This window comes from Shewanella sp. 125m-1 (assembly GCF_052977065.1).
In genome coordinates this window covers 173,015-214,173 of the sequence record NZ_JBRILT010000003.1, presented here as the reverse complement: position 1 = coordinate 214,173, position 41,159 = coordinate 173,015, and the positions used below count along the sequence as shown (strand labels likewise).

Annotated in this window: 34 protein-coding genes; 22 read left to right on the top strand and 12 right to left on the bottom strand. The window is 45.6% G+C overall.

From position 1 onward, the window contains the following. Positions 1-74: 74 nt before the first annotated feature. A complete protein-coding gene (locus ACVBIK_RS03015) occupies positions 75-1,001 on the bottom strand; it encodes an LpxL/LpxP family Kdo(2)-lipid IV(A) lauroyl/palmitoleoyl acyltransferase (protein ID WP_447169068.1) in 927 nt (308 codons plus the stop codon). Positions 1,002-1,101: 100 nt separating this feature from the next. Between ACVBIK_RS03015 and hldE the strand changes: the two genes are divergently transcribed. From hldE to ACVBIK_RS03000, 3 genes are all read left to right on the top strand, one after another. Next, positions 1,102-2,532, top strand: a complete 1,431-nt coding sequence (hldE, locus tag ACVBIK_RS03010; RefSeq protein ID WP_447162999.1) for a bifunctional D-glycero-beta-D-manno-heptose-7-phosphate kinase/D-glycero-beta-D-manno-heptose 1-phosphate adenylyltransferase HldE — start codon at positions 1,102-1,104, stop codon at positions 2,530-2,532. 12 nt (positions 2,533-2,544) lie between these two features. Further along, complete coding sequence (locus ACVBIK_RS03005) at positions 2,545-3,399, top strand: hypothetical protein (protein WP_447159420.1); 855 nt, start codon at positions 2,545-2,547, stop codon at positions 3,397-3,399. Positions 3,400-3,494: 95 nt separating this feature from the next. After that, positions 3,495-3,971: a TetR family transcriptional regulator gene (locus ACVBIK_RS03000; RefSeq protein WP_447159421.1), complete on the top strand. Its 477-nt coding sequence runs from the start codon at positions 3,495-3,497 to the stop codon at positions 3,969-3,971. Between the two features lie 60 nt (positions 3,972-4,031). Here the strand turns inward: ACVBIK_RS03000 and ACVBIK_RS02995 are convergent, their stop codons facing one another. The 4 genes from ACVBIK_RS02995 to ACVBIK_RS02980 form a co-directional block, all read right to left on the bottom strand. Then, positions 4,032-5,399 (bottom strand): MipA/OmpV family protein, encoded by a 1,368-nt coding sequence (locus ACVBIK_RS02995; protein WP_447169067.1) that lies wholly within the window; start codon positions 5,397-5,399, stop codon positions 4,032-4,034. Between the two features lie 166 nt (positions 5,400-5,565). Then, positions 5,566-6,948, bottom strand: a complete 1,383-nt coding sequence (locus tag ACVBIK_RS02990; RefSeq protein WP_447159423.1) for an NAD(P)(+) transhydrogenase (Re/Si-specific) subunit beta — start codon at positions 6,946-6,948, stop codon at positions 5,566-5,568. 6 nt (positions 6,949-6,954) lie between these two features. Then, positions 6,955-7,230 (bottom strand): NAD(P) transhydrogenase subunit alpha, encoded by a 276-nt coding sequence (locus ACVBIK_RS02985; RefSeq protein WP_447159424.1) that lies wholly within the window; start codon positions 7,228-7,230, stop codon positions 6,955-6,957. Further along, a complete protein-coding gene (locus tag ACVBIK_RS02980; protein ID WP_447169066.1) occupies positions 7,230-8,444 on the bottom strand; it encodes a Re/Si-specific NAD(P)(+) transhydrogenase subunit alpha in 1,215 nt (404 codons plus the stop codon). Before ACVBIK_RS02980 ends, ACVBIK_RS02985 begins: the two co-directional genes overlap by 1 nt. Before the next feature lie 345 nt (positions 8,445-8,789). Here ACVBIK_RS02980 and ACVBIK_RS02975 point away from each other — a divergent pair, with 345 nt between their 5' ends. From ACVBIK_RS02975 to ACVBIK_RS02950, 6 genes are all read left to right on the top strand, one after another. Then, positions 8,790-10,586, top strand: a complete 1,797-nt coding sequence (locus ACVBIK_RS02975) for an assimilatory sulfite reductase (NADPH) flavoprotein subunit (protein WP_447169065.1) — start codon at positions 8,790-8,792, stop codon at positions 10,584-10,586. A gap of 90 nt (positions 10,587-10,676) precedes the next feature. Continuing rightward, the gene (gene cysI / locus ACVBIK_RS02970; RefSeq protein ID WP_447162994.1) at positions 10,677-12,374 is read left to right on the top strand and encodes an assimilatory sulfite reductase (NADPH) hemoprotein subunit; all 1,698 of its coding nucleotides are present in this window, start codon (positions 10,677-10,679) and stop codon (positions 12,372-12,374) included. Next, positions 12,367-13,137, top strand: a complete 771-nt coding sequence (locus tag ACVBIK_RS02965; protein ID WP_447159428.1) for a phosphoadenylyl-sulfate reductase — start codon at positions 12,367-12,369, stop codon at positions 13,135-13,137. The genes cysI and ACVBIK_RS02965 overlap by 8 nt, the downstream gene beginning before the upstream one ends. Positions 13,138-13,866: 729 nt before the next feature. Further along, positions 13,867-15,591 (top strand): hypothetical protein, encoded by a 1,725-nt coding sequence (locus ACVBIK_RS02960; protein WP_447159429.1) that lies wholly within the window; start codon positions 13,867-13,869, stop codon positions 15,589-15,591. An 89-nt stretch (positions 15,592-15,680) separates the two neighbouring features. Next, positions 15,681-16,103, top strand: a complete 423-nt coding sequence (locus tag ACVBIK_RS02955; RefSeq protein WP_447159430.1) for a DUF3010 family protein — start codon at positions 15,681-15,683, stop codon at positions 16,101-16,103. A 171-nt stretch (positions 16,104-16,274) separates the two neighbouring features. After that, on the top strand, positions 16,275-16,847 hold the full coding sequence (locus ACVBIK_RS02950; RefSeq protein ID WP_447159431.1) for a peroxiredoxin family protein: 573 nt from the start codon (positions 16,275-16,277) through the stop codon (positions 16,845-16,847). Between the two features lie 101 nt (positions 16,848-16,948). On the opposite strand, the gene ACVBIK_RS02945 is transcribed toward ACVBIK_RS02950, so the two are convergent. The 3 genes from ACVBIK_RS02945 to ACVBIK_RS02935 form a co-directional block, all read right to left on the bottom strand. Then, complete coding sequence (locus tag ACVBIK_RS02945; protein ID WP_447159432.1) at positions 16,949-17,809, bottom strand: PA4780 family RIO1-like protein kinase; 861 nt, start codon at positions 17,807-17,809, stop codon at positions 16,949-16,951. Positions 17,810-17,906: 97 nt separating this feature from the next. After that, on the bottom strand, positions 17,907-19,421 hold the full coding sequence (locus ACVBIK_RS02940) for a hypothetical protein (RefSeq protein WP_447169064.1): 1,515 nt from the start codon (positions 19,419-19,421) through the stop codon (positions 17,907-17,909). A gap of 172 nt (positions 19,422-19,593) precedes the next feature. Continuing rightward, positions 19,594-20,526 carry a phospholipase A gene (locus tag ACVBIK_RS02935; RefSeq protein WP_447159434.1) on the bottom strand — a complete coding sequence of 311 codons (933 nt, stop codon included), beginning with the start codon at positions 20,524-20,526 and terminating at the stop codon, positions 19,594-19,596. Positions 20,527-20,950: 424 nt separating this feature from the next. Between ACVBIK_RS02935 and cobA the strand changes: the two genes are divergently transcribed. The 6 genes from cobA to ACVBIK_RS02905 all read left to right on the top strand — a co-directional run bounded on the left by cobA (position 20,951) and on the right by ACVBIK_RS02905 (position 27,335). Then, positions 20,951-21,769, top strand: coding sequence for a uroporphyrinogen-III C-methyltransferase (cobA, locus tag ACVBIK_RS02930; protein ID WP_447169063.1), 819 nt, complete (start codon positions 20,951-20,953; stop codon positions 21,767-21,769). Between the two features lie 90 nt (positions 21,770-21,859). Continuing rightward, positions 21,860-22,768 (top strand): sulfate adenylyltransferase subunit CysD, encoded by a 909-nt coding sequence (cysD, locus tag ACVBIK_RS02925; protein ID WP_447159435.1) that lies wholly within the window; start codon positions 21,860-21,862, stop codon positions 22,766-22,768. A gap of 49 nt (positions 22,769-22,817) precedes the next feature. Continuing rightward, the gene (gene cysN, locus ACVBIK_RS02920) at positions 22,818-24,257 is read left to right on the top strand and encodes a sulfate adenylyltransferase subunit CysN (protein WP_447169062.1); all 1,440 of its coding nucleotides are present in this window, start codon (positions 22,818-22,820) and stop codon (positions 24,255-24,257) included. Positions 24,258-24,259: 2 nt separating this feature from the next. After that, on the top strand, positions 24,260-25,984 hold the full coding sequence (locus tag ACVBIK_RS02915; RefSeq protein WP_447169061.1) for an SLC13 family permease: 1,725 nt from the start codon (positions 24,260-24,262) through the stop codon (positions 25,982-25,984). 175 nt (positions 25,985-26,159) lie between these two features. Beyond that, positions 26,160-26,777 (top strand): adenylyl-sulfate kinase, encoded by a 618-nt coding sequence (cysC, locus tag ACVBIK_RS02910; RefSeq protein ID WP_447159438.1) that lies wholly within the window; start codon positions 26,160-26,162, stop codon positions 26,775-26,777. A 114-nt stretch (positions 26,778-26,891) separates the two neighbouring features. Continuing rightward, positions 26,892-27,335, top strand: coding sequence for a GNAT family N-acetyltransferase (locus ACVBIK_RS02905; protein ID WP_447169060.1), 444 nt, complete (start codon positions 26,892-26,894; stop codon positions 27,333-27,335). 172 nt (positions 27,336-27,507) lie between these two features. Here the strand turns inward: ACVBIK_RS02905 and ACVBIK_RS02900 are convergent, their stop codons facing one another. Continuing rightward, positions 27,508-28,368, bottom strand: coding sequence for a TIGR03899 family protein (locus tag ACVBIK_RS02900; RefSeq protein WP_447169071.1), 861 nt, complete (start codon positions 28,366-28,368; stop codon positions 27,508-27,510). Positions 28,369-28,559: 191 nt separating this feature from the next. Then, a complete protein-coding gene (locus ACVBIK_RS02895) occupies positions 28,560-29,762 on the bottom strand; it encodes an MFS transporter (RefSeq protein WP_447162988.1) in 1,203 nt (400 codons plus the stop codon). Positions 29,763-30,231: 469 nt separating this feature from the next. On the opposite strand from ACVBIK_RS02895, the gene ACVBIK_RS02890 reads away from it, so the two are divergent. The 6 genes from ACVBIK_RS02890 (at position 30,232) to ACVBIK_RS02865 (ending at position 37,564) form a co-directional block, all read left to right on the top strand. After that, positions 30,232-31,635 carry a hypothetical protein gene (locus tag ACVBIK_RS02890; RefSeq protein WP_447169059.1) on the top strand — a complete coding sequence of 468 codons (1,404 nt, stop codon included), beginning with the start codon at positions 30,232-30,234 and terminating at the stop codon, positions 31,633-31,635. 37 nt (positions 31,636-31,672) lie between these two features. Next, complete coding sequence (locus ACVBIK_RS02885) at positions 31,673-32,821, top strand: imelysin family protein (RefSeq protein ID WP_447169058.1); 1,149 nt, start codon at positions 31,673-31,675, stop codon at positions 32,819-32,821. Positions 32,822-32,949: 128 nt separating this feature from the next. Then, entirely contained in the window at positions 32,950-34,647 is a 1,698-nt protein-coding gene (locus ACVBIK_RS02880) for a di-heme oxidoredictase family protein (protein ID WP_447169057.1), read from the top strand. Positions 34,648-34,863: 216 nt separating this feature from the next. After that, the gene (gene hemG / locus ACVBIK_RS02875; protein ID WP_447162984.1) at positions 34,864-35,397 is read left to right on the top strand and encodes a menaquinone-dependent protoporphyrinogen IX dehydrogenase; all 534 of its coding nucleotides are present in this window, start codon (positions 34,864-34,866) and stop codon (positions 35,395-35,397) included. 17 nt (positions 35,398-35,414) lie between these two features. Further along, positions 35,415-35,945 (top strand): cytochrome b/b6 domain-containing protein, encoded by a 531-nt coding sequence (locus ACVBIK_RS02870; protein ID WP_447159445.1) that lies wholly within the window; start codon positions 35,415-35,417, stop codon positions 35,943-35,945. 614 nt (positions 35,946-36,559) lie between these two features. Beyond that, positions 36,560-37,564 (top strand): glycosyltransferase, encoded by a 1,005-nt coding sequence (locus ACVBIK_RS02865; protein ID WP_447169056.1) that lies wholly within the window; start codon positions 36,560-36,562, stop codon positions 37,562-37,564. A gap of 62 nt (positions 37,565-37,626) precedes the next feature. Here ACVBIK_RS02865 and ACVBIK_RS02860 read toward each other — a convergent pair whose 3' ends face one another. Then, on the bottom strand, positions 37,627-38,283 hold the full coding sequence (locus ACVBIK_RS02860) for a thiol:disulfide interchange protein DsbA/DsbL (RefSeq protein WP_447159447.1): 657 nt from the start codon (positions 38,281-38,283) through the stop codon (positions 37,627-37,629). 517 nt (positions 38,284-38,800) lie between these two features. On the opposite strand from ACVBIK_RS02860, the gene ACVBIK_RS02855 reads away from it, so the two are divergent. Then, on the top strand, positions 38,801-39,631 hold the full coding sequence (locus ACVBIK_RS02855; RefSeq protein WP_447159448.1) for a hypothetical protein: 831 nt from the start codon (positions 38,801-38,803) through the stop codon (positions 39,629-39,631). Between the two features lie 138 nt (positions 39,632-39,769). On the opposite strand, the gene ACVBIK_RS02850 is transcribed toward ACVBIK_RS02855, so the two are convergent. Beyond that, a complete protein-coding gene (locus tag ACVBIK_RS02850; protein ID WP_447159449.1) occupies positions 39,770-41,149 on the bottom strand; it encodes a DUF4397 domain-containing protein in 1,380 nt (459 codons plus the stop codon). Positions 41,150-41,159 lie beyond the last annotated feature (10 nt).

Sequence of the window (41,159 nt, the reverse complement as noted above, 5' to 3'; positions counted from 1 at the left end):
GAACCTAGAACCTAGAACCTAGAACCTAGAACCTAGAACCTAGAACCTAGAACCTAGAACCTAGAACCTAGAACCTATTTATATAACGAAGCATCACCCTTATTAGGCCGTGTCTTAAACCGTCTATGTAACCACATATACTGCGATTTATTACGGCTAATAATCTCTTCGATAATCTTATTGCCACGCTTGGCATCTTCAATCTCATTCTCGCCGGGAAAGTTATCTAACGGCGGCTGGATCTCAATATTGTAGCCTGTGTCGTCACTATTACGCTCAACAAAGAAAGGCAATACTTTGGCTTTTCCCAGTCTGGCTAGAGTGGTGGCGCCGGTGATCGTTGCGGCTTCGGGTACATTAAAGAAGGGGATGAAAGTGGCGCTTGAACGGCCAAAATCTTGGTCGGCGGTATACCAGATAACGTTAGGCTCGCGCAGGCTGCGTACCATCTGGCGTAGGTCGCGTTTGGGGACTAAGGCTTTGTTCGAGCGGAGCCGACCTTTAACCTGTAAGTATTCCATGACCGGATTATTGTGCGGGCGATACACGCCAACACCGGGCTGGAACTGACCAAAAATACGGGCGCCCATCTCTAGAGGCAGACAATGGACGGCAAATAAGATGACTCCTTGGCCGCTATCTAATGTCTGCTCGACATACTCTTGGCCTTTTATAGTCATGTGTTGCTGAATTTTTTCATCAGACCACCACCAGGCGTTAGCGGTATCGAAGATGGCTTTGCCTGTTTCTTCGAAGTTCTCTTTGAGCAACTGGTCGACTTCATTCTTGGGCATATCAGGGAAACACAGTTCTAGATTACGCCTTGCGGTCTTAGCGCGTCCGCCGACGAGCTTCATTCCTAAGCGACCAAGTGCTGTGCCCATTTTCATCTGCATTCGCAGCGGTAACAGTTGCGTTAAGCGCATAAAGCCCACGCCTAACCATATAAGCCAATACTTAGGGTGATAAAGGTGAGATGTAAATTGCGCTTTTTCTACCACGTAATTCTCGAGTCCATTGAAAAATTACTCATTATTCTAACTCAAAAGCGATTAGAATTAGGTACAATCACAATTAAATTTTGCGAAAGATATAGGCACTATGAAGATTTCTCTGCCAGCATTTGAAAAAGCCAAGGTTCTCGTTGTCGGTGACGTAATGTTAGATCGCTATTGGGCGGGCCCTACCGCGCGGATCTCACCTGAAGCTCCTGTTCCTGTAGTTAAAGTTGAACAGCTTGAGGATCGACCAGGCGGCGCAGCTAATGTGGCAATCAATATTGCAACTCTAGGTGGCAGTGCAAGTCTTGCGGGTATTGTGGGTGAAGATGAAACCGCTGACGCGCTTACTCTAGGCATTCAGACCCTTGGGGTCGAGCCGAACTGGCATAAAGTGGCTGGCAAACCGACTATCACTAAGCTGCGTGTTATGTCGCGTAACCAGCAGTTATTGCGTTTAGATTTTGAAGAAAACTACTCTGAAGCTGAGAGTGAAGCGCTGTTAGCACAAACCTTGCCGGAACTGGATAAGGTCGATGTCGCGGTGTTATCTGATTACGCTAAAGGGGCATTAATTTCGCCACAAAGCTTTATTGCCGCCGCTAACGCGAAAGGCGTAAAAGTGTTGGTCGACCCTAAAGGTAGTGATTTTGCAAAATATCGCGGCGCGTACCTGTTGACGCCAAATATGAGTGAGTTTGAAGTGGTGGTGGGCAAGGTTGAGTCTGAGTCGGACTTAGTGACTAAAGCGCAAGGTCTGCTTGAGGCGTATGACTTTACCGCTATGCTAGTGACTCGCTCTGAAAAAGGCATGACCTTGATTACTCGCGACCAACCTGAGCTACATATTCCTACCGTTGCTCGTGAAGTTTTTGATGTAACGGGCGCGGGTGACACGGTGATTTCAGCTTTAGCAACCGCCATTGCCGCGGGCAGTGATTTGCCGCAGGCCTGTGCTATCGCGAACACGGCAGCAGGCATCGTAGTGGCTAAACTTGGCACCTCGACGGTGACCCGCCTTGAGCTAATTGAAGCGTTATCGCTTAATCATGGTGAGTCTGGTTTTGGGGCGGTCAGCGAAGATCAACTGGCCTATGCGCTTGAGCAGGCAAAGCTACGCGGTGAGCGTGTGGTGATGACCAATGGCTGTTTTGATATCTTGCATGCAGGCCATGTGAGTTACTTACAACAGGCTCGCGCTTTGGGCGATCGCTTAATTGTGGCGGTAAATACTGACGCATCGGTTAAACGCCTTAAAGGTGAAGGCCGCCCGGTTAACACCGAAGATAGACGCATGACGGTATTGGCAGCCCTTGCCTCGGTGGATTGGGTGGTACCGTTTAGCGAAGATACACCGCAACGTATTATCTCTCGCTTACTGCCAGACCTATTGGTTAAAGGTGGCGATTATAAAGTGGAAGATATTGCCGGTGGCAGCGAGGTCATGGCCGCCGGTGGTCAGGTGAAAGTCTTGTGCTTTGAAGACGGTATTTCAACCACGGCGATTATCCAAAATATCATGGCTAATCAGTAGTATTAACGTTATATGATGAGCTCGCTTGCCGTCACTTTTGCGCTCAGTGTCGGTACTGCAAGTGGCTTTTTATGGACAGATATTGGTCCTAAAAAAGCCCTTGTTTGCGAGCTAAATCTGCTTGAAACTTGTGTTACCCAGCTTCCGCCATCAGCTCGTCGTCAACTTCCCACTCGGCTCAACGATTTACACTATCTACTCGGTCAGCGGGGCGCGATGGTGCTGCCTCTACGCCATGATCATATTGCTGGTTTGGTGATCACTGATTATGAGCAATTACCGCGTAGCCAAACGATTAATTGGGGCATGGGCCACTTCTCCTTGCCGCTTAAACAGCAGGCGCAATTAACTTATTGGCACGAGCTTGGGCATCTGTATGCCATTGACGCGCTAAGTCGTCAGGGGCAAACGATTACAAGCCCATATCAGCACGAGTGGTTGGCGGATCTGTATTTGGTTTGGCGCATTGCGCTTGAGACTCAAAGTTTAGATCTCGCATGGCAGCAGTACCATAGACGTAATCTCGCGGTGATGGCTGACAGTGAGTTTATATCCCACTGGTCGGTGCCCGTGCTCGCGCAGGTACTTGCGCATTATTCACTTGAGCAGCTAAATCAATTTGACAGTTTTAATGACTTTTGGCGCGACATATCGCCTCGACTCGTGCTGCATGACAAAGATACCCTCAATGAGTTTTCTAGCCTTATGCAGCGCACTTTTGGTGCAGGAACCGTGCAACCTTTGCCGGGTTATATCTATTGGCGCAAAGCAAAATTGGGCGAGTATTTAACGCCAACCTTGGTTGAGGTGATGGGGCAAACTGCAGCCGCTGACTGGCTTAGCTCGCAACAGATGACGGCTGAGTAAGAGCTGAATGAGAGCTGAATGGAAGTGATTGATTTAGGCATTGATAAAGTACTTTTGCTACAGTATCGCCATATCGATTTCAGTGAAGTGGTGTTATGGCAAAGCGTACTAAAATCCAAACTAAACAGACCATACAACAGATCCTCGATGAGGCGATGAAGCAGATTTTAGATCTGGGTTACGATGCCATGTCATATTCAACTTTGTCTGAGGCAACTGGCATTAGCCGTACCGGGATCAGCCATCACTTTCCCCATAAAATCGACTTCCTAAAACAGTTAGACTCACGCATCGCAAACCTGTTTATCGAACGCTTAGACTTCTCCTGTATTCAATCGTTACAAAATTCGTGGAAAGCCTCATTAAAGCTACCTTACTTTAGATCTATTATCCGTTTGTTCTTTGCCATTTGTGGCTCTAACCAGGTGCATGTTGAGCGTTATAACGCTATCAGCTTGGCCAGTGAAACGGCCGTAAAGGAATTGGGCGAGCAGGGAAGGTTACTGGTTAACGCTTTGGTTGGTCAGAGCGCGTTAGTGCTATTTGGCGAGCCCAATGAGGTTACCCGTTAGTATAGAGTCCACGATAAAAAGGCCGCAATTGCGGCCTTTTTAATGAGCATTAATTTAGTATTAGAAGTGCCACTGCAGGTAAACACTCTGATAGTTACTGCCGCCGCTAATACGGCCGAAGGCTGAACTTGACTCAAAGATCCCCGATCTATGATGGATGCTGTAACCAAACCACATGTTAACTAACTTAGCGGAATTAAAAATATCCCCCACATTGACGTCCAATGAGAAGTCTAAGTAGTTAAGTAATTTAGAGGGTTTGTAATCTTTAATTTCTAACTCGCTTCCCTCGATATGGGTGACGTTACTGACATAAGATAAGCCTTCTGCGACACCCAGTCTAAAGCGTGGACCCAGCTCGAAGGTGTAGAATGCTTTTACGGCTATTACAGCTTCGGCAATATCACTTTGTACCTCTGAGCTATGGTGCCAAACCAGACCTGGGGTCAGGTATAAGTCGATAGGGAAATTAAACAAACTATCGGTGAGCTGAGTACCATAAAATGCCGAGGTCATCTGGTTATTGTATGGGTCGGTCTTGGTTTGCCATTTCAAGATGGCATTAAGGTTGGATGGTGTTGCCCAGCCGTGGGCGATGCGGATATATTCGCTACCCTCTTTACGCTTAGTGGGGGCTGGTTGCGCTGAGTATTTTTTGCTATTAGGTTCAGGGAAGAAACCAAAGCCTAAGAATGACTCATATTGAAAGCGGTTATTAATGGTTGGCAAGTTGTAGACATCGTCTTCGAGACGACCAACGCCAAACTGTCCGAGCAGATATAGGTTGCTGAACACATGGTAGCGTGCTTTCACACCGGCGTTAACACTCACACCACCGCCTACATCGTATTGATTTAAGCCGTAGTAGTAGTCATTAAAATCAGCGCTTTTCCATTGAAATTCTGCATAAGGCTTGACTCTCCAGTCACCAGACTCCCAGTGATATTGGGTGCGGCTATAGGCATAGCTGCGTTTATGAGAGTCGGATAAAAAGGCCAGGTCAACATCCCACTCATCTTTAACGAAGCGATATTGTAATCCAAAATCAAAGGCTTGAGATTGGGTGTCGTTTTGCAGTTCTTTGGGGATGTCGACAAAACGAAAACGGGTGTAGAGGTTGATCTGATGGTTGTCGTTTTTCCAGATATGACCCGCAGCTTCCATTCCATTAATGTAGAAATAATCATTTTTAAAATAGATTAAAGGCAGGGTGTCGTATACCTCATCGTCTTCGGTTGCATAAGGAATATCGCCGCGGCGCATGCCAATGCCTATGCCCCAGTTATCGCTCCATTGCACTTTTGTGTCTTGCGCTAATTCGACGGGGGGCGGGGGCATTTTTGTTTGCTGGCTATTTTCTGCGGCCTGCAATGCGCTCATTGGTGCTAATAGTGTAAGGGGGAGCAACGAAAGCATTTTTTTTATCATATTATTTTCTTTTTAGCGCGGGGTACTGTGAGCTAGAGTACTGCTTTTTAACCGTGAATTACATAATTTTAACAACGACAAGTTAAATAGAACTTAATACCAATGTGGAATAAAAATAAAAGGCCGCATTGGCGGCCTTTTGGTGTTTAGCGATTAAACATTACTGCTAGTCAGCTTCTTTTAAGCTCTGTGTTAGCTCCACAATGGCCTTCTTACCATCGCCAAACAACATCAATGCGTTGTCCATGGCAAATAGCGGGTTAGGCAAGCCAGCAAAGCCTGGGCTCAATGAGCGCTTAACCACAACCACTGTTTTGGCTTTATCGACGTTAAGAATAGGCATGCCGTAAATTGGGCTGCCCTTATCTTCACGCGCCATTGGGTTGGTTACGTCATTGGCGCCAATCACAATCGCGACGTCAGTCTGTTCGAACTGTGGGTTGATCTCATCCATCTCAATCAACTGCTCGTAAGGCACTTCAGCTTCAGCAAGCAAGACGTTCATGTGACCAGGCATACGCCCTGCAACTGGGTGAATCGCATACAGCACCTGTGTGCCACGTGCTTCCATCACCGAGGCCAATTCACGCACGGCGTGCTGTGCTTGCGCCATGGCTAAACCGTAACCTGGAACAATCACTACGCGCTCGGCAGTTTCTAGTAGCATGGCCACTTCTTCTGGTGAAGATGACGTCACTTTACCCGCGTAGACTTCGTCGGCATCAATGGTTTCACCGCCTTCAGCCATCACACCAAACAGGACGTTAAACAGTGAGCGGTTCATGGCTTTACACATGATTTGCGTCAGGATAATACCCGATGCACCAACCAATGAGCCCGATACAATCAGTACTGTGTTGCCAGTGATGAAACCTGTGGTCGCTGCTGCAATACCTGAATATGAGTTAAGTAAAGCAATAACCACTGGCATGTCTGCGCCGCCAATGGGTACCACAAGTAGCAAGCCTAGAACCAGTGACACTGCAACCAAGGCGTAGATCAGGTTGATGTTGCTTGGATCCATGACGATAGCGATAGCAAGACCAATGGCACTGATAAGCAATAGTGCATTAAGCACCTTGTTGCCCGGCACCTTGATCGGGTTACCTGAAATCAGTTCTTGCAGCTTTGCAAACGCAACAAATGAGCCCGAAAGCGTGACCGCACCAATAATCACAGTCGCGGCAATAGACACAAGTGCAACCGTATGAGTTGCTGAGGTTGGATCAAGGAAGTTAGCCAATGCAATAAACAGTGACGCACCGCCGCCGAAGCCGTTTAGCATCGCAACCATTTGTGGCATTGAGGTCACTTGAATTTTGGTCGCCATAACAGCACCAATCGAGCCACCCAGTAACACACCAGCAATAATCCACTCGTAGCTTAAAATGCTTTGGTCAAACAGGGTGACCACTACCGCGATAAACATACCGAGCGCTGAAAGCTGGTTACCCCTAACGGCTGTACGTGGTCTAGTTAGCCCTTTAATACCTAAGATGAATAAGCATGAAGCTACCAAGTAGGCGAGGTAAATAATCGTCGTACTCATAGTGGCTTATTTCCTTTTAAACATGGCTAGCATGCGGTTGGTTACCATGTAACCGCCCACAACATTGATAGTGGCAAGTACCACAGCGACAAAGCCGAGTACGTTCACCCAAATACCAGCGCCAGAACCTGCTGACAACAGCGCGCCCACAAGCGAGATCCCTGAGATCGCATTTGAACCCGACATTAATGGCGTGTGCAGAGTAGGTGGCACCTTAGTGATCATCTCGACGCCTAAGAACACCGCAACCACAAATAGGGTCAATAGCAGTAAAATTTCCATTATTTAGCCTCCGGAGCTGTTTCAACTGGACTTTCTGCTGGACTGTCAACTTGGCTTGCAACGTCAAGCGCGGGTAAGCCTAAAAGCTCACGTAAACGCGCGCTGGTAACCTGACCTTGGTGAGCCACGACCGTGTCTTTTACGATCTCATCTTCAAAGTCGAGGTTTAACTCACCTTCTTTGCTGACAAGTAGCTTAAGTAAGTTTTCAATATTGGTACCGTACATCTGACTGGCATGGTTTGCTGCTGTGCCAGGGACGTTTGATGGCCCAAGAATGGTCACCCCCTTGTAAACCACCTCTTTATCGAGCTCAGTTAGTTCACAGTTACCACCGGTCTCAGCTGCGAGGTCGACAATAATGGTGCCGCGCTTCATGCCATCGACCATCTCTTTGGTGATAAGTATTGGTGCTTTACGGCCGGGGATAGCAGCGGTGGTGATAACGATATCTTGCTGAGCAAGTACGTTGGCCATTGCTTGCTGTTGGCGCTTAAGGAAGTCATCAGACTGCTCTGCAGCGTAACCACCTTTGGTTTCGGTATTTTCGGTGTCTAGATCGAGCTCAACAGGTTTGGCACCTACCGAGATAATCTGTTCCCGTGCTGCGGGGCGAATATCGTAAGCCTCAACCACAGCGCCTAAGCGTTTTGCAGTCGCACAAGCTTGAAGGCCTGCTACACCCACGCCCATGATAAAGGCGCGTGCAGGTTTTAGGGTGCCCGCTGCTGTCATCATCATGGGGAATAAACGCGGCGCTTTATGCGCAGCAAGTAACACCGCCTTATAGCCTGCGATTGTAGCCATTGAAGACAGAATATCCATGCTTTGTGCGCGAGTGATCCGTGGCACAAGTTCCAGTGCAATTGCGGTTGCACCAGTATCTGCAATCGCCTGGGCATTTTCGGGATGCGCTAGCGGATCCATCATGCCTATGACAATTTGCTGTGGCTTGATAAGCGATGTAAGTTCTGCGAGCTGTTCATCTTTTGCATTCACCACCGTGATGATGTCAGCGTCACTCAGAACTTGTTCGCGAGACACAATCGATGCGCCTGCTTGGATATAGTCTTCATCAGTAAAACCAGCATTGCTACCAGCGCCACTTTCAACAAGAACTTGTAGATTATTTTTAAGTAGTCGAGCCACATTGGCAGGAATAATCGCAACGCGACTTTCACCTGCGTGACTTTCTTTGGGTAGACCTAGCTTCACAAAGGTAAACCTCTCAGTTGAGGACATTAGTAGGAACAGATGTCATTTATTTTTCAGGGTGCATATTGTGGCGACTCTGGATTTAGACACAAGCGCATATTTTTCAATATCCTATTTTCAGGACTGGTCAGACTGAAAAGTTTGCGCTGCGACACACTTTTGAATAGAAGTTTGCACTCGCAAACCCTAGCCCAAATGGTTTATTTGAACCGCTAGTTACTTTTGTAGCTTAATTTTTGAACTTTGTATATTCCAAAATCGAATTAAAAATCAGCTTTTATTCTTTTTTTCTTTTTCAGCGAGGGGATAAGCTTGCCTACATTACACTGATACAGGGCCGTTTCCATGTTGTTAAAAGAGCTTTCATCACTCGCTTCGCCGCTTTCTGCTGGCCAAGTGGACAAGTTAAAGCAGCTCACTGCAGAGCTGAGTGCCGTTCAACTTGCTTGGGTTAGTGGCTATCTTGCTGCAACGTCTGAGCAAGGATCGGCGGGAGTACCACAAGCCGCGGGAAGCTCGCAAGCGGGTACAGAGCAAACTATTACCATTCTTTACGGAAGCCAAACGGGTAACGGTAGAGGAGTGGCAACTGAACTCGCCGAAAAAGCGCAGGCACAGGGCTATGCGGTCAACCTAGTGTCTATGGGTGACTATAAGACGCGTCAACTTAAACAAGAGAACTTACTGCTGTTAGTTGTGAGTACTCATGGTGAAGGTGAGGCGCCTGATGATGCTATTGAGCTGCACAAATTCTTAAGCTCTAAGCGCGCCCCTAAACTGGATAACCTTAATTACTCGGTGCTGGCATTGGGTGATTCAAGTTATGAGTTTTTCTGTCAAACCGGTAAAGACTTTGAGTCTCGCCTTAACGCATTAGGCGCGAGCGCTATTGCGCCATTGGTTGAGTGTGATGTGGATTACGAGGAACAATCACAGCAGTGGCAAGCGGATGTGCTAGAGGCGGTTAAGCCCTTGGTACAGAGCACGAGCGCAAGCGTGGTTTCAATTGCCAGCACCCAAGCTGTGACCTCAAGTTTTAGTAAACAAAAGCCTTACACCGCAGAGCTGCTTGTGAGTCAAAAGCTGACTGGCAGAGACTCAGATAGAGATGTTCGCCATGTTGAAATTGAGCTGGGTGAGTCGGGTATTGAATATCAAGCTGGTGATGCCTTAGGGGTGTGGTTTACCAACTCTCCAAGCTTGGTCTCAGAACTCATTGAAGCTTTGAAACTTGATGCTGATGAGCAGGTTAGTGTGGGTAAAGAGACCTTAACGCTTCAGGATGCGTTAACGAACAAGAAAGAGCTGACTCAACTTTACCCGGGCTTAGTGTCGGGATGGGCTGAGCTTAGTCAAGATCAAGCATTACTCGCAATCAGTGCGGATAAATCGTTAACCCGTGAGTTTGTTAATAACAACCAGGTGGCTGACTTAGTGCGCCAATACCCTGCGTCTGTGAGCGCCGAGCAATTTGTTGGCTTGCTACGCGGTATTACCCCAAGACTTTACTCTATCGCATCGAGTCAGGCTGAAGTTGAGTCTGAAGTGCACTTAACGGTGGCATTAGTTGAAGATGACCGTGACGGCGTAGCGCGTTTTGGCGGAGCGTCTCAGTTCTTGGCGAGCGCGGAGGAAGGTCAAGAAGTGCAGGTGTACGTTGAGCCTAATAATCACTTTCGTTTACCTGAAAATCCAGACACGCCAGTGATCATGGTCGGTCCTGGCACCGGTGTGGCACCTTTTAGAGCTTTCATGCAGCAACGGGCTGAGCAGGGCGCTCAAGGCAGTGCTTGGTTGTTCTTTGGTAACCCACATTTCGAGCAAGATTTCCTTTATCAAACTGAGTGGCAGCAATACCTGCAATCAGGTCTGTTATCTCGAATCGATTTGGCCTTTTCTCGTGATCAAGACCATAAAGTGTATGTGCAGCATAAGATTGCCGAACAAGGCGAGGCACTGTGGCAGTGGTTAGAATCTGGCGCGCATTTCTATATCTGTGGTGATGCTGAGCGTATGGCGAAAGATGTACATCAAGCCCTGTTAGATCTTGTTGTTGAGCACGGTGGTAAAAGCAAAGAGCAAGCGGCTGAATATTTAGAAGCACTGCGAGCGGCTAAACGTTACCAAAAAGATGTCTATTAAGACTCAGCGTTAAACGAGCACGCAATGATGAGCGCCGCTAGGGTGTAACTGGCGCGAGAGCAGAACAGAATTTGAAGAGAGTACCTTGCTATGAGTGAGCAAAAGTTAGCAGTAAATGAATACCTAAAAACCGACAGTGATTATCTGCGCGGTACGATTCAAGAAGGGTTAGACACCGCAGTAACGGGTGCGTTTAGTGAAGGCGATCAACAGTTGATCAAATTCCATGGCTTTTATCAGCAGGACGACCGTGACTTACGTAACGAGCGAAAAGAGCAAAAACTTGAGCCTCTATATAGCTTTATGTTGCGTGCCCGTGTGGCCGGTGGCGTGTGTTCGCCAGAGCAGTGGTTGGCGGTTGATAAAATAGCCTCGAACTTGACGAGCTCAAACAGTATCCGTTTAACCACGCGTCAAACGTTCCAGTATCACGGTATTCCAAAGCGTAATCTTAAGACGATTATTCAAGATCTCGACAAAGAGGCGCTGGACTCTATCGCGGCATGTGGTGATGTAAACCGTAACGTGATGTGTAACCCAAACCCTGTAGAGTCCAAGTTGCATCAACAAGCTTACGCTTATGCAAAGCAGCTGTCAGATAACATGTTGCCGCATACTAAAGCCTACGCTGAGATCTGGCTAGACGATGAAAAATTAGTGACCACAGAAGGTGAAGAGGTGGAGCCTGTTTACGGTAAAACCTACCTACCACGCAAATTTAAGATGGCGGTTGCCGTACCGCCAGATAATGATGTGGATGTTTACACTAATGATCTGGGCTTTATTGCTGTAGCCGAAGGCGATGAGTTGGTTGGCTTTAATATGGTTGCCGGTGGTGGCATGGGCTCAACTCATGGTGAAGTCTCGACCTTCCCACGTTTGGCCGACGACTTTGGCTATATCAAGGCCGAAGACACCTTAAAGTTTGCCGAAGCGGTAATGACGATTCAGCGTGACTGGGGTAATCGTGAAAACCGTAAATTATCACGCTTAAAGTACACCATTGTTAAACATGGTTTTGACACTTTTAAAGCTGAAATTGAAGCGCGCACCGGCATTAAGTTTGAACCTAAGCGTGATGTAGTGATTGGCGATCGCGGTGATCGCTATGGCTGGAAGCAAGGTGTAGATGATAACTGGCACTTAACGCTATTTATTGAAGGCGGCCGCGTTACAGATCTACCGGGTCAGCCGCTGCAAACAGGCCTGAGAGAAATTGCGAAAATTCACCAGGGTGATTTTCGTATGACCTCAAACCAAAATATTATTATTGCGGGTGTACCGAGTGCAGATAAAGAGCAGATTGAAGGCTTAGCAAGGCAGCATGGCTTACTTGGCAAGCTTATTACCGAAACCCGCGGTCACTCAATTGCCTGTGTGGCACTGCCAACGTGTGCGCTTGCTATGGCAGAAGCCGAGCGCTATTTCCCCGATTTTCTGACTAAGGTTGAAGGCTTGCAAGAAAAGCATGGTTTCCTCGACCAAGGCATTGTTATTCGCATGACGGGTTGCCCCAATGGTTGTGCAAGACCCTTTGCTGCTGAAATTGGTTTAGTCGGTAAAGCGCCGGGTCGTTATAACCTCTATTTAGGCGCGAGCTTTGAAGGCACCCGCTTGAATAAATTATATCGTGAGAATATCCAGGAAGCGGAGATCCTTGCGGAGTTAGATACCCTGTTTGCGCAATATGTATCACAGCGCCAGGCGGGTGAAACTTTTGGTAACTACACCGTGCGAAGTGGCGTAGTTGCAGCTGTGAACGATGCGGCTAAGGACTTTCATGGTTGATACCCACAATGTTGTTGATTCTGTGATTACGGCGGACGCGCTTAGCGCGTTATTAAGCGCGCCGAAAGTAGAGCAACAAGCTGAATTAAAACGCGTCAATGAATTTTTAGCTGAGTTGACACCCGTCCAGCGCGTGCGCTGGGCATTGGCATACTTGCCGGGTAAGCATGCATTATCGTCAAGTTTTGGTATTCAAGCGGCGGTGATGTTGCATATGGTTAGCGCTGAAAAGGCAGATATTCCAGTACTGCTCACCGATACGGGTTACCTATTTAGCGAAACCTATCAATTTATCGACGAGTTGACTGCAAGGCTCTCGCTTAATCTCAAGGTGTATGCATCGCCTTATAGCGCGGCATGGCAAGAAGCGCGCTTTGGTAAGTTGTGGGAGCAAGACTTAGATGGTCTGGATAAATATAACCAGATCAACAAAGTAGAACCTATGCAACGTGCCTTGGCTGAGCAAGAGGTCGGTACCTGGTTTGCGGGGTTGAGACGTTCTCAATCGAGTACTCGTGAGGCTCTGCCAATTTTGGCGATTCATGGACAGCGCTATAAAATTCTACCGATCATTGATTGGAGCAATAAACAGGTGCATGAGTACTTAACCGAGTTTGAGCTGCCTTATCACCCATTATGGGAGCAAGGTTATGTCTCTGTGGGCGACACCCATTCGAGTAAACCCCTAGAGCTGGGAATGAGTGAAGAGGAAACGCGTTTTAATGGATTAAAGCGTGAATGTGGTCTGCACTACGACATTTAGTGATAGAAACAGGCTAAGCAGAGTAATCGCCATAACAAGTGGTACAAACGTGCCATTTGTAGGCGAGTGAAACGTATATCTGCATACAAATTAAATCTTTGTAAGTGATTGTTGTAAAATGGTTTTAGTGCTTTAGTATTAATTTTTGTTTATTTCTGTACATTTTTACTCACAAGGTTATGCACAGTTATTTTTTTAGGCTATAGTTTGAGGTTCCCGTAGATGGTTTTAGGGAACTGTTCTGTATCAAGCTCGATTGGGCTAGGCAAGGTTTAGTCTTCCACTGATTATTCGAGACGTACATCAAATGTGGTGTACATATCAAAATCAGCTAAACATTGCAGGCAGAGCCGTCAGTAACCAGATAAACCAAGCTCATTTTTTTACAGCCAAGGGGCGAAAAAAATGAGTGCTTTGATTGGCTTGCTAGCGCCTGCTTATCAAGCGATTTGTGCCCCAGGCAACCCCGCTATGTTGGGTTGCCTGGGGCTTTCAAGTATTTGGGGCTGGCGTTTGCTGTTATTATTCAGTCTCACCTCGCGCTAAATTAGTGTCATTTTTAGTTTCCCCCCACCCCTATTTAATCCAAATAGCATCATATTTCAGTCAATTTCCGCCGCTATTTCATACAGATTAGTATTAGCTACACACAATGTTGTAGTATTGATTCGGTAACACCGTTTACTGCTGTTTATACTGGATTAATTGAATTTTTAAATGGAGTTTTGAATGAATAAGATGCTTATTGCTGCAGTGGTTGTCGCTGCGGGTGCTGGTGGATATTGGTATAGCCAGCAATCAACGCAGGTGTCGGCAAGCGATAATGCTGTATTAAGCTATGTGCCAGCAGATACCCCGATTTTCTCTGCTCAGCTACAACCTTTTCCTATTAAGTCTTATATCAATTCTCTTTCTGAGGCCTATAGGCAGTATCCTGCTGATGCCTTAGATGATCTCGAGCAAGAATCCGACCCTAAAACACGATTTATATTGAGCCTTGCTAAGTCATACATGGCGTCAATGAAAGACGGTAGCACTTTTATTCAAACCTTTGGCCTTGCAGAAAATATTCGTAGCTACTTTTACACGCTCGGCCTAATGCCGGTGATAAAAGTTGAAGTTGAAAATGCCGATGCGATTTGGGCGTTACTCGATAAAGCCGAGGCTGATAGTGGCTTTACTCACACAAATGCCAATTTAAAGGGCGTGGATTATCGTAGCTATCAGCTCACAGATGAAAGCGAAAAAGAGCATATTAATCTGATTGTTACAGTGCATGATGGCCTGCTGGTATCAACCATAACCACCTCTTTTAGTGAAGCTGTTTTACTGGAAACCGCACTAGGCGTGACACCAGTGGATAATTCAATTGTTGATGCACATATTATTGAAGACATCATCAAGAACAATGGCTTTATGAACGAAGGTGTGAGCTATATCAATCATAAAGAGATTGTCACTGCGCTAACCAGCACAGATGGAAATCAACTTGCAGGTCAGCTATCTAAGTTATTTGAAATGGTTGAAGAAGACCCTCTGGTAGAACTTAGAACACCGGCATGTCAGCAGGAGCTTGCATCGATAGCCGATAATTGGCCGCGTACGGTGGCAGGTTATGATGAGCTTAAAGTGACCGACAAAGAAAGCATATTTGGTTTTAGAACGGTAGTAGAAAGTAATAACCAGGTGCTGCTAAATGCCTATCAAAAGCTGCGTGGATATATTCCAGCTTATGTACAAGACATTGACAATAGTGTGTTTACTTTCGGTCTTGGAATTGATGTTAACCAGATGGTGCCGTCATTAACGGCTATTTGGGACGACATGTTAACTCCGGAGTACCAGTGTGGCCCCCTTGCTGAAATGCAGGTGCAGATGAGCCAACAGAGCCCTGCAATGCTAGGCATGTTTACGGGGATGGCAAATGGCGTGAAAGGTATTGGTGTCTCGCTTATCGATTATAAGATCAGTGACAATCTTGATAATCCACAGCTTGAAAGCCTAGATGCGGTATTGAGTTTGTCTGCTGAAAACCCCGCAATGCTGTTTAACTTGGTGAAGCCTTTTGCACCTGAGCTGGCCAATATTCAGCTACCAGCTAATGGTGATGCAATCGATCTCAACACGATTATCCCAATACCAGCAGAGGTGAATGTCTCGCCAAAGTTGGCAGTTAAAGGGAATCACTTAGTGTTGTTTGCGGGCAATAAAGGTGAGGCTATCGCTAATAGCTTAGCGGCTGAAACGCTAGTCAATAATGGCTTGATGGTGATGTCTACTGATTACATGAAGATGTTTAAGCCTTTGCTAACCTTTATTGAGTTAACGGGCGAGCCTATACCTGAAGAGCTTGAGATGATGAAAGACTACGATATGCGCGTTAAGCTAAGTCTAGATATCGACCAGAAAGGCTTTGAGATTGACTCTTATGTTAACTCTCGCTCAACTCAGTAAAGCATTTATGCAATAATGAGCAATCGAAAACGCCAGCCAGTTACGGCTGGCGTTTTTATTTACCAATAGCATTATGGTTTGGAGTCAAGATGACTGAACAGGTTGTTTGTGGGGTATTTTTAAAAGCCAATGAAGTGAGGTTGGTTACCCTGTCGGGAAGTCGGGATACTCATCATGTTATCGCGCCTAAGGTGAATAAATTTAGCTTAGTGAAAAACCCGACTCAACAAGATACTCGTGAGTTTGTCGCGTTAATCAAGGCTTATATCAAGGAACATAAGCTTGATAAGTTAGTTGTCAATCGACGTGCGACAACGGGGCAAGGTGCTGGTGGCGCAGGCACTTTTTTAATGGAAGGCGCGATATTAGCCAGCGTAGAGATCGAGGTTGAGTTTGCTCATCCTGCTACACTAAGAGCAACCGATAAGCGTTGTAGTGACCTCAAAACACACAGACCTAAAACGGTCGACTTGGGCAAGGCTTACGATTTAGCGTTTGAGTGTCTGGGCTAGTGCGGAGTTGATCCTTAATCAGCTCTTTACGTATTAAGTAGCTAAAGCATTAAATAAATAAAGCTAAGTGTTTGATTTGGCCGTGAGGCTAAATTGAATATTGATAATAAGAACAAAATACAAACAATTCATAGAGTCAAAATGATTCATTGAATCAAAAAGGTGAACAACATGATTAAACAGCTTTCAAAATTTGGATTTGTCGCATTATTGCTGATGCCACTCGCTGCGATGGCAACCGATTTAAAGGTGGGGGATATCGCACCTGACTTTAAACTGCAGGCAACAGATGGCCATTTTTACCAATTAAGTGACTACAAAGGTAAGCAAAATTTGGTTTTGGCCTGGTACCCAATGGCAAACACGCGTGGCTGTACTTTGGAATGTAAATCGTTAGTGGAAAAGGGTCACCTAATCCGTGAATATAACGCCGTATACATGATGGCTAGCGTTGATGATTTAGAAGATAATCAAGCCTTTGCCCGTGAGCAAAAGGCAGACTTTCCAATGCTTAGCGATCCAAGCAAAGAGACTGCCAAGGCATACGATGTGCTTAACTTTGTTCGCGTTGCGAGCCGGGTGACATTTTACATCGGCACCGACGGTAAGATTTTAAAAATTGATGAAGATATCAATGCTAAAACAGCAGCGGAAGATATCGCCGCAAACTTGGCTGAACTGAATATTGAGAAGGTTAATCTAGAGTCTGCAACGCCTCAAGGCGACACCGATCAAGTTGACTAATTTCGATTAAACGGCACAGCAAAAATCCCTGCAATGGCGACATTGCAGGGATTTTTATTTGATAAATATCAGCTTAACTAGCTTAGTTATACAGATGAGGATTAAAACTCATCTTCCGTTTCACCCTGGATCCGCGCTTTTCTATCTTGCTCCTCTTCAAAAGCGGCTTGGATCTCGGCTAGCACCGCCTCAATATCGGCACTTTGCTCGCTCTCAATAAACTCACCTGTTAGCTCAGTATCGGGTAACAAGTCGCCAGACTCGAACTTAAGCCACATCTCTTGGGCATATTTACTGCCGAGCAGTGACGGCGCAAATTGACCGTAATACTGAGTCATATTATTCACATCACGTAATAACATGCGTTTAGCGTTATTGTTGGCAGCGGCATCGACCGCTTGAGGCAGATCAATGATCACAGGTCCAGTATGGTCGAGTAACACGTTAAACTCAGATAAGTCACCGTGAATAAGGCCTGCACATAGCATACGCTGCACATCTTTCATCACCATAGCATGGTGCGCGATGGCCATATCGGCGTTAAGAGTGACATCGTTAAGTCGTGGTGCCACATAACCGGCTTCATCTGTGATGAGCTCCATTAATAGCACACCATCAAAACAGCCATAAGGCGTAGGCACACGCACGCCAGCATCCGCTAGACGAAACAGTGCATCGACCTCGGCATTTTGCCATGCCTGCTCTTGTTCTTGGCGTCCGTAGTTAGATCCTTTCTCCATCGCCCTTGTTCGACGAGAGTTACGACCCTTACGTCCTTCACGGTATTCGACGGCTTTCTTAAAGCTGCGCTTATCAGCTTCTTTATAAATTTTGGCACAACGAACGTCGTCGCCACATCTAACTATGTAAACATCGGCTTCTTTGCCGCTCATTAATGGACGAATCACTTCGTCAATTAGTCCTTCATCAACCAGAGGTTGGAGTCGTTTTGGGGTTTTCATTGGGCTCTTATACCTTAGTTAGCCTGGTGATGGAATGCATTCGCTTATTATCATAGAAAAAAAATGACATTAATCAGTATTTGTTAGCCGAAAACCGCTAGCGTTTTTCTTGGGGAACGATAGCTAAAGTCCCCTTTAATGGCAGAAGCGATGCGTCTAACTTCTTGGTTGCGATAAGTTTATCAATCAGAGGATCCTCAAAGGCGAGCTGATTGAGCTGCATTGCTGGGGTAAGACCAACACCTGAGATCAGCTGACCGTTGGGAGCATACACAACTCCTTTACTAAATTGCACCTCAATACCACTGTTGGGCAAAGTCACGCGATGACGAGGGCTTAGACTGCCGCGGGTGGTTTCACCTATTAGCTCGACATTAGGCCATTGCAGCGAAGCGAGAGCTACCCATTCGCACTCTAGTTCGCAACTTGAATCAACTAATAAGGAGAGGTAATGACTCTGCTGCTGGCTGTTAGATACCAGAGTTGGATGATATTTACGTACTAGATAATCGCTAAATACGGATGCGGGAGGCTGATGAGTTTCAAACCCCTGGTTTTTTAGCTCAGCTTGTTCAAAAAAGCTTAATTGTGACATTGGTATGTAGCACGTGGGAAGTTGGTCGGCTCTGGATGTCGCAAAGCGCTTGTATTGTAATAAACCGATACTTTGCGGCTTATGTTGTTTAGCAAAATGGGTAATCAGCCAAGCCATAAGCAAGGGTTGAGGCTGCTTAATTGCCCGGATATCAATAACCAGCGGCGCAGTGGGATCAGTGCTAAGCCTTGCTAATTGGCTTGAAAGTAAATCTATTGTGGCTGCGTCTATATTTGGGCTTAGGCGCACAACATCTAAAGGCAAGGTGCTCTGAGGTGGGCTCGTTTCTGGAGCTGTCACTTCTAGAGCATTTACTTTTGGTGGCAGCTCTTTTGCAGTCAGCAGATCTTGCGTCAGCTTGATAGAGCGTTGCAGGCTTGTTTCGCCATTACTTAGGGTTATTACGGTTTCATCTCTGTCACTAAGGCCAATATCTAGCCTTAATCTGGCAATCTGTTTTATCCAGCGGCTTTGCGCCTGAGTCGACAACTTTATTGGATCGGCAAGATAGGTCAGGCTCGCCTCTACCCAACGTCTCATTGGTAGTCCATCGATATGAGTCAGGTAGGGAAAGTCTGGTTCGAGTATTTCACCATGTTGGGTAAATGCTTGCCAGTAATGACCATCAAAGAGTATGTCTATTGGCAGTTGCTGCAAACGGCTTATGTTGCCCGAAGCATTTATGGGGAGCAGCGCTCCGGCGCCGGGATCATTGAGTTGGCTTAGTAGTTGTAGTAACTGCTGCTCCAACTGTATGGCATGGTTACTGTTAGTCGCTGACAGCAGCAGTGACTGAGTTGCATGTGTGATAGCGGTTACACGCTCAGGGTCCATGGCGGCAAAGGCGGAATGCTGCTTAATGGCTTCAACAAGGGTATCAATATCTTGCTGATACTGTCTGTGGTTAAGTGTGGTTTTACCTGGGCTGGAGGGGAGTGATAGGTGAATGAGCTGAGCAGTACTCGCGCAAATTAGTATAGCGAAAATGCTAATGATGCCCTTAAAGCTCAAGCTCATGCTTCATCCTTTTTAATGCAGGCTTGGCGTGGTGTAGAACCAGGCCTGCTATAGATGTTTTTGGTATCGAGCCTACTACTGGTTATTCAATGCTGCTTACTCGTATCGCTTGCTGGCAGTCGCTCGCTGTCGATAGTGTGTTGTCAGTGACAGTAATGGCTAGTGGCGTCGATTACAAAATGTCGTTGATCGAAACCCCGATACCTATTCGTTGGTTATGTACATTGTAGTCGATTAAACTTTCGCCGTAGCCATTAAAATATTGAGTATAAAGTCTTAAGTTACCCAAAATCGGATAGCTCCAAGTAAACTCGACTGCGCCATAGTTAGGTTTTTGAATGTAGTTGCGCACCATTAAGGTAAACCTATGTTCATCGAGTCCGTAAACGCCAGTGAGCTCTACATTTCCCATATAATCAGTAATGTCGGGATTATCATCGCCTCGTGGTGAGCTGGGCGTCTCTTTTTCATCTTCAGGAATACGCCACCATGCCTTGGCTTCAATAGCAAAGGGACCATTATCAAATACCATCATGCCATAGAGCCTGTTCCAGCTACGAGAACGAGGGCCAGACTGGCCATTAGATTGATGCACAGCACCCAGCCCCCAAAAAGAGTTGGTCAGTGGTCCTAGCTGCCAGTCATTGGTAAACAGCATAAAGATCTCTGGCTCGTGGTTAGTCTCTCTAAACGGCGAGGAGATCTCTTTATTGTATACCTGCCAGTAAGACTGGTTGGTATAGGCCGCAAACAGATGACCGTTATCACCAAATACATTATGCCAAAGCGGAAACTTAAAGCTGATTTGAAACTTAGCTTCCATGTTATCTAAACCAAATGGATGCTCAGCGGCTTCCTCAGCAAAAGGAGCCATATTAGGTGATGCGCTGTAAGTCACAGGCAAAATGTAGTTCACTTTGTGCGGCGTGATGACATAGGGGAGATCGCCAGTGGCACTTTCCTCTGAGATGCGCTTATCGACTAATGACCTTTCTTTCTTTGGCTGGACTTCTATATTCGCGTTGCTGCTTTGTGTATCGGCAGCGTAAAGCGTAAATGAGCAACACACGCATAGCGGTATGAGTAGCGCACTAAGTTTGTTCATAACTTTCCCTGAGATTTGGTAGATCAATATGCAGCATTTTGTTATTTGTGCTGGATTCTACCTAGCTGCATAAAGATTTAACAGCTATTGAGCAGTCATGTAACACAAAGACACCTTTGATGGTGTGAAGTGCGAGCCTGTACGGCGCGTTGCTTATTTACTTGATTTTGTGACGCCTAACTAGATCTAAATGCAATAACTTAGTGCTAAAAATGAGCTAAGAGAAAACCTTCATCAACGCCTTCGTCACGATAAATATTTTTTCCCTTTATTATACATACACTTAATGGGTTGCTGGTTTAAGTAGTACGCTATTGAAAATCATTCAAATAACAAAAAGTTATAACGAGTAATAAATATCTATTTATTATGGAATAAGCAGCCCGCTATATTTCAACATAACGAAATAGAGTGAGGTAGCGTGATGGAGATTGTAGCTTTACCCGGTCAAGCCGAATTAGGCAAAGTATGGCTAGTGGGAGCAGGACCTGGTGATGTCGATCTACTGACGGTTAAAGCATATCGGGTGCTGCAAAGTGCCGATGCCGTACTTTATGACGCATTAGTAAGTGATGATATTCTTGCGCTTATCCCACAGCATGCCGAGAAAATTGCCGTCGGTAAACGCGCAGGCAAGCATAGCGCCGCGCAAAGTGAGATAAACCAGCTGCTGGTAACAAAGGCCTACACCCGTAAAAATGTCGTCCGTTTAAAAGGCGGCGACCCGTTTATTTTTGGACGTGGTGGCGAAGAACTCGAGACGATTGTTGCTGCCGGAGTCGATTTTGAAGTCGTGCCAGGAATAACCGCAGCGAGTGGCACTGCAGCCTATGCAGGTATCCCGCTTACTCACAGAGATCATGCTCAAGGCGTTACCTTTATTACTGGTCATTGCAAGCTTGAGAGCCGTCCCATGGACTGGCAAGGCTATGCGAACCCCAATAATACTTTAGTGGTTTACATGGGGATCTTAAACGCAAGCCGGATAAAGCAAGGTTTGATGGGAGCCGGCAGAAAAGCTGACACCCCAGTGGCTATCGTATCGAAAGCCACGACTGCCGAGCAGCAAACTTTTGTAGGGACACTCGACAATATTGATGAGCTAGCTAATCATCCCGACTTAGTGATGCCAGCGTTGATGGTAATAGGTGAAGTGGTAGCGCTCGCCGATAGTTTAAATTGGTTTACCCCTAAAAAGACTAGCCAGCTCAATAGCTCTGAATTAGCCGCACAACTTAAATAAGCTACGCCTAAACGTAACTGCCCGGCCAACTCAATGATCCTGAGTTAGCCGTAATGAAAAATAATTGATTGAAGAATACGGAGAATTAGCATGGCCGCGAAAGAGTTAAGCCATTTGCAACAACTGGAAGCTGAGAGCATTCAAATCATTCGTGAAGTGGCGGCTGAGTTTGATAATCCAGTCATGATGTATTCCATCGGTAAGGACTCTTCTGTGATGCTTCATCTGGCTCGCAAAGCTTTCTATCCGGGAAAGATCCCCTTCCCACTGTTACATGTCGACACCGATTGGAAGTTCAAAGAGATGATCGCCTTTCGTGATGCTCAGGCTAAAGAGTTTGGTTTTGAGCTACTGGTTCATAAAAACGCTGAAGGCATAGAGATGGGGATTAACCCATTTGAGCATGGCAGCGCTAAGCACACTGACATCATGAAGACCCAAGGATTAAAGCAGGCGCTGAATAAGTATGGCTTTGACGCCGCTTTTGGTGGCGCACGTCGCGATGAAGAGAAGTCTCGCGCTAAAGAGCGCGTCTATTCGTTCCGCGATAAGCACCATACATGGGACCCTAAGAATCAACGCCCAGAGCTATGGCGTACCTATAATGGTGCGGTGAATAAGGGCGAAAGCATTCGTGTGTTCCCGTTATCTAACTGGACTGAACTGGATATTTGGCAATATATCTATCAGGAAAATATCCAGCTTGTGCCGCTGTACTTTGCCCAAAAACGTCCGGTTGTCGAGCGCGATGGCATGATGATTATGGTTGATGACGACAGAATGCCACTTGCACAGGGCGAGCTGCCGAAAGAGGAGTTAGTGCGCTTTAGAACCTTAGGCTGCTACCCATTAACCGCAGCGATGCACTCAGAGGCCGACACGCTAGAGAAGATCATTGAAGAGATGTTATTGACTCGCTCAAGTGAGCGCCAAGGTAGGCTTATCGATTCAGATCAAAGTGCATCGATGGAACTGAAAAAACGTCAGGGCTATTTCTAAACGCATGTCATCTGGGATGAATGTGGACTAAGAATTCTAAGGAATCATTATGAATCAAGCAGTAAATAATAACGCGCGCCTGGCGGCAGAACTTGAAGATTTAGGTGTGAAGGAATACCTGTCATTACAACAGCATAAAGGGCTATTACGCTTCTTAACCTGCGGTAGTGTTGACGACGGCAAGAGTACCTTGATTGGTCGCTTGCTGCATGACAGCGCACAAATTTATGAAGATCAGCTTGCGAGCTTAAAGAGTGATAGCGCAAGGCTTGGCACCACGGGTGAAGAAGTGGATTTAGCCCTGTTGGTCGATGGCTTACAAGCAGAACGTGAGCAGGGCATTACTATCGATGTGGCTTATCGTTACTTTTCCAGTGACAAGCGTAAGTTTATTATTGCCGACACGCCAGGCCATGAACAGTACACGCGTAACATGGCAACGGGAGCATCTACCTGTGATTTAGCCGTGCTTTTGGTCGATGCGCGTTATGGCGTACAAACCCAAACTCGCCGTCATGCTTTTATCGCTTCACAGCTAGGTATTCGCCACTTTGTTGTTGCTATCAACAAGATGGATCTATTGGGCTTTGATGAAAAGGTCTTTAATAACATTCGCGCCGAGTTTGCCGCGTTTGCCGAGCAGTTAGGTGATATTGATATTCGCTATGTGCCGTTGTCAGCCCTTAAAGGTGATAACGTGGTTGATGCGAGCAGTCAAACGCCTTGGTATAGCGGTGGCACGCTGTTAGAGCTATTAGAAACTATCGATACTCGCCGTGAGCTTAACAGCCTGCCGGTACGCTTTCCTGTGCAATATGTGCAGCGCCCCGATCTCGATTTTCGTGGTTTTTCCGGCACGCTGGCATCGGGAGTGATTAACCTTGGTGACGAGCTGGTGGCACTGCCATCGGGTAAGCGCAGTAAAGTTGCCCGTATCGTGACGTTTGATGGCGATCTTGAGCAAGCCATCGCTGGCCAAGCGGTGACCTTAACCCTAGAAGATGAAATTGATATCTCAAGGGGCGATCTATTATCCCAAGTCGACAACGCACCAGCACTGGCTAACCATGTCAGCGCCGATATCGCTTGGATGGATGAAAAGCCACTGCAATTAAACCAGCTATATGATCTGAAAGTTGCAGGTAAAAAGTTGCAAGCCAGCGTGGTAAAAATTGAATATGTGGTTGATGTTAATACCTTAGACCGTAATGACAGCAACAGTATTGGCCTTAATGATATGGCGCGAGTCACACTTGAGCTCAATGAGTCGATTGCTATCGACCCATACACGTTAATTCGTGATACCGGTGGCATGATCTTAATCGATCGTTTGTCTAACGCGACCGTTGCAGCCGTCATGGCGGTATCGAGCTCTAAAGAGCTTAAAACGGCTCAGCAATACAGTGATTTTGAACTTGAGCTCAATGCGTTAATTCGCAAGCAATATCCTCACTGGCAAGCGATTGATATCAGTAAGGTCGAGGGTTAGCCGTGGCTGATTTGTGGGTGTTATCGTGCATACTATTTGCCTTAGTCGCCGCCTTAATGGCGGGGCTATGGACACCTGCAGCGCTATTTTTTATTGCGTCGTTAACCACTTACTTACTTGGCATGGTGGAGCTGGAAACCACGTTAGCTAGCTTTACCAATGCCAGTTTAGTCACTCTAGTGCTGCTGATCATGTCGACTGCAGCGCTTGAGAAAACTTCGCTATTAGGCAAGTTAAGCCAAGTGGTGGGGCAGGGATCGCTGGCATCAACCATGGCTAAGCTAGGTTTCTCGACGGCGCTACTATCATCGTTTACGAACAATACCGCAGTGGTGGCTTCGCTCATTGGTGTGGTGCGCCGTAACCAAGCCCATGCGCCAGCTAAGCTGTTACTGCCATTATCTTATGCGGCTATTTTAGGTGGAACGCTAACCCTTATTGGCACCTCGACCAACTTAATCGTCAATTCGTTTGTAGAAAATGCAGGCCTAGTACCGTTAGGCTTTTTTGAGTTTTCTATCATTGGCATTGTTATTGTTATCTTAGGCGTGGGGTTATTGGTGCTGTTAGCCAATTGGTTACCCGACAGGCGCGAAGAGTCTATCGATGAGGCTTTGCCTTACTTACTCGAAGCTCGGGTAGCAAAAGAGTCCTTATTGATAGGCCACAGCGTGCAAGATAACCGTTTGCGCGCGCTTAAAAAGCTGTATTTAGTTGAGCTTGAGCGCAGTGGTATTCGCATCTGTCCGGTGCCACCGCACTTAGTATTACAAAGCGAAGATGTGCTGCGCTTTAGTGGCGCGGTGGAGTCGGTTGAGTTATTACATCAGTTTGATGGCCTTGAATGGTTTGGTAAGCAACAAGCCAAGGGACAAAATTTAATTGAAGCCGTATTGGCACCGAGTTCGACTCTCGTTGGTCGCTCACTGAAAGAGTCGACTTTTAGAGAGAAGTTTGATGGTGCGGTATTAGCTATTCGCCGTGGTCATCACCCGCTTAAAGGCGGTTTAGGTGACATAGAGTTGCAAGCGGGCGATGTGTTGTTAATCACCCCTGGTGACAGTTTTAGCAGCAACACTAAATTGGCGTCTGAATTTGCTGCCGTGAGTGGTTTAGATTTAAGTGTTAGGCTCGATCCTCGCCGTAGCCGATGGGTGTTAGCGGGATTTTTACTGACCATTTTAGCGAGTTTGACCGGTATTTTGCCGTTAGTAAAAGGGTTGGTTTTACTCTTGATGAGCTATCTCGCCATCGGGGCGGTGAGTCTTTCAGAGCTAAAGCGTCGTTTTCCGTTTGAGCTGGTAGTCATTGTTGGTAGCGCCTTAAGTTTGGCGAACTTGATGCTATCAACCGGACTTGCCGATGATATCGCCTCATTTATTTTAGCGGCGATTAATGGTTATGGGGTATTTGCGGCGTTTGTGGCGGTGTACTTCATGACCTTGTTGCTGACAGAACTGATTACCAATAATGCCGCTGCAGCGCTGTCGTTTCCGGTAGCGTATGCTATTTCGTTAAGTTATGGCGTAGATACTCGGCCGTTTATTTTAGCCGTCGTATTTGGTGCTAGTGCCAGCTTTATTTCGCCTTATGGATATCAAACTAACTTAATGGTTTATAACGCAGGTAATTATCGTTTTAGTGATTTTGTTCGACTGGGCTTACCTTTGTCACTGCTTTATTCGGCAATCGTATTGGTGTTGGTTCCGTTGTTGTTTCCCTTTTAAGCCTCTTGAATCGGTCTTGCTTGAATAGACTGATACTTGATTAGCGCTAGTGTTTGAATGAGCAAGTGCTTGTGTGAAGCAGGTATTTGAGAGAATTAAGTGTGCAGTTTACGCTTTTATAATGTTGAAGCACATTTGGCTATGTATTGTATAGATTAGATTTTTTGGAGTTTTTATGTCTGATATCGTTTGGCACCAGCACAGTATTGATAAGCAGTCTCGCGCGGATCAGAAAGGGCAGAATCCTATCTTATTGTGGTTCACTGGCCTGTCAGGTTCGGGTAAATCTACCTTAGCGGGCGCGCTTGAGCGGGCTTTATTTGATGCCGGTTTTCACACTTACCTGCTTGATGGCGACAATGTGCGTCATGGTTTATGTAAAGATCTTGGCTTTAGCGCAGATGATCGTGATGAGAACCTTCGCCGAGTAGGAGAGGTGGCAAAGCTCATGGTTGATGCCGGCCTTGTAGTGCTTTCAGCCTTTATCTCGCCAACGCGAGAAGAGCGCGAGCGTGTGCGTGCATTATTCGATAATGGTCAGTTTATTGAAGTGCATGTGTCGACGCCAATAGAAGTGTGTGAAGCGCGCGACCCTAAAGGCTTGTACAGCAAGGCGCGTGCAGGAGAGATTAAAAACTTTACTGGGATCTCAGCGCCTTATGAAGTGCCAACCGCAGCCGAGCTCACCATAGATACCAGTAAAGGTGACTTGGCGACACAGGTGAGTGCGTTACTGGATTACTTAGCGGCGATTCAGGTGATTGACTCAAAGAAGTTAAAAAAAGCGGTGTAAAGGCCCATGTGAAGCCCTTCGCTAACAGTGAGGTGCGTTGTTAGTCCCTGCACTAAAAGGGATGATACCGATAGTGTGTCTATGCGAGACGAATAACTAGCCCCAAGGAACGTGATGAATATAAAAAGGATTTCGATTAAAGAACTCGATGATTTGGTCATGCTATTTGATCAATATATGGTTTTTTATAAGCAAGCATCGGCACCCGCTACCTATCGACAATACTTAAATGAGCGTTTACAAAACGCTGATGCAACGGTGTTTATTGCCTATAGCTCAGAAGATAAGCCTATTGGATTTGTATTAAATTATCATACCTTTTCGTCGGTATCGCTGGGTAAAATCATCGTCTTAAACGACTTGTTTGTGGCAGCATCACATCGAAAGCAAGGCGTCGCCAATAGCTTAATTGATTGCGCTATCGATTTAGCCAAACAAACTGGCGCCGTTCTAGTGGACTTAGGTACAGCTAAAGATAATCTATCGGCTCAGGCGCTCTATGAAAAAATAGGCTTTGTGAAAGACACTGAGTATTTTGCCTATAGCTACTCTCTTTAAGGCTGATAACGGGCAAAGCTAGCAGCTAGCCTTACTTTGAATGATGAATGAGTAATGATAACAAGCAATGCGATGCCCTTATGAACCCCATAGGCATCGCATTTTTGTTTGTGCTTTTTCTAAGTCGCTAAGGTGACATTAGCTAAGCTGTTGCTCGGAAAATAAGTCCTGATTATTCAATCTTAAAATCTTGGGCAAACAGTGCTCTCATCGCCTTGATATAGCTTTTATCGGTACTGAAAGGAATGAGTTGTGCTAGCTCATCGCCTATTGAAGTAAAGCGATAATAGCTGAAAAATAGTTGGCCGCTCTTAGGGGTGAGTTTGAGCTTTTGCTCGCTAAGAGAAAAGCTAATGGGCGTCTTACTGCTAAGCAATCCGGTCTCTAGTTCGCTGCGATGTAAAACTCCCGCCTCAACTAAGGTCAAAATATTAGAGTAGGGCAGGCCAAATTGAGACAGGCCGATATTGGTCGAGGTGGCTTTTTTAAAAAATTGCCCCAAGCCACTGGCATGTTTAAAACCGATAATAAGCTTGAGCCGAGTCTCATTGTTCACTAGGACCGACATACCGAGTGCCTTTTCTAAGATCTGCGCCTCTTTATGGGTTAACTGTTTCAGTGTGCTTAAGGTGCGCAGGCTAAAATTGCCGGGAGAGGTGATCTCATTCGCTAAAATTCTGCCCCAAAGCTCCTGCATTTTACGGTTATGAATTTGCTCGGCCAATTGAAAAAACTGATGCGCCCAATCGGGGTCTAAATCCACGCCAGTCACATCGGATGGTGTGTGGCTGATGGCGATTTTGTAAATGGTTTCAAGGTTCTCTTGATACTGACACGCTTGCTTCTGCGCCCTAAAAGCAGCACGTTCGCTAATCGAGGCAGTGCTAGCACGGTAGTCTTCCTCGCTGGCTAAACCAAGCATACGTCCCAGCAGAAGCGCTTTTTTACGGGCTGAAACATCAGCGGCTTTGCTGCTGTCTTTCGTTCTAGTTTTCACGGTATTGTTAGCCGTGCTTGTTACCGTTTCAACCATGGTTGTTTGTTCACCGTTTACAGGGTTCATAAGTATTAATAGGCTAGCGGTTTGTATCCCAGCTCAGTTAGCTGCGTAGGATCTTATATCGAGCTGAACTATCGAGCTTCAGTATTGAACTTGAGTACGAGCTTGCCGAAAAAAACAGATACTCAACACACGTTTATGCCAAGTATCTGCTTGATTGTCTATTAGTTTGTTACAGCTGTATTTGCTTTTTTAATGACTTTCGTCACTTTGCCAAAATGAGCAACCTCTTCACCTTGCTCTGGGTGACGAGGCACATTTATGGCCAAAATGAGTGAGCACACGGCAAAGCCCGCCCCAATATAAAATACCATGTCAGGTGAGCTTAACCACAAGAAGCCTAACAGGGCCGGAATGATGACCGCCGCAATATGGTTAATAGTGAAACTGACCGACATTGTTGCGGCAATATCTTTAGGGTCAGCAATTTTTTGAAAATACGTTTTCACTGCAATTGCCATGGCAAATAATAAGTGATCGATAACGTAGAGCGCTGCTGCAAATTCAGCGTGTTCAACCAGCGCATAACTCACAAACACTGCGATTAAACCAATATACTCAATGGTCAATGCATTGCGCTCGCCGATGCGGCCAATAAAGCGGCCTATGGCTGGTGCAAATAACAGGTTAACCACATAGTTAATTAAAAATAGCGAGGTGATTTGAGTGATGCTGTAGCCAAATTTTTCAACCATCATAAATCCAGCAAAAACCATGAAAATTTGCCGTCTAGCACCAGAGAAAAAGGTCAGCATATAGTAAAGCCAGTACCGCTTTCTTAGCAGTAGCTTTTTATGTTGGACTTCACCTTGAGGAAACGTGGGGAAATAAAGGCTAATGGTGATCACCATGATAAGGCCTAAGGCACCAATAATGGCGTACATCCATTGGTAATCGAGTTTTAACCAGCTCATGACAAGCCAGATACTGGCATAGCCCCCAAGGGCAGCAGCGCTTCGCCATGCAAGGGCTTTACCCATAAAAGCAGCAGCCTTTTCTTTTTCTACCCATTGCAGTGTTAGTGATTGATTAATGGTTTCAAAATAATGAAACCCAACTGACATTAATACCGTGGTGATGTACAGCCCCAGTACTTGTGGAAAGAATCCAGTAATCGCCACACCAATACAAAGCACGGCAAGAGACACCAGAGCAAACGCCTGTTCGCGGATCAGTAATAATACGAAGATGGCTGTAAAAGCGAGAAAGCCAGGGACTTCTCGTAAGCTTTGTAATATGCCAATTTCAGCTCCGGTAAATTGTGCTCGCTCGATAACAAAATTGTTTAATAGTGCCTGCCAAACCGCAAACACTAACGACATAATAAAAGTCATCCAGAGCAGGAGTTTCTGTGGGTCGTTTCTCATCTTACTTTCCCTGTATCAACCGCTGCCTCAGTACCCTAAATAGCGATTTTAAAAATGGTCATTTTAATGTTCACGAGTATACAAGGTTCAGTTTTGATAATGATATAAGGCGCACAAGATTTGCAGCGCAATAATGCATTTCACTCACTAGCCACCATTTTTGACATGTAAGAGGCCTTAATATTGTTAATAAAGGCACTTAAGTCGTTAATCTTTATACCATTACTGTTGTAACGCTCTCACGCTAATGTGAGCGGCTACTTCTGCTTTAGATATTGTTTTCATTGGTTTTATTCTTGCTTTAGCATCTGCATTGCTTGTTGCTCAATAGCTTTTAATGTAAGTCGTTTGTAAAGATGATTGTAAATATTAATGTAAATCATTCTCATTTGGGTTAGTTTGTCCGCGAATTAGGGGAGCTGGTTAATACCGATAGGTATACAGCGTAGGATCAAAATGAGAGCCGTTTATGAAATCTATTTCGAAGCATACCAAGTTGAATATGTTAGCGATTGCTATCGCTAGTGTGTTCAGTACGAATGCTATGTCAGCAACCGAGCCAGAAGCATTAGCTGCTGCAATAGCCAAGCAAGAAGCTGAACTTGCCGGGCTTAAGACTCAGTTGCTGCAATTAGCTGAGCTGCAAAAAGTGAGCACAGAGCAAGCTGCAGCTACTCAGCAACAAGTTTTGCAGACTGCTAAAGCGACAGACACAGTGAGTAACTGGGACAAGTTTTCGTTTAAGTCATATGGCAGCGTGATTTACACCAGCGACGAGTACTACGACAACGTACAGGATACATCTCCTGAGCGCCGCAGCCGTTTTGATCTAGAGCGGATCGTGACTGAGTTTGGCTACCAGTTCAATGACGAATGGGACATGGAAGTTGAAATCGAATATGAGCATGGCGGCACCGGCACCGCGCTAGAATATGACGGTTTCGATGAGTTTGGCGAGTTCGAAGCTGAAGTGGAAGCCGGTGGCGAGGTGATGATTGAAAAAGCCGAGATCCGTTATCGCCCAAGTGATGCCTTTGGCGTTAAATTCGGTAATATCCATCTACCTGTAGGTGTCGGTAGTATGCTGCATAAGCCTAGTCAGTACTTGACCGTGCAACGCCATAAGAGTGAAGCGGCGATGTTACCTACAGTCTGGAATGAAAACGGCATCGGTATCTTTGGTGAAATGGCTAACTTTCACTATCAAGCCCAAGTGGTTAGTGGTTTGAACTCAGAATATTTCCGTACCTATGACTGGGTGGCTTCAGGGCATCAAAAGCGTTTTGAGCATGTGAATGGCGATGATCTCGCTTATGTGGTTCGCCTCGATTATGGCAATTTTAAAACAGGCTCAGCCATTGGTGCCTCTTATTATTATGGCAACACCAGTGGTAATCGACATAAAACCAATAAACTAAGTGCTGACGGTACGGTTGAAATTCTATCAATTGCGGGTGCATTTGTTGAAGGCCCATGGATCTTACGCGGTCAATACCTTTATGGCACGTTAAGTGATAGTGACGCTATCACTCAAGCTAATAAAACCACCCCGGGCCTCAAGCCGGGTAACTTCGCTCAATTAGGCTCAAAGTCTGAAGCTTTCTTCATTGAGGCGGGTGTTGACCTTGGTGAATTTACCTCTGTACCAGTCACCATTTTTGCCAACATAGACTACTCAAATCCACTAAAAGAAGTTGAAACCGGCATTGCTACAAAACGCTATGAAAACACTTGGATTAGCGCTGGTATTAACTACTTCCCCATCCCTGAAATAGTGATCAAAGCCGAAGCTGGCGTACAGCAGGTGGCTGTGTCATCTATTCCCGATACCCACTTTTTTGCTTTAGGCGTTGGTTACCAGTTCTCACTTTAAATCACAAATAGTAACTAACAAAATACATGGAGTTTTTATGAAACATTTTACTCACTCAGCGCTAGCCATTGCGCTTATTTCAACGCTTAGTGCATGTGGCGGCTCTGGTTCTGACGATACCGCTGTTGTTGTACCAAAAAAGGGTTTTAGCTTTGCCGCGACAGAGATGGTCACTAACCTCACTGATGATGTGATTGTTGCGGGGTACTCAAACCTTGCCCTGCGCGGTGAGGCAATGCTGCAAGCGACGCAAACATTGGTTGCCACACCGACACAAGCCAACTTGCTTGCCGCTCAAGAAGCGTGGAAAGCTGCTCGTCAGCCGTGGGAGCAAGGTGAATCACATATCTTTGGCCCAGTAGACTCACTGGGTATCGATCCACATCTTGATAGCTGGCCGCTAAACACCACTGATTTAACGACTGTGCTGGCCAATAGCACGGGCTTTGACGCTGACACCATTAAAGGTTGGAATGATGACGTGCAGGGCTTTCACACCATGGAATACCTATTATTTGGTGACGGTGTTGCAGATAACACCAAAACCATTAGCGAACTGACACCAAACGAGCGTGATTATTTAATGGGACTTGCAGAAGTGTTTCGTGATTACACCAAGACACTCGATGACGCATGGCTTATCAGCCACGACGGTCAAAGCGGTAAGGCTTATGGTGAGTTACTGAAAAATTCTGGTATCGATGGCAATACTTTCTATAGCTCAGAAGTGGGCGTGGTAGAAGAGCTCGTTAACGGCATGATTGCGATTGTTGACGAGGTGGGTAACGGTAAAATTGCCGACCCATTTGGTGAGTCAATCGATAAAGCTGACACCTCAAAAGTTGAGTCTCAATACTCTTGGAACTCGCTTACCGACTTTAGCGACAACATTATTGGCGTACGCAATGTTTACCTTGGTGAGCTAGCGGGCAATGCCGATAAGCAAGGTATTATCGATTTCGTCAATGCTGCTAATCCTGAACTAGCAACGCGAGTTAAGACTGAAATTGATGATGCAATCACTAAAATCAACGCTATAGCCGGTACTCACAATATGCCATTTCGTCAGGCTATTTCTGATAGCGACGCACGTGTGCGTATTCAAACAGCCGTCGATGCACTGACTAAGCTACAAGCGAGTTTAGAGTCTGATGTGTTGCCACTACTTAAAGAGTGGAACATCTAGAAGGTGAATATTTGAGGAGGCCGTAAGGCCTCCTTTTTAATAGGATAGTTCCCTTGTTTTTTAAATGGTTAAAAAACGATAAAAGATAATGGGGAATAATTTTTGGCATGCCGTGTGTGGAACAGCAGATGACAGATAAACACTCTCAAAAAAACAGATCGCAGCAAAACGAAATACCGCAAAAAAGAGCGCAATTAAATAGCGGCATTAGTTTTCGAAAAAGCCTTATTAGCAGCCTAGTCTTGTTAGGGGCCGCAAGCTTAAGTGCATGTGGCGGCTCTGGCGATGATGCAGCGCCCACACCTGAAGGAAAAATCTATCCAGCTTATACCGATATCAAAGCCCTTGGTGGTGATACCACTACCTTTGATGCCTCTGAGTCGGGTCATGGTTTTTCAACTCCTGCGCCAAACCTGACGGCTAATGAGCTGGAGTTGCACCTTGAGGGAGATGTAGGCTTTGAAACTACTTTTACTACCGCGCCCAATAGTGCCCATCCTGAGCTAGATGGTTTGGGGCCAGTATTTAATAACGCAGATTGTAACTCTTGCCATCAGCGTGATGGCCGTAACTCAAGCCCTATCGTTCCTGCTGGCAAATCTCGGGTTAAACTCGGCTCACAAGCGGGAATATTCTTAAGGATCAGTAAGGCGCCCAGCGAGCCTTGCACCTTAGGTACGGCGGCAAATAATTACTGCGCGCCAATACCTGTGCCCGACTTTGGTGGGCAACTATTTCATCGCGGCGTACTGCAAGCTCGAGATGACTGGCAGCAAAATCAATTTATTGGTCAGGCTGATGTTTACCTCTCCTATGAAACTAAGCGGGTTACTTACAGTGATGGCACGAGTGTCACGCTGAAAAAACCACGGTTCGATGTGGAAAACCCCTATGATGCGCCGGGTGAAACTAGGGCTAGTAGTAACGTCACCTCTAACTTGCTGCAAGATGATGTACTGATGGGCTGGCGAAATGGTATGCCGGTATTTGGTTTAGGTTTGTTAGAGGCCATCGCTGAGGCTGATATTATCGCCAACGTTGATGCTGCTGATAGCAATAATGATGGCATTTCTGGTCGTGCTAACTATGTTTTTGATGCGGTTAAAGCACAAGCGGGAGACAGTAATCCGGTGTCGCTGGGCCGCTTTGGCTGGAAGGCTAATACGCCCAGCGTTAGGGTGCAGTCATTAGGCGCGCTGCGCGGTGATATTGGCATTACTAATCCGCTGTTCCCAGATGAAAGTATTGCTGGCACTGCGCTGCATGATGCTTATTTAACTCGTACTGGCTTTGTCGATACCGGAGTTGGTGTCGATGGAGAGCCTGAAGCGAGCGCTGAGTTCAGTGATGCCGTAGTGTTTTATGCTGAAACGCTAGCGGTACCGGCAAGGCGTAATGTGGATAATGTTGATGTTCGTGAAGGAGCAAGATTGTTTGAGCAGTTAAACTGCAGTGGTTGTCATACCCCACGCTTTGTGACTCAAGCTTCAGGTGACATTGGTGGCTTAGAGATGATTGCTGGCCATAAGAGTCAAACTATCTATCCATTTAGCGACATGTTACTGCACGATATGGGTGATGAACTTGCTGATGGTCGTCCCGATTTCTTAGCCGATGGCAATGAGTGGCGTACGCGTCCGTTATGGGGAATAGGCCTAACGCAAACCGTGAATCCGCAAGCAGGATTTTTACATGATGGCCGCGCAGCCACATTAGAGGAAGCGATTTTGTGGCATGGCGGTGAAGCAGAGCAAAGTCAGCAAGGTTTTATGACATTAAGCCGCGAAGAACGCTCGCAAGTTATTGATTTCTTAATGTCACTATAAGCAAAGTCTGCATAACTGAAATTCACTCAGTCAACGTAAAAACAGCGGGGCTACCTCTTTAGGGGAGGCCCGCTGTTAATTTTGTGAACTAGGTAAAGCTAATTCGATTTATTGCACTACGCCTCGTGATCTGTTTCATGTAATCTTTTAGTCAAATCACCTATGATTTATTTATTAAATTCATTCACTTTAAAATTAACACTTCAGGGGTGCTTAGTGAGCAAAATTCTTATCGTTTACTCTAGTGTGCATGGCCAGACTCGTAAAATTTGTGCCTATTTAGAAGATAAGCTCAAGGCAGTCGGCAATTGTGTCACCGCTGTTAGCATTGCCGATAAAGTGGATTTAGGTGAATTTGATAAGATTATTATCGGTGCCAGTATTCGTCATGGTAAGCACAATGCGGCAGTTTATGATTTTATTGAAGCCCACCAAGCAGCATTAGAGCAAAAGCCGAGTAGCTTCTTTTCGGTTAACTTAGTGGCGCGTAAACCTCTAAAGAATACCGCTGAGACTAACCCATATATGCAAGCATTCTTTGAAAAGTCACCTTGGATGCCTGATGTGGCGCAAGTGTTTGCTGGCAACCTTAACTACCCAAGTTACGGCGTAATGGATAGGAACATTATTCGCTTTATTATGTGGATGACTAAAGGCCCTACTGCAGCTGATACTAATATTGAATATACTGATTGGAATAAGGTTGATACCTATGCCGACAGTATTAATAATTTGGCGGTTACGGTTTAGCAAGCACAGGATGAGATATGGCGCAATCGACGTTTAAACGCTTAGCGAGAAAGTATATTGATTTGCAGCATGTGCTCATCATTATCACCAGTGCATATCTAATTTTTACAAGCGGCTCTATTGTGATGGGCCGCAGATTACGCCCCAATGCATCGTTTTGGGATCAAAGCCATGTGTATCTTGGGCTTATCGCCGCCTTCTTGTCGATTACCTTTTTGATTACTACCTGTCTTAAAGGAAAGTGGCGCCAGTATTTCCCCTGGTTGCTCGGTGATTTTTCGCAGCTTAAGTCTGATATTCTAGGCTTGTTTAAAGGCAAGATCCCGATTGCCGGCGGGCGTGGATTATTCAGTGTTACTGAAGGCATAGGCATGCTGCTGTTTTTAGCTGTTGGAGTCACGGGTCTACTGTGGTTTGCCACTCAAGGCAGCAGTGATGCGCTGTTCTGGCGTGGTTATCATATTCATTTTGCACAAGGTTTTATCGGTTTTATCGTATTACATGCCGTATTTGCTTGTTTGCACCTGCTAGATTTTTTCAGAAGCTAATAAAACTTACACAAATGCGATAAAATTTGCTCTCTTGAGTAAGATTATTGCTTTTTTCGTGTCCTCAATGTCCTCCGTTTCCATAAGTGTCTTCCGTGGTGAATTGCTTTTGCCTTAAAGTGGTTTAGTTAACGTATACAATATTGCGTCGGCATAACTCTATTTCAAAGCGGAAATTTAACCAGAAGCGCTTCGCTTTCACGGAGGTCACGGAGAAGATCGTAGAGCAAAAGATTAAAATGTTTGATGACGAGCCTTTTACTGTTGCTTTTGTTCTAGCTGTTGCTTTTCTTCGTGTAGCGTAGCGCTCCGTGTTCCAATAACATCCGTGTTTAACGGCCAGTTCGCTATCCCTAGCTCTCGCTTATTAGCACATGGCTTCGGCATATTCGCCGTGGTGAATAGCTTATGTCCCAAAATGAGTTAGAAGCTTCTTTAATCTTGTGTGACCACCAAGCGATTATGTCATATCTTAACTACCAACCGATTATGTTGACTTGCCAAATCAGCTTGAGTGGGCTGAGCAAAACAATGCTTTCAAATTAGTTGGTTTTTCTTTAACTTAACGAGTATGAAGTAAAAGGAACTTATCCAGCATTCTATAAGGACTCGCTTTGCTGCCAACCGTAATCCATCTCGTCGATGATATTAAGCTTGGTGGCGTGAACCTCGCGCTAACGAGTCTTGCCGCCTCAAGGTTACGGCAGTCTTTTTCTTTTCAACGCGTGGTTAGTCAATTCAATAAGCCGCAATTTAAACGTTATCAAGCTGATGTTATCGTCGTTCATGGCGCCGTTAATTGGCGCAAACTCCCTGCATTTTTAGCACTTAAACTTGCCAATATTGGCACGCCAATCCTTTATCAAGAGCACCATTATAGTCGAGAGTTTGCCCGTCACTGTGTTAAATCCCCATGGCGATTTCGACTTATGCTTAGGCTGGGTTATGGGCTTATGGATAAAGTGTTATCTGTGTCTAACGCCCAGGCTGACTGGTTACAAGCGCTAGGCGTATTACCTACCGATAAGCTGGTGCGAGTCGGGCAGGGGAAAGAGCTGAGCTCGTTTATTGCATTGCCAGAAAAGAGCGCTAGTGCGCCAATTAGGTTATTGGCCTACGGGCGTTTGAGTCAGCAAAAAGGCTTTGATTTGTTGATTAAAGCAATGGCGAAGCTGCCGCCTAACAGAGTCGAACTGATATTGGCCGGAGAGGGAGATCAAGGGCCCGAACTTGCAGCACTAGCAGCGCCTTTAGAACATGTTCATTTGGTTGGTGAGGTGCATGATGTGCCTCAGTTTCTTAGCCGTGGCGATCTTGTCATTATCCCCTCACGTTGGGAGCCGTTTGGTCTAACGTGCTTGGAAGCCATTGCTGCGGGTAAAGGCGTTATCGCGGCAAATATTGACGGATTAGGTGAGCAGTTAGCAGGGTTAGAGCGACAAGGGGGTTATCAGCTGATTAATGAGTTAACCGTCGAGGGCATTGAAAGCGCGATTAATCACGCAATAACAGAGCCGCTTAAGATCACGGTCTCTGCGCGGTTATCTAGCGTTCAAGCTTGGGAGTCGATGCTAGAGCGTTGGCAACAGGTGTTAGAAGATGTGCTTAACAACAAATGATATTTAAAAACAAAAAAGGCGCTAATTAGCGCCTTTTTCTATTTCTCAACACGAGTTTGAGATTACTTGTGCTCAAGTGCTAGGTAGTTCATTAGGTCGATTAGCTCGGCTAGTGTACGGATAGAGCCCATGTTAACTGCATATTTGTCGTTGACGATGAACGCAGGTACGCTTTGTACTTTAAATTCACGTTGCTGTGAACGCCATAGCGCCAACTTCTCGTTGGTTTCTTTGCTGTCTGCTGCAGCATCATATTGCTCTGCAGTTACGCCAAATTTAGCAAATACAGCTTTGATGTCGTCACGGCTTTGTAGCGGTTCGTCATGCTTGTGGCCTGGTGCGCTGTGATCATGCTTCTCACCATTATCGCCTTGGATAACTTTGAACATAGCATCAGTTAATGGCTTTTGGTTATCTAATGTTTGGATAACCGCAAGAGAGCGCATAACTTCAGTGTTAATTTCGGTGTTGGCAAAATCAACGTGCTTGCTGTCAAAGGTAACTTGCTTGTTCAAGTTGGCTTTGATATCAGCTAAGTACATCTTTTCCATGTTGAAACAGTTGCCGCAGTAGAACGAATAAAACTCAGTTAGTTTTGGTTCGCTGCTTGGTGCTTTATCTGAGATAACGCTGAAGTGCTTACCTTCAACAAATTGTGCGGCAAAGCTGCTCAGTGGAGCAACGGCAAGTGTTAACGCTAAAGCAATATGTTTAATCAAACTAGTGTCCTCTAGGTGACGTTTGTATAAGTAGTCAAGCGATAACGAATAATACAAATATTATTCATCCGTTACAGCAAATTACATTGTTGTTAAGAATAAAACCAGATGCTTAATTATGACTGAATTTGCATATTAATACATGCTCTAGAGTGTGACCCACGCAATGATTTTAAGCGTAAACGGGAGTTTTCATTTTAAATTTTGCTAAGCCTCACAATCTCAGTGAAATTTTATAAAAAGTTAACCTCCCAAGGGAACTTATTGCGCTTTTTAAGCCATGTATATCGAAATGCTGGGTTTAGACTGCAGCGAGAAGCCGATTTCTTTAACGGTAATTAATAAACTTTTAGATAATATCATGACTAATATTAAACAGATTATCTTATCTATTTATGTTAGTTTTTGACTAAGTTTAGAGCAGTGCTTTGTTAGTTAATGGGATTGATTAATCAATATCTTCCGATTAATCAATAGTTTCTATATAAAGTCTGAGTATGCCTTGGGGGAAAGGGACTTGAACAATCAACCGCACTTATTTATTGCAGCATTAGCTCTTGTGGCAGTCGGGCTAACAACCAATGCACAGGCGACAGACTGGCGCATTGCATTTGGTGGCCAAAATACCATTGTCGATCAGGCCGATTCTCATACACTCGGCGCACATGCAGGCTTTTATGTCGCGCATCAAACCGAATCAGAGCTGCTATGGCAAGGTGAGCTAGATATCTTTATTGATGATGATAAAGATAAGTTAGACCCTGATCATATTCCTATTTGGTTCCAAAGTGCCTTTTCCGTTGACGGTAATTTATACCGCTTTTCTGAGGTAATGAACTTACAGTGGCAAGTAACCTTAGATGGCAAACGTAATACGGTTAGCTCGGTAGAGAAGCAAGCTAAACTCTTTCCCGGTATCGTAGCAAGGTTTGATAATGGCCGTGTGTATGCGGGATTTGAAGTCGCTGCGGGTTATTACATGCTGGAAATTGACGATGATGTGCCAAGAGAGCGTGGCTATGATCGTGACGACTTTCAAAATAAAACCGGCGCCTATTCAATAGCCCTCGATACTCTACTGCCCCTTGGTGATTCGTTTGACATTTATGCTGCGGCACAAACCTGGAATGATGGCAGTGACTGGCTAGAAAATAAGTATACCGGTGTGCTGAGCTATCATTCTGATGGCTGGATTGAGAATAGCGAAATAAAGCTTAGCGTTGAGCATACAGAATATAATCTTGACCCATTTGATAATCGCGATAAAACCTCACCAGATTACCTGGCTATCTTGCCATGGGACAGAGACACGTTAGTACGAATTTATGTAGATATGCCTTGGGGTTAACGATTGCTCTCTGAGGTTAACTGACGTATTAGTAATAAAAGCGCCATGCATTGCATGGCGCTTTTGTTGGTTGTAAATACTTTAATTAATAGAGCACTATTTTATCTGTATTAGATATCTGTAATGCGTTAGCCGTAACTATTTATTAGTGACGAAGTCATCTAGTAAAATGACACTAAATACACCACTGGTATCGGTATCGATTGCAGCAACACCATAAATACCACCATTTTCTAAGCTAATGGGTAATGGACCTATGGCCACGGTTTTAGTACCTGTAACTGTTACGCTAACCACATAGTCACCAGCAGGAACACTTAAGCTACCTGAAGAGGCTTCAAATGGCACATCTGTCAGTACTGGGGTCGCATTAGCAATATCATCGGTTGCAGTTAAATAAATATCAACATTAGGCGCAGAGTATGCTGCATGAGATACCGTTAACTTAGCCTCTGTTGCTACCACTCGGGTATTTTCCATTATGATCCAAGGGGCAATGTCGTTATCAGCTAAAGAGCCTACGGCAAAAATTGAGTAGCTGTCACCAAGGTCTAACTCAAATGGTGCGTTGTCGATGACAACAACATTGTTGTCGGCATTGGCTGCAACTGTAACGGTATGGTCACCTGCTGGGATGTTAACGTAACCGACAACGCCTTTAAACATCAGATCTGTTATTGCTGCAGTTGTGCTGCCATCTAAAAATACATCAACCGCTGGCGCATCGGCTACGGCGTGTATGACGCGTATATCACTGCCACTGTTTATGTCATTGAGTAATACTTGCCCTTCAGGCAGCGCCACAAGCAGAGCGACAGGAGACATACCGGTCCAAGTATTAGGGATAGCCGAGATAAAGTAATCTTCTTCATCGGCTAATGTTACCGGCCCTGAATCATATACTGCATCTTTTGAACCCGCAGCCGTAATACGAATTTGATATTTAGCGGCAGGTACCTCAAGTTGTGGACTCGCATCCATATAGTTTGCTGATAGGGTTGGCTGCATTGTACTGATATCGGCATTCGGTTCGGTAACGTAGACATCTACCAGCCCAACTGCAGGCGCGGCATGCAACACCTGCACTCGTGCGTAGTTATCGGCGATATCTTGCTCTGGGTTGGCAATCAGTTTAAGCATGAGTGAGTTGTCAGCGACTTTGCCTAAGGCAACGGCGGTATATTCTGTATCAGCTTCAGTATCTAAATCCGCAGTTAATACTGTTGTTGTCGTACCGTCGGGTAAAAGTGCATCGACCGCTACGGCGTAGCTGCCACTTGGCACCGTTGTTAAACCGCTCGACATGGCATAGTCCACATCGTCAACAAAGTTAGCGCCGTTGGCGGTAACATTGACTAGCGGTGCATCACTACCTGCGTGTATGACACGAATTTCAGATTCATAAAGTACAAATGGAGGGGGGACTATATCATTATCATCATCGCTACATGCAGTTAGACCTAATACTGAAATGGTAATGACAGAGGCATAACGTGCGAATGGAGTTGAAAATTTCATTGCTATATTC

Coding starts and splice junctions, on each gene's coding strand:
- hldE (WP_447162999.1), top strand. CDS start 1,102: ATGAAGATTTCTCTGCCAGCATTTGAAAAAGCCAAGGTTCTCGTTGTC.
- ACVBIK_RS03005 (WP_447159420.1), top strand. CDS start 2,545: ATGATGAGCTCGCTTGCCGTCACTTTTGCGCTCAGTGTCGGTACTGCA.
- ACVBIK_RS03000 (WP_447159421.1), top strand. CDS start 3,495: ATGGCAAAGCGTACTAAAATCCAAACTAAACAGACCATACAACAGATC.
- ACVBIK_RS02995 (WP_447169067.1), bottom strand. CDS start 5,399: ATGATAAAAAAAATGCTTTCGTTGCTCCCCCTTACACTATTAGCACCA.
- ACVBIK_RS02990 (WP_447159423.1), bottom strand. CDS start 6,948: ATGAGTACGACGATTATTTACCTCGCCTACTTGGTAGCTTCATGCTTA.
- ACVBIK_RS02985 (WP_447159424.1), bottom strand. CDS start 7,230: ATGGAAATTTTACTGCTATTGACCCTATTTGTGGTTGCGGTGTTCTTA.
- ACVBIK_RS02975 (WP_447169065.1), top strand. CDS start 8,790: ATGTTGTTAAAAGAGCTTTCATCACTCGCTTCGCCGCTTTCTGCTGGC.
- cysI (WP_447162994.1), top strand. CDS start 10,677: ATGAGTGAGCAAAAGTTAGCAGTAAATGAATACCTAAAAACCGACAGT.
- ACVBIK_RS02965 (WP_447159428.1), top strand. CDS start 12,367: ATGGTTGATACCCACAATGTTGTTGATTCTGTGATTACGGCGGACGCG.
- ACVBIK_RS02960 (WP_447159429.1), top strand. CDS start 13,867: ATGAATAAGATGCTTATTGCTGCAGTGGTTGTCGCTGCGGGTGCTGGT.
- ACVBIK_RS02955 (WP_447159430.1), top strand. CDS start 15,681: ATGACTGAACAGGTTGTTTGTGGGGTATTTTTAAAAGCCAATGAAGTG.
- ACVBIK_RS02950 (WP_447159431.1), top strand. CDS start 16,275: ATGATTAAACAGCTTTCAAAATTTGGATTTGTCGCATTATTGCTGATG.
- ACVBIK_RS02945 (WP_447159432.1), bottom strand. CDS start 17,809: ATGAAAACCCCAAAACGACTCCAACCTCTGGTTGATGAAGGACTAATT.
- ACVBIK_RS02940 (WP_447169064.1), bottom strand. CDS start 19,421: ATGAGCTTGAGCTTTAAGGGCATCATTAGCATTTTCGCTATACTAATT.
- ACVBIK_RS02935 (WP_447159434.1), bottom strand. CDS start 20,526: ATGAACAAACTTAGTGCGCTACTCATACCGCTATGCGTGTGTTGCTCA.
- cobA (WP_447169063.1), top strand. CDS start 20,951: ATGGAGATTGTAGCTTTACCCGGTCAAGCCGAATTAGGCAAAGTATGG.
- cysD (WP_447159435.1), top strand. CDS start 21,860: ATGGCCGCGAAAGAGTTAAGCCATTTGCAACAACTGGAAGCTGAGAGC.
- cysN (WP_447169062.1), top strand. CDS start 22,818: ATGAATCAAGCAGTAAATAATAACGCGCGCCTGGCGGCAGAACTTGAA.
- cysC (WP_447159438.1), top strand. CDS start 26,160: ATGTCTGATATCGTTTGGCACCAGCACAGTATTGATAAGCAGTCTCGC.
- ACVBIK_RS02905 (WP_447169060.1), top strand. CDS start 26,892: ATGAATATAAAAAGGATTTCGATTAAAGAACTCGATGATTTGGTCATG.
- ACVBIK_RS02900 (WP_447169071.1), bottom strand. CDS start 28,368: ATGGTTGAAACGGTAACAAGCACGGCTAACAATACCGTGAAAACTAGA.
- ACVBIK_RS02895 (WP_447162988.1), bottom strand. CDS start 29,762: ATGAGAAACGACCCACAGAAACTCCTGCTCTGGATGACTTTTATTATG.
- ACVBIK_RS02890 (WP_447169059.1), top strand. CDS start 30,232: ATGAAATCTATTTCGAAGCATACCAAGTTGAATATGTTAGCGATTGCT.
- ACVBIK_RS02885 (WP_447169058.1), top strand. CDS start 31,673: ATGAAACATTTTACTCACTCAGCGCTAGCCATTGCGCTTATTTCAACG.
- ACVBIK_RS02880 (WP_447169057.1), top strand. CDS start 32,950: ATGACAGATAAACACTCTCAAAAAAACAGATCGCAGCAAAACGAAATA.
- ACVBIK_RS02870 (WP_447159445.1), top strand. CDS start 35,415: ATGGCGCAATCGACGTTTAAACGCTTAGCGAGAAAGTATATTGATTTG.
- ACVBIK_RS02850 (WP_447159449.1), bottom strand. CDS start 41,149: ATGAAATTTTCAACTCCATTCGCACGTTATGCCTCTGTCATTACCATT.